This is a genomic window from Actinokineospora xionganensis (genome assembly GCF_014323725.1).
In the GTDB taxonomy this organism is placed as follows: Bacteria; Actinomycetota; Actinomycetes; order Mycobacteriales; family Pseudonocardiaceae; genus Actinokineospora; species Actinokineospora xionganensis.
Genome location: NZ_JABVED010000006.1, coordinates 1 through 55,482, shown reverse-complemented (window position 1 = coordinate 55,482; position 55,482 = coordinate 1). Strand labels below are relative to the sequence as shown.

Below are 55,482 nucleotides of genomic sequence, written 5' to 3'. Positions count from 1 at the left end.
TCTACGGCAGACACTTCGGCAACGGTGTCTTCGGCCGTGAGGACCGCAAGGCGACCGTCACCATCGGCGACTCCGTAGTCGCGGTGGCCGACGGCGCCACCCACCAGATGACGGTGACGGTCAACGGCGCCGTGGCGCGCACGATCGCGATCTCGATGGGCAAGAAGGCACACGAGACGCCCGTCGGCACCTACGTGGTCATGAGCGAGCACACCAACTACACGATGGACTCCTCGACGTACGGTGTCCCGGTCGACTCCTCGGCGGGGTACCGGACGAAGGTCGCGGTGGCCAGCCGGATGTCGAACAGCGGCATCTTCTACCACTCGGCCCCGTGGTCGCTGCGCGATCAGGGCGTCCGCAACGTCAGCCACGGCTGCATCAACATGTCCACGGAGAACGCCGCCTGGCTGCAGAGCATCTCCAACAAGGGCGACGTCATCACCGTGCAGAACACCGGCGGCCCGGTGCTGGAGCCATGGGACGGCCTCAGCGTGTGGCAGATCCCTTGGGAGACCTGGAAAGCGGGCGGCAAACGCTAGCGGCTCGCAACCCGGATCTCCTCGGGGCCCACGGTGACGATGTCGCCAGGGTGCACCTGCCTGCCGCGCCGGTGTTCGGGTTCGCCGTTCACCGCGACCTCGTCGGCGTCGAGGAGGTTCTTGGCGTGGGTGCCGTCGTCGGCCAGGCCGGCAAGCTTGAGCAGCTGGCCGAGCCTGATCATGTCGTCTTTGATCTCGATGTCCCGCATCCGCTAATCATCGCGCGGACGTGGCAGCGCCCCCACCCGGGACCAGGTGGGGGCGCTGCCGGTCACCGGACTACAGGGCTCCGGTGTACTGCTGGATCCAGCTGCGGAACGCGGGGACGTCGGTGTAGATCGACGGGGCCACCGCGCACTGCGATCCGCCACCGGAGCGGCTGGTGGCGCCGATGAGCTGCCACACGCCATTCACGGCCTTGATCTGCGGACCACCTGAGTCGCCGTAGCAGGCGCCCGAGTTGTTGTTGGGGTTGTCGGTGCAGATCTCGATGGATCCACTGATCCCGCTGCACTCGTTGTCGGCGACGATCGACGTGTCGAGCTGCTGCAGGGTCACCGGGGCGCCGCAGGCTCCCCGGATCGGGCAGGTCTGACCCCACCCGATGATGCGGGTGCGGGTGCCGACGGCGCCCGACGCACTGGCGATCGCCACCGGTGCCTGGCTGACGCTGGTGCTGAGCTGGACCAGCGCGATATCGTACGGGCCCCGGTAGCTCGGGTGGATGATGACGCGCGACGCCCGGGCGACGCTTCCGCCACTGGTGCGGTTGGTCGTCCCGATGCGCGCCTGGATGCTGCTGGCGGATTTGCCCGAGACGCAGTGGGCGGCGGTCACGACCCAGTTGGCCTTGATCAGCGAGCCGCCGCAGAAGTGGCCGCCGCTGGTGGACTGCAGGGACACCATGAAGCTGTAGGTCTGGGTGGCGTTGCCACCACCCACGATCATCGGGCTGACGTCGTCAGCGGACGCCGTGGCGCCGGACCCGGCCACCATCGCGGCGGCCGCCATGAGTCCGACTAGCAGGGAACGAACCTTCATGAGGTGCTTCTCCTTTCGTGCCGGTCCCTCGACCCGGCAACAAGGAGAAACTAGGTATAAGTCGACCCTGTTGAACACCCACAGGAGGTAATCACCAGTTACCAACAGCGATTTCCCGGTTACCAGTTGTGGCCAGTGGGTTCGCGTCGGTGACTCGCTCGGCTGGTAGTGGGCTTTTCGGGGCTTGGTCGGCACCTTTGGTGGCTGGTGGCTCCCTTTGGGTGACGAGGGTGCAGGGGGAACTGCAGGGACAAGTGCCAAGAGCAACCCAACCGGCCTGCGTCGGGGATGGTGCCTGATCGGAACGTGGGTGACCGGCTCTGATGGCATGTCCCGGGCGGTTGGGTGGGGCCGGCAGGCAGGGTTGGGGAGGGTCACTGATCGCACCGGGTCCAGCTGGGGTGGCTGGGTGGCTCTGTTGGCCCGGCCTGGCGGGCGAGGGCAGCTGACCCGGCGACCGTCCGGGGTGCGCTGGGTGGGGGTTGCCTGGCCCAGCATGGCTGGGAAGAGTCACTGATCCCACTGTTGGCGACCAGCGTTTGGCGATCATCCCGTTGTGCGCGGCGCGAGCCCCGTTGATCGGACAGGGCTGGTGTGGCCACCGATCGCACCGCGGGCGGCGTCGTGCCTACCGGTTACACACCCGATGCGCGCGGCGCGAGCCCCGTTGATCGGACAGGGCTGGTGTGGCCACCGATCGCACCGCGGGCGGCGTCGTGCCTACCGGTTACACACCCGATGCGCGCGGCGCGAGCCCCGTTGATCGGACAGGGCTGGTGTGGCCACCGATCGCACCGCGGGCGGCGTCGTGCCTACCGGTTACACACCCGATGCGCGCGGCGCGAGCCCCGTTGATCGGACAGGGCTGGTGTGGCCACCGATCGCACCGCGGGCGGCGTCGTGCCTACCGGTTACACACCCGATGCGCGCGGCGCGAGCCCCGTTGATCGGACAGGGCTGGTGTGGCCACCGATCGCACCGCGGGCGGCGTCGTGCCTACCGGTTACACACCCGATGCGCGCGGCGCGAGCCCCGTTGATCGGACAGGGCTGGTGTGGCCACCGATCGCACCGCGGGCGGCGTCGTGCCTACCGGTTACACACCCGATGCGCGCGGCGCGAGCCCCGTTGATCGGACAGGGCTGGTGTGGCCACCGATCGCACCGCGGGCGGCGTCGTGCCTACCGGTTACACACCCGATGCGCGCGGCGCGAGCCCCGTTGATCGGACAGGGCTGGTGTGGCCACCGATCGCACCGCGGGCGGCGTCGTGCCTACCGGTTACACACCCGTTGTGCGCGGCGCGAGCCCCGTTGATCGGACAGGGCTGGTGTGGCCACCGATCGCACCGTGGGGGTCCGGGGGGTCGCCCCCCGGGACAAATGACGAACCCCCCTCGCCTGCGCTTTCCGCAGGCAAGGGGGGCCCAATGGGGTGAGTGACGGGACTTGAACCCGCGGCATCCTGGACCACAACCAGGTGCTCTACCAGCTGAGCTACACCCACCATGTGCACCGGTCACCCGGTGCTGGAACATCGTAGCGTGTCGGTTGGGTGGGGTTGAAATGGGTTATGTGTTGGGGGTCGGCATGACTGATTCGGCGACTGCTTTCGCCTCTTCGGTCGTGGGTCCTGGTTGGGCCACGAAGGCGGTTCCCCGGTAGTAGCGCAGTTCGCGGATCGACTCTTGGATGTCGGCGAGGGCGCGGTGGGCGAGGCCTTTGTCGGGCTGCGCGTAGTAGATCCTTGGGTACCAGCGCCTGCAGAGTTCTTTGATCGAGGAGACGTCGATCATCCGGTAGTGCAGGTGGTTGTCGAGTTCGGGCATGTCGCGGGCGAGGAAGCCGCGGTCGGTCGCGATCGAGTTGCCGCACAGGGGGGCGGTGCGGATGTCGGGGACCCATTGTTTGACGTAGTCGAGGACTTGCCGTTCGGCTTCGGCGAGGGTCAGGGTGCTGGCCCGGACTTCTTCGGTGAGGCCGGAGCGCGCGTGCATTTCGCGGACTACGTCGGGCATGCCGTCGAGGGTGGCGTCGTCGGTGTGGATCACGAGGTCCACCCCGGGGCCCAGGACGTTGAGTTCGGAGTCGGTGACCAGGGCGGCGATCTCGATCAGGGCGTCTTTGCCGAGGTCGAGCCCTGTCATCTCGCAGTCGATCCATACCAGGCGGTCCGTCACCAGGCGAGCTTATCTCCCCCGACCGTGGGGTTCGTTGGCCCGGCGCGCCGCGGGAAGTCGTTCTAGGCTTCCGCGTGGTTCTGACGGCTTGTCTGAGGGAGGCGCCCCATGCCTGAGCAGTCGAGTCCGGCCCAGGAGATCGCGGCCGGTTACGCAACGTCCGGGAACGCGGTCGAGTTGGGGTCGGTGGTCGTGGACGGCCAGGTCGACGCGGGGGCCCGGGTGCGGATTCCGTTGGCGATGATGAACCGGCATGGGTTGGTCGCGGGGGCGACGGGCACGGGCAAGACGAAGACTTTGCAGGGTCTCGCGGAGCAGTTGTCGAATGCCGGGGTGCCGGTGGTGATGGCTGACGTCAAGGGTGATCTTTCGGGGCTGTCGCATCCGGGCGCGTCGAATGACAAGGTGACGGCGCGGGCCGCGGACACGGGGGACGACTGGGCGCCGACCGCGTACCCCGTGCAGTTCCTGTCGTTGGGGACCAGTGGCATCGGGGTGCCGGTGCGGGCGACGATCAGTGGGTTCGGGCCGATCCTGTTGTCGAAGGTGCTCGGCCTCAACGACACTCAGGAGTCGACGCTCGGCTTGATCTTCCACTGGGCGGACTCGAAGGGTCTGCCGCTGCTCGACACCAAGGATCTCCGCTCGGTGATCACGCACCTGACCAGCGACGCGGGCAAGGCTGACCTGCAGGGCATCGGCGGTGTGTCGTCGGCCACCGCGGGTGTGATCCTGCGTGCACTGTCCAATTTGGATGCCCAGGGCGGCAACGAGTTCTTCGGCGAGCCCGAGCTGGTCGTGGCCGATCTGATCCGCCAGACCGACGGCAAGGGCGTCATCAGCCTGTTGGAGCTGGGCAACCTGCAGGGCAAGCCCGCGCTGTTCTCGACCTTCCTGATGTGGCTGCTGGCTGAGCTGTTCGAGGAGCTGCCCGAGGAGGGCGACCTGGACGCGCCCAAGCTGGTGTTCTTCTTCGACGAGGCGCACCTGCTCTTCCATGACGCGTCGAAGGCGTTCCTCGACCGCATCGAGCAGACCGTGAAGCTCATCCGGTCCAAAGGTGTCGGTGTGTTCTTCTGCACACAGCTGCCGACCGACGTGCCCAACGCGGTCCTCTCGCAGCTCGGCGCGCGCGTGCAGCACGCCTTGCGGGCGTTCACCCCGGACGACCAGAAGGCGCTGACCCAGACGGTCAAGACGTACCCGACGACCCCGCACTACGAGTTGGACAAGGCGTTGACCTCGCTGGGCATCGGTGAGGCGATCGTCACGGTGCTCAGCGAGAAGGGCGCCCCGACGCCGGTCGCGTGGACCAGGCTGCGCGCGCCGCGCTCCCTGATGGACACCATCGGCGACGACGCCATCAAGCAGGCCGCCGCCGCCTCCGAGCTGCACGGCAAGTACTCGCAGGCCGTCGACCGCGAGTCCGCCTACGAGATGATGGCGCAGAAGATGGCGCCGCCCGCCGAGCAGCCGCGGGCCGAGCAGCCGCCGGAGCAGTCCGCGCCCGCCAGGGAGAAGGAAGAGCCCGGGTTCATCGAGCAGGTCATGGGCAACAGCGCGGTCAAGTCGTTCTTCCGGTCGGCGGCGAGCGCGTTGGGCCGTGAGATCACGCGTGGGGTGTTCGGCACACGCAGGCGGTGACCTGTGGCGCCAGGCGCGCCGATCCACCACGCTTGGGGCATGGGTAAGGATGTCGAGTCGACTGAGTTCACCCGCGCCGATCGTCAGCGGTTCCGGCAGAAGGTCCGACGCTGCCTGGACGTGTTCGCCCAGATGCTCTCCGAGTCGCGGTTCGAGTCGGAGCGGCCGATGGCCGGGCTGGAGATCGAGCTCAACCTGGTCGACGACGCGGGCGACCCGTCCATGCGCAACGCGGAGGTGCTGGCCGCGATCTCGGACCCGGCGTTCCAGACCGAGCTGGGCCAGTTCAACATCGAGATCAACCTGCCCCCGCAGCGGTTGAAGCCGAACGGCCTGGCGGCGTTCGAGGACCTGGTCCGCGCGAGTCTCAACGAGGCTGAGGCGAAGGCCAGCAAGGCCAACTCGCACATCGTGATGGTCGGGATCCTGCCGACGTTGCGCCGCACCCACATCTCGGTGGACACGCTGTCGGCCAATCCCCGGTACAAGCTGCTCAACGAACAGGTCTTCGCCGCCCGCGGGGAGGACCTGGAGATCAACATCGGCGGCCCGGAGCGGTTGGTGACCCAGGCCGACTCGATCGCGCCGGAAAGTGCGTGCACCAGCGTGCAGTACCACCTGCAGGTGGCGCCGGAGGACTTCGCGAAGTTCTGGAACGCCAGCCAGGCGATCTCCTCGATCCAGCTCGCGATGGGCGCGAACGCGCCGTACCTGTTCGGCAAGCAGCTGTGGGCCGAGACCCGGATCGCCCTGTTCGAGCAGGCCACGGACACCCGTCCGGACGAGCTCAAGGCGCAGGGGGTGCGGCCTCGGGTGTGGTTCGGCGACCGGTGGATCACGTCGATCTTCGACCTGTTCGAGGAGAACGTGCAGTACTACTCGGCGCTGCTGCCGCTGACCGACGACGAGGACCCGGCGGAGGTCCTCGCCCGCGGTGACACGCCGGAGCTGCACGAACTGCGGCTGCACAACGGGACCATCTACCGCTGGAACCGTCCGATCTACGACGTGGTGCACGGCCGCCCGCATCTGCGGGTGGAGAACCGGGTCCTGCCCGCGGGGCCGTCGGTGGTGGACACCATGGCCAACGGCGCCCTCTACTTCGGCCTGGTCCGGGCGTTGGCCGACCAGGATCGGCCACTGTGGACACAGATGAGCTTCTCCGCCGCCGCCGACAACTTCCACGCGGCCGCCCGCAACGGCATCGACTCGCGTGTCTACTGGCCCGGTGTGGGGGAGGTGCCCGCCGCCGAACTGGTCCTGCGCAGGCTCCTTCCCATGGCCCACGACGGCCTCGACGCGTGGGGTGTCGCCCCCGCCGACCGTGACCGGCTGCTCGGGGTGATCGAGCAGCGCTGCATCACCGGCCGCAACGGCGCCACCTGGCAGGTGGACGTCGTGCGCGGGCTGGAGGCCAACACCTCGGTCAACCGCGAACAGGCTCTGCGCGAGATGACCCGCCGCTATGCGAAGTTCATGCACAGCAACGAACCCGTCCACACCTGGCCGATCTCCTGAGGGTGGGGACTTGGTCTTGCCAAGGGGAGTGAGAGAAGGTTGAAGCAGGTCGGGGGCAGCTGTGGCTGAGCCCTTGGCCTGCTGCTTTCGACGACGGTCGATGCTGGGTATCGGCTATTCCGCGGCTAAGAGCCGTCTGGCCTTTCTTGTGACGACTGCAGGAACGGCCGGAGTAAGTCGGGGATGGCGGCGTCGGCGAGTTTGAGGCCGTTGCTCTCGTCGACGTCGACGACCGTGTAGCCGCCCTTGCCCGCGGCCGTGATCGCGGTGACCGATAACAACCCTGCCCGGCGCTGGAAGAGTGTTTGCCTGATGTTCCAGCCGATGATTCCGGTGCGCTGCAGTGCCACGGTCTCCCGGTCGAGTGACCCGGATCGGCTGACGAGGTAGCGGTCGGTCAGTGCGTGGCCCAGGTTGCGATAGCGGTCCAGTCCGATGAGGACGGACACCGGGAGCAGACATGTCGCCACGATCCATGGCCAGTGGGGCCACTCGGCGAAGGCGGCGAGCAGGAGCAGGGTCACGGCCGCCGCCACGTTCGGGCTGATGGCACGGAACAGCCTGCGTGATCTTGCCGCCGCGGGGTGGCGGGTCAACTGGGCGGACGTCGGGTCGGCCAGCAGCACCTGCTCGGCCACCCGATGTGCCTCGCCGCGTGGGGCGGGCGGGAGCAGGAGGCTGCTGCCGCTGGCCCGGCCCAGCCCGGTGGTCACCGCGGTCAGCCGGGCGCCCCGGCCCGCGCGCAGCAGGAGGGGTTCGTGCAGCGAGACCCCGCGCAGGCGCTGCTCCTCGACCGACACGGAGCGGGTCGTGAGCAGGCCGCGCCGGACTCGGACGGTGCCGTCGGTGTTGCGGGTGAGGCGGAAGTCGTGGTTCTGCAACAGGTATGCGAGCAGCGAGAGCAGCACCGAGACCACCAGCACCAAGCCCGCCACCACCGGGATCACCGCGAGCGGGCTCGTGTTGAGCACCCAGTGGAACACCGACCGGATCAGTCCCGTTTCGGAGAACTCCAGTTTCAGTTCGCGGGCGAGGTTCATCCCGAAGCCCGCCGCGAGACCGATCGTCAGCAGCCCGGACATGGTCAGCGGCGCGTACCGGTACCAGCGTTTGTCGAGTTGCGAGATCGACGTGCTGTCGTCCTCGCCGACAACCGTCTCGGCCGTGGCCGCACGCCGCAGGAACACTTGGCGCAGACGGTCGGCCTCGGCGGCGGTGACCGCGTCGAGGACGACCCCGTCGGTGGAGGAGCGGCTCTGCTCGCCGGTGCCGACGCGGACGGCGGAGAGACCGAACAGCCGGTGGCCGAGCTTGGCCGTCAGGTCCACCGTGCGGATGCGGTCGCGGGGGATGGCCAAACGCTGGCGGTGCAGGAGTCCTTTGTGGAGTTCGACCTGGGTCTCGGTGATCCGGTACTTCGTGGAGACCCAACTGAACAGCCCGTAGAGGACGAGTGCCCCGACTGTGGCGCCGCCCGCGACGATCCGCCAGGTGTCGCCGTTGCCCGCGAACATCAGGATGAACAGCGGGATGAGCAGGCCCATCAGCTCGTTGAGCGGCCGCACGATGATCATCCGCGGGTCGAGCCTGCCCCACTCGTGGCTCGGCTCCACAACCGGCGGCGCGGCCGGAAACTCGGTCATGTGGCGTCCCCCGGGGTCGCCTGGGTGGTCGAGGCCAACTCGTCGGAGAGCCGCGCGGCGACGCTGGCGTCCAGGTTCTCGATCTTCACCGGTCCGGCCGCGGACGCCGTGGTGACCGTGACCGTCGCCAGCTTGAGCAGCTGCTGCAACGGTCCCCGCACGGTGTCGACCGTCTGGATGCGCGAGACCGGCGCGAGCCGCCACTCCTGGTTGATCCACCCGCTGCGGGTGAACACCGCGTCCGGGTTCGTCTCCCACCGGTGCACCGCGTACCGCCAACGCGGCATGACCAGCACGTGCACCAGCGCCACCACGACACTCACGATCGCCACGGTCTGCGCCACGGCGGGCGGGTCGTCGTTGACCAGCAGATGGATCCCCTGCCCGCCGAGCACGATCACCCAACCGATGAGCGCACTCAGCGTCCAATGCAGAATCGCCCGCTTGCTGACCAGGTTCGCCGGCGCCCGGAGCCGCCACTCGGTGTTGTCCACGCCCCCAGTCTGCCTGGAATCGGCGTGCGCCACCCTCCTCCTTTGGTCCTAGGACCTCTCAGCCCACAGTCGTAGGTCGACCCACGCGCGGGCGGCTGCGGTGAGCGATGGCCGGTGGGGGAGCGGGTCGGTGTGCTCGAGATAGGTCCAGATCCCCAGGACAGCGACGGCGAACGTGGTGGCCCCAGCCTTGGGCAGTGCCCCGACCAGACGCTGCGCCTCCTCGGGCCGGTGTCCCGCTTCGATGAGCCGGATCAGCAGGAACGCGCGATCAACCCAGTGCGCCCCCTGCCTCGCCCATGCCCAATCCACGACTCGCACCCGAGTGTCGATCAGAAGGTTCAGGGCATGGATGTCCGTGTGCAGCAACGAGTCGCCTCGGAGGAGGTCCACGGCCCGCGACTCCCAGGCCACGTACTGGTCGGGGACCTCCATCCGAACACGCAGTCGCCGCCACGCGGCGAGCCGCGCCCACTGGTCGGCCAACGCCGTGCAACTCGCCGGCGCGGGACTTCGCAGCTCATGAATCGCGCGGACCACCGCATCGACATCGGGAGAGCCCGGAGCGAGATCGGCATGGCCGCCCTCGACGTGCTCGAAGCCGAGGACCAGCCACCCCTCGGTTTCGACCTGCCAGAGCAGTCGGGGAGCGGCGGGCGGCAAGAACGCGTTGATACCGGCTTCGTGCCGATGCATCGCCGCTCTTGGGCTATCGGTGCGGATGCCTTTGCAGAACACCTGACCGGCGTCGGTCCTGAGGGTCGCGGTGAAGTCCGATTGGCGACCGACACCGGGATGATCGGCGTCGGTCACCGTGCCGCACTCGGCCGCGACCGCGGCGCGGACCGGGGCGGGAAGGTCACTCCAGGCGAGGCGGCTCATCGGATCTCTTCAGCAGGCAGGCGGTGGCGGCGGATCGTCGTGGCAGCCGCCGTGGCACTGGGTGCACTTGGCCTCGGTAGGCAACCACAGCGGTAGGTCCACCACGAATCCGGCGGCACGCATCGCGCGTACCGACCGTTTGATGTCGATCTCAGCTCGACGGGTGCCGTCGCCGGGCCGGTGGTGGATGAACCGGCCTGCCAGCATGCGGCAGAACTCCGCGTACTCGCGGGTGTACAGGAGGAAGGCGTGCCAGCCCTCGTCGACGATCGCGCTGGGAGCGAGCGGCTCGCCGAGGTTCGTGCCGCGGGCTCCCAGGAACGCGAGGGCTTGATCGACGATCCGGTCCGCGCGCGTCGGCGGATGGTGCCCGTCGCGTTCGACACGGGCGGAGAGCTTGGCGAAGAGGCGTTCGGGGACGAGCGACCGTCCGGTGGTCGCTTGGAGGGTGTCGGTCATCTGCGGTCCTTCCATGAGGGGAGTTGCTTCCAGCGAATCGCCTCGCGCGTGGATCAGGCAGTCCCAGAACCTGGGCAGAACGATCACTCGGCCGCCAGGGGTCTCACTTGGGTCCTACTTCTGTGGATCGACGCAGATCAGGTGTGCCGCGGGGCGAACTATCGCTACTGTGAGCGACCGAGTGACTACCGTTCAGGAGGGGCGATGGCCGCCGAACTCGACGGCAATCCGGCGCTCCGCCTCCTGATGGCTGACGCGGAGCTGAGCAACAAGGCCTTGGCCAACGCCGTGGTGGCCGAAGGCAGGCAGAAAGGAGTCCACCTGGGCACCACCACAACGTCGGTCAGACGGATGCTCGACGGCTGTCAGCCCAGGTCACCGGTGCCGCTGCTGGTCGCGGGAGTGCTGTCCAGACGACTGGGATATCGGGTCACGGTCGCTGACTGCGGGTTCGCCGACCGCACGCCGACCGGCGACACGTTCGACGGATTGCGGACCTCGGTGACGTTAAGTGGCACTATCGCCACCGTGGCGGAACTGTCGGGACGGGATCTCAGTCGGCGCAACTTCATGCTCGGGTCGACCTTCGCCGCAGCCGCGTTCGCCGAGCCCGCATGGATGGCCATGACAGCCGCGCCGGGCGATGGTCTCGCCGATGGCGGGCGGATCGGTCGTCCCGACGTGGATGTCCTGCGGTCGACCGTGCGGCACTTCGAGAAGCTGCACCGGCTGCACGGCGGCGGCCGGGTGCGGGAGCAGGTCGTGCAACTGGTCCATCAGCAGAGCCGCAAAATGCGCGACGGCAACTATGGCGAAGCGGTGGGTCGGGATCTGGCAGGCGCACTCGCCGAAGCCACATTCCTCGCCGGTCTGACCACAGTGGACAGCGGGCGGCACGCGCTCGGACAGCGGTACTACGCGCAGTCGCTTGGGCTCGCGATGCGGGCGGGGGATCAGTCCTTCTGCGCCAACGTGTTGTCCGAGATGAGTCGGGTGACGATCGATATCGGGGCGAACAGCCCTGATCGAGAGGAAGCGGATCAAGCCGGGCAGCGCGCGACATCCCTGGCGAGGTCGGCGCTGCATGTGATCGGGGAGCGGGCGACACCCACCGTTTCCGCGTATCTCCACGCCATCGAGGCCCGCAGCCTGAGCCTTCTCGGTGATCGGCAGGGGACGTCCGATGCCCTCGATGCCGCCCGCCGGGCCTTCGATCGCGGGCCTGGCGATGAACCCGGCTGGCTGGGCCACTACGGTGAAGTCGATCTGACCTCCGATATCGGTCAGTGCCTCCGGGACACCGGTCGCCCTCGTCAGGGTGTCGCGATGCTGGAACGGGCGTTGTCCTCGCTTCCCAAGAGCCGGGTGACCTCGCAGGTCAAGACCCGCATCCACATCGCCGCCGCGTATCTGGAGTTGGGCGAGCACGACCAGGCTGACCGGACCATCGCCGCCGCTCTCGATCTCAATGACGGTATCGCCTCCGAGCGCATTGCGGAGCGTGTCAAGGCGTTGCGGCGGCGGGCACGCGATTGTGGGGCCAGCCAGGTCGACGAGCGGTTGGCCTAGCGCAGACCCCGCCAGATCGGGCGGACCACTGCCGACGCCAGCACCGCCAGCGGGCGCTCCGGGCGGCGGCGGGCTTCCGGCGCCGACTCCGGCATCACCCGGTACGCCACGTTCATCAGCTGCCGTGCGACTCCGGGCGCGAACACCCGCAGCAGCTCCATGGCGAAGCCCTCCGCCCGCTGGACGACTTCCCCGCGACCCTGCAGCGCGCGGATCACCAGGTCCGCCGCCGCACGCGGGGAGCTGGCGGGCATCCGGGAGTACGCCTTCGTGGCGCCGATCATCGGGGTCCTGACCAGGGGCATCCGCACCGACGCGATCGTGATGCCGTCGGTCAGCAACTCCCGCCCGGCGGACCGGCTGAACGACTCCAGAGCGCCCTTGGACGCCAGGTACGCCGAGAAGCGCGGGGTGTCGGTCTGCAGCCCCATGGTCGTGACGTTCACGATCCGGCCGAATCCACGCGCGCGCATACCCGGCAGCAGACCGAGTGTGAGCCGCAGCGGCGCGAAGTAGTTCAGAGACATGGTGCGTTCGAAGTCGTGGATGCGGTCGACCGACAGGTGGACCGAGCGGCGGATCGAGCGGCCCGCGTTGTTGACCAGCATGTCGACCACGCCCAGGTTCTTGACCAGGGCGTCGACGGAGTCGGTGTCGGTGAGGTCGCAGGGATGCACCTCGGCCGTGCCGCCCGCGGCTTCGATGGTGTCCCGCAACCGCTCGAGCTCCGGCTGCCGTCGGGCCACCAGCAGCACGGTCGCGCCCTTGCGGGCGGCGGCCAACGCCGTGGCCTTGCCGATGCCGGAGGACGCCCCGGTGATGGCGATCCGCTTGCCGCGCAAGGAACCCGCGTGCAGCCAGGCACGCTCCGGATCGAGGTGCTCGGCCCAGTACTCGACGAGAACGCGCGCGTACGAGCGCAGTGGCGGGAGGGTGACACCGCTGCCCGCGAGCGCGGCGACCGTCGCGGTGGAGTCGAAGACGGTGGGCAGGTCCAGGTGCGGGACGACCTCGGCCGGGATGCCGAGTTCGGCCAGGATCGCGGCGGGCACCGGACCGACCCGGCGCGCGGGTGGGAGCCGCAACGGCAGGGTGGCCTTGATCTGGGGTGCGCCCACCGCGGCCGCGAGGGCGTTGAACACGTCCACGACGCGCTGGCGCCCGTTTTCGGTCAGATGGTAGGTCTGGCCCGACGGCGCGTCCACGTGCATCAGGTGCGCCATCGCGTCGACGACGTAGTCGACTGGGACGATGTTGGTGCCGCCGAGGCCCGGCGCCACCAGGGGCAGCGCGGCAGGGAGCCGGGCGAGGCGGGTCAGCGCGGGCAGGAAGTAGTACGGGCCGTCGATCTTGTCCATCTCGCCGGTCCGCGAATCGCCGACGACCGCGGCGGGCCGGTAGATCCGGTGCGGAACCTGATCCTGCGCGCGCACGAGCCGTTCGGCTTCGAACTTCGTCGCGTGGTAGGGCGAGTGGTGGTGCTGGCCGAGGTCGAAGTCGGCCTCGGTGAACCGGCCGCGGTGGTCGCCCGCGACGGCGATCGAGGAGACGTGGTGGAACAGCGAGGCCCCGACCGCGGCGGCGAAGTCGATGGCGTGGGCGGTGCCGACGACATTGGCGGTGCGGTTGGCCTCATTCGAGGCGGTGAAGTCGTAGATCGCGCCCAGGTGCACGACGTGGTCGACACCGTAGGGCAGGGTCGCCGGATCGATGCCGAGGCCGGGCTCGGACAGGTCGCCGACGACAGGTACCACGAGTTCGGGCCGCGACCAGTGTGTGGCCGCTTCGGTGAACTTCTCCATCGACCGCTGCCGCACGAGGACGTGCACGGTGTCGCAGTCCGGTCGGGAAAGCAGCCGCTCGACCAGCCTGCGGCCGAGGAACCCCGTCGCGCCGGTCACGAAGTACGTCGTCATCCTGCCTCCTCCGAATACCAGCGAAACCTTACCTACTGGTCGGTAGGAAAGCGAGATTTTTGTCAGCCCGCCTCAACTGAGGCGTCCACGACGGCGTCACGCAGCGCCGCGCGCAGCCTGCCGACGTCGAGTGGCGACAGGATCGCGGTCTCGCCTGGCGGCGCCACGAGAACGACCCTGCCCTGTCGGACGAAGATCGTGACGTCGCGTCTGCGGCCCGCGATATCACGACAGCTGACCGACCACTCCTTGCTGTTGCTCACTGGTGTCCACCCTCTCGACCCGCCCCGGCGGTCGTTGCCTTGTCACAAGTAATGACGCGCACGGTAACGAGCCGTGACGGCAGAAGGTGACGGGATCTCAAGATTTTCGTGATGGGCGGTCCTTCGGGTGGAGGACTAACGTCGAAAAAACAGAAGAAGCACCCGGTCGCCCAGGAGGACACGCCATGGCGCCAGCGCGGCGGATCGTGATCGTCGGAACCGGTCTGGCGGGCGGCACCGCCGCCGGTGAACTGCGTGAACGGGGGTTCGACGGCGAGATCACCCTCGTCGGCCACTCGCCGCACCGCCCCTACGCGCTGCCCCCGCTGTCGAAGGCGGTGCTGCTCGGCGAGGCCGAGGAACCCGACTGGGTGCACGAGGAGAAGTTCTACGCGGACAAGGACATCGATCTGCGTACCGGCACCGACATCCGCGAGCTTCACCTCGGTGAGCGCGCCGTGGTCGACGGCGAGGGGACCCGCATCCCCTACGACCGGCTCGTCCTCGCCACCGGCGCCACGCCGCGCGCCCTGCCGGTGCCCGGCGGCGATCTCCACGGCCTGCACACCCTGCGGACCTGGGAGGACTCCCTGACCCTGCGCGCGACGCTCGCGCCCGGTGTCCGGGTCGTGATCGTCGGGGCGGGCTGGATCGGCTGCGAGGTCGCCGCGGCGGCCCGCAAGCACGGCGCCGAGGTCACCGTCGTCGACCCGCTTCCCCTGCCGCTGCACAAGACACTCGGCGACACGGTCGCCGAAATGTTCCGCGACCTGCACGCCGCCAACGGCGTCACCTGGCACCTGGGCATCGGGGTGGACGCCTTCACCGGCGACGAGGGTGTGGTGCGATCCGTGCACCTCAGCGACGGTGTCACCCTCCCGGCCGACGTCGTGGTCGTCGGGGTCGGCGCGGCGCCGAGGCTCGAGTTGGCGAAGGGCGCCGGGCTGGAGTTGTCGGACTCGGTGCCGGGCAGCGGTGTCGACGTGGACGCGACGCTGCGCACCTCCGCGCCGGACGTCTACGCCATCGGCGACATCGCCGCGCACTTCCACCCGCGCTACGGCAGGCGCGTGCGGGTCGAGCACTGGGCCAACGCCAAGGACCAGGGCAGTCATGTCGCGGGCAACCTGCTCGGCGCCGCCGAGCCGTACACGGCCAGCCCGTACTTCTTCTCCGACCAGTACGACCTCGGCATGGAGGTCCGCGGTCTGGCCAATCCCTTCACCGACGACCTGGTGGTGCGCGGCGACCTGGCGGCCCGCGAGTTCACCGCGTTCTGGACCCGCGGTGGCCGCGTGCTCGCCGCGATGAACGTGAACCAGTGGGACGACGGCGACGCTCTTCAGGCCCTGGTGGACCAGCGCGGCGAGGTCTCGGCTGACGACCTGCGCACCAAGCCCTTGGCCGACCTCATCTGAACCGGACCGAGTCCGCCGTCGGGGCGTCCCACAGGTCGCCCTCGTGCCGGGCGACGTCCGGGATGGGCAACCCGGGGATCGGCTGGGTGTCGGCGTCGCGCAGGGTCTGGTAGCGGCCGGGCCGGTTCTTGGTGGGCCGGGTCAGGGCGAACGACGCGAGCCCGAGCATCGACAGCGTCGCGATCACCACGCCCATCGGCAGCGCCGTCGACGGATTGCCGAGCCCGACCAGCGGCGCGGCGAGCCCACCGATGATGAACTGCACCAGGCCGAGCAGCGCCGAGGCCGTGCCCGCGCGGTGGCCGTGATCGGCCATCGCCAGGGCGGTCGAGTTCGGCGTCACCATGCCCACGCTGGCGACCACGACGAACAACCCGGGCAGCAGATGCGGCAGGCCCAGATCGAGATACGTCGTCGTGAGCACGGCCAACCCGCCGGTCGCCGAGGTCAGCAGGCCGACGATCAGCAGCCTGCGCGGGGCGAACCGGCGCAGCAGCAGGCCGTTGACCTGGGCCATGATCACGATGCCCAGCGCGTTGGCGGCGAACAGGAAGCTGTAGTTCTGCGCACTCAGCCCGTGCAACTCCTGCAGCACGAACGACGACCCGGCGATGTAGGCGAACATCGCGCCCATGACGAACCCGGCCGCGGCGGCGTAGGCGATGAACGTCCGGTCGGTGCCGATCCGCCGGTAGGTGCGCAGCACGTGACCGAGCCGCGCGGGCCGCCTGCCCAGTGGCGCGAGGGTTTCCGGCAGGGCGAACGCGGTGACCAGGAACAGCACCACCCCGAAGCCCGCCAGCACGATGAAGATCCCCGGCCACCGCGTGAACCGCAGGACCTGGCCGCCGATGACCGGCGCGAGGATCGGACCGAGGCCGTTGACCAGGAGCATCAGCGAGAAGAAGCGGGCGAGCGCGGCCCCCGAGAACATGTCGCGCACCGCGGCCCGGGCGATCACGATCCCCGCGGCGGCGCTGACGCCCTGCCCGAGCCGGAGGAAGACCAGTGCCAGCACCGACGGCGCGATCGCGCAGGCGAGTGAGCTCAGTGTGTAGAGCGCCAAGCCGATCAGGAGCGGCCTGCGCCTGCCGTAGGCGTCCGACAGCGGTCCGGCGATGATCTGCCCGCCCGCCAGCCCGATCATGAACGCGGTGAGGGTGATCTGGATCTTCGCCTGTCCGGTGCCCAACTGTTCGGCCATCGCGGGGAACGCGGGCAGGTACATGTCGATCGACAGGGGTCCGAAAGCACTCAGCCCACCCAGGATGAGGGCCAGCCGGGCTTTGCCCGGAATGGGTGAGGACTTCACCCGATCAGTCTATGGAAAACAGCGTTCAAGACGAGTCGCCATCCACTGAGGTGGCGAATCCTTGTTGCACCGTGCGCACATCGGTGTGTTATCCGCACAAGACACGCGGGCGGATAACCGCCACCCCGATCGGGTCCCTTGACACACTGGGCCGCGACATGCGGGAGGGGGTGACCATGGCCGAGTCGATCGACGCGGTGCTGATCAAGGCCGCCGAGTTGACCGCGGCGGGACGCCCGGAGGTCGCGATCGACATCCTGCGGCCGGTGCTCACCGCGCACCCGGACAACACCGAGGCGTGGTGCAGGCTCGCCGCCGCGCTGCTCGACGCGGACGAGCCGCGGCACTGCCTCGACGCCGCCAAGCGGGCGATCACCCTGGGGGAGCGGTCGTGGGCGCACCGGCTCGCCAGCCTCGCCCTGACCGAACTGGGTCGCCACGATGAGGCCGCGGTGTCGGCCCGGGAGGCCGCGCGCCGCGACCCGAGCGACTGGCGCAACCATGTGACGCTGGCCGAGGCACTCGGGCCGGTCGCGCCGCGCGAGGCGCTCGAGGCCGCCCGTCGGGCCGTGATCACCGCGCCGGACGAGGCCCGTGTGTACGAGGTCCTGGGCATGGCCGCCGTCCGGGTGCGCGACTTCCCCGCGGCCAAGCGGGCTTTCGCCGACTCCTTACGGTTGGACCCCGGCAACGAGGTGGTCCGCGAAGAGCTGTCCCGCCTCGCGGGTGTGCGCGCGGAACCGTCGTCCCGGCCGCGCGACTCGAAGTTCGGACGCGCGCACCGGATCGCCTTATGGCTGGTGCTTCGGCGGTGCTCCGCGTGGCTGGCCGTCGGCTCGTTCGTGCTGATGATCGCCGGGATGCCGACGCCGAGCCCGCTGCTGGTGTGGTTCGCCCTGGCCCTGGTGCTGACCGTGGCGGGCATCGCGACGATGGGCGTGCTTGCCCTGCCGCACGGCCGGTACCCGAGACCGGCGATGCTTCTACGCCGCGAGCCGCTGTTCGCGTTCGGCGCGGTCCTGCTCGGACTCGGCGCCCTGCTGCTCGCCGTGTGGACCTTGGCCCTCGCGCTCGGGGCGCGCGGGATGCAGCTGCTCACGCCCGCCCTGGTCTGCGCGGTCGGGTCGGCGATAGTCGGCTGGTACGGACTCTGGCGGATGCGCGCATTCACCCGTTAGGGTGGCGCACCCTCTCGGATGGGGGGCCGAACGGCGGCGATCTTGCCCCGTTCGCCGGCGCGTTCTTGTGCTCACTAGCGGAAGACCAATGGAGATCCTTCGCCGTATCGCCGTGTTCCTGATGGCCATCGGGTTCGTGTCCGCGGGCTTGTACTTCGCCGACTACCACCTCACGATTCTTGCCTTCCTCGACGAATACCAGCCCGCGGCGGGGCTGGCCATCGGCGGTCTCGGGCTGGTCGCGCTCCTGGTGACGGTGGCGATGGGAAAGAAGCCCGCCGAGGCGCCGCAGACCGAGCAGGCCTGACCCAGTTCTCGCGCGGGTCGGGCAGTCCAGACTGAGCCCGACCCGCGAGGGGCCACGCTCGCCCCCCACCTGACTGCACCTACGGGGACCGCGACGAAACCCGACCACGGGTGCCCACCAGACGCGACCATGAGTCGCTGGGCGACCAGATCAGGATTTCGGGGAGGCGGGCCAGACCCGACCACGGTGCCCACCAGACGTGCCTATGACAGGCTAGGCAACCGAATCTCAAATTTCGGGGAGGCGGACCAGTGGGACAGCACGCCGGGTACCAGAACGAGATCTATCTCCAGGGGCTCGGCGATCAGCTCCCACCGTTCACCACCGACGCGACCCGACTGGAAGCCGTCGCCGAGAAGGCGATGGAGCCCGGGCCGTTCGGCTACGTCGCCGGTGGCGCCGGGTCCGGCGACACCATGCGGGCCAACCTCGACGCCTTCGCCCGCTGGCGCATCGTCCCGCGGATGCTGTGCGACGCCACCGAGCGCGACACCAGCGTGACCGTCCTGGGGACCAAGATGCCCGCGCCGGTGCTGCTGGCGCCGATCGGCGTCCAGTCGATCGTGCACCCCGACGGCGAACTCGCCACCGCCCGCGCGGCCGCCTCCCTCGGCGTGCCGATGGTGCTGTCCACGGCGTCGTCGTACCCGCTTGAGGACGTCGCCGAGGCCAACGGCGACGGGCCGCGGTGGTTCCAGCTGTACTGGCCGAACGAGGACGCGGTCTGCGTGAGCCTGCTGGAGCGGGCCAAGGCCGCGGGGTACACGGCCCTGGTGGTCACGCTCGACACGTGGACGCTGGCGTGGCGTCCCCGTGATCTCGACCAGTCGTATCTGCCGTTCCTGCGCGGGATCGGCGTGGCCAACGCGTTCACCGACCCGGCTTTCCTGGCGGAGCTGGAGAAGTCGCCCGCGGAGGACCCGGGGATGGCGGTGTTGCGGTGGGTGTCGCTGTTCACCGGTACCGACAAGAGCTGGAGCAGGCTGTCGTTCCTGCGGTCGCACTGGGACGGGCCGATCGTCCTCAAAGGAATCCAGCACGTCGTCGACGCGCGCCGGGCCGCTGACGCCGGGATGGACGGCATCGTGGTGTCGAACCACGGCGGGCGCCAGGTGGATGGGGCCATCGGGTCGTTGGAGGTCCTGCCGGAGATCGCCGCGGCTGTCGGGGACCAGGTTGAGGTGCTGTTCGACTCTGGGGTTCGGACTGGTGCCGATGTGTTCAAGGCGTTGGCGCTGGGGGCTTCGGCGGTGTTGGTCGGGCGGCCTTATGTCTATGGGTTGGCTTTGGGTGGGGAGGATGGGGTTCGGCATGCGGTGCGGTCGTTGCTTGCCGACTTTGATCTGACTCTCGGGTTGGCTGGTTCTCGGTGCCCGGATGATCTCGGGCTTGGGTCTGTTCGTCTGTCTGGCTAGGACGGCTGGTTGGGGCGCCTGTCGGGTGGTTTGCCGGCGGGGCTTGGCTGGGGCGCCTGCTTGGGCAAGCGGGGCCGGCTGGGGTGCCTGTCTGGGTCGGGCGGGGCTTGGCTGGGTGCCTGTTTGGATCGGCCCCTTGCGGTCGGTGGGGGATCTGTCTACTTAGGTCACTTCGCGTCGGCGTAGGAGCGGACTGTCTTGGCCTCCAAGGGAAAGCGCACCGGGGTCGCGCCGAAGACGAGGGTGCTGGCCTGTTCGGCTGCCTTCGACACGTCCGCCGACACTGCCGCCGCTGAATCCTCTGGGCAGTGGACGATGACCTCGTCGTGTTGGAAGAACACGATTTGCGCTTCCGGTGCCGAGACGGCCAGGGTTTTGCGGAGTGTGGCCAGCATTGTCAGTGCCCAGTCGGCGGCGCTGGCTTGGACTACGAAATTCCGGGTGAACCGGCCCCATTCGCGGGCCGCCTGTCGGCCGCGTTTCTCTGCTTGTTCGCCGTCGTGGTCTGACGTCAGTTCCCGCCAGGCTTCGCTGGGGGGTGGGCTGGTTCTACCCAGTCTCGACCGGACGACTCGGCCTTGCTCGCCCGCGCGTGCCGCCTGTTCGACGTACTCCACTGCTTGCGGAAAACGCTTGCGCAGCACCGCGAGCAGTGGTCCGGCTTCGCCGCTGGTGCCGCCGTACATGGCTGACAGCATCGCGATCTTGGCCCTTCCCCGGTCGCCGTCGAAGGCGTCCGCGGCGAGGCTGGTGTACAGGTCCGAAGACGCCGACACCTCCGCGAAGCGGCCGTCTCCCGACAGTGCTCCCAGCACCCGGGGCTCCAACTGGGACGCGTCCGCGCACACCAGGACCCAGCCCGGATCCGATCGGACGGCCGTCCGCAGGGTCCGCGGCAGTTGCAGGGCCGCGCCGCCGCGAGTGGCCCAGCGGCCGGAGACGACACCGCCGACGACGTATTCCGGGCGGAAGCGGCCGCCGTCGACCCAGCTGTCGAGCCAGGACCAGCCGTGGGCGACATAGAGGCGCGACAGCTCCTTGTACTCCAAGATCGGGGCGACGGCTGGGTGGTCGAGTTCCTTGATCACCCAGGCCCGGGCCGACGGGATCTCCACACCTTCGCGGGCGAAGGCCCGCACGATGCTGGGTGGGTGGTCGGGGTTGACCGGCCTGCCGGCGAACGCGGCGCTGATCCGGTCGGCGAGTTCGGCGAGTTTCGCCGGGCGGACGCCGGGAGCGGTGCGGGGGCCGAGCAGGTCTTCGAGCATGGCCAGGTGGACGTCGGTGCGCCAAGGCAGGCCGTGGTGCGACATCTCCGCCGCCGCCAAGGCCCCCGCGGACTCGGCGGCGACCAGCAGGCGCAGCCGGTCGGGCTGGGCGGTGGCGGCGATCCGCCGCTCCTGGTCGGCGAGGACGGCGACGGCGGCGTCGAGTGGGTCGGCTCCGGCCGGGGTGGTGCCGCGGTCGGCCTCGAACAGGGTGGGCTGCTCCCCGCGGGTCTGCGGACGCGGGTCGGCGGGCTCGGGCAGACCCCGCGTCCGGGCCCAGGCCGCACCCAGGTTCCGGGGGCGGTGGGGCCGCTCCTCGAACGCCAGCAGGATGCCTTCGGCGAGGGCGAGGTCGTGACACCGGTCGAGTCGCACGCCCGCCCGCAGCAGCGCCGGGTAAAGCTCCTCGGTGGACGGAAGCACCCACCGCACGTCATGGCGCCGCTGCTGCTCGCCCATCCAGGCCGCGAGGTCGCCCACGGTCTCGGTCGGGCCGTCGAGAACCCGGGCCCGACCAGCCCCATCACCCTCCGGCACCACCGCGATCCGCACACCGGCGATTCTGCGCCATCCCACTGACAGATACCGGCAGTTGACTCGCGAGTAACTTGTGCGGCAACGTGGCTCGGCGGTAACACGAACGTCCACGGGAGGCTCCGTTGAGCGACTACATGACCCTGGTGCGCGATCTGGCGGGCAAGGTGCCGACGGTTGTCCGCAGTGTCGATGTGATGCGCCGGGCCGGGCTGGTTCCGATGTCCCGGCCGGATCACGTGGTCAAGTCGATGATCGCCGTGCGCCAGCTGGGGCCGATCGCGGGCGCCGCTCGGGTGGCTGCGAACCGGGACCACCGGGCCGTCGGCCTCGTCGACGAACTCGGGCCGCTGACCTTCCGCCAGCTCGACACCCGATCCAACGCGCTCGCCCGGGCGCTGGCCCAGCGCGGTGTCACGGAGAAGTCCGTGGTCGCGTTGCTCGCTCGCGACCACCGCGGCGCGGTGGAGACCATGCTCGCCGCGGGCAAGCTCGGTGCCCGGCTGCTGCTGATGAACACCGGTTTCGCGAAGCCGCAGCTGGCAGACGTGGCCAAGCGCGAGGGCGTCTCCGTGTTCATCCACGACCAGGAGTTCAGCGAGCTCGCCACGGCGCTGCCGCCCGAGATCCCGCGGTTCATCGCCTGGACCGACACCACGGTCGAAGACGCGCGCACCCTTGAGGAACTCATCGCGAACACCGACGACCGGCCGGTTCCCGCGCCGTCGGAGCCGGGCGGCATGGTGCTGCTGACCAGCGGAACCACTGGAACACCAAAGGGCGCGCCGCGCCAGGTGCGCTCGCCGCTGGCCGCCGCGCAGTTCCTCGACCGCATCCCGCTTCGCGCGGGGGAGAGCACCGTGCTGGGAGCGCCGCTGTTCCACGGAACCGGGCTCTCGCAGTTCATCATCAGCTTCGCCCTGGGCTCCGCGGTCGTGATGCGCCGCAAGTTCGATCCCGAGCAGATCCTGAAGATGATCCAGGACAACAAGGCGACCACGCTGGTGCTGGTTCCGACGATGCTGCAGCGCGTGCTCGACCTCGGCCCGGAGGTTCTGGCCCGCTACGACACGAGCTCGCTGCGCATCTTGTTCACCGCGGGCTCGGCCCTCTCGCCGGAGCTGGGCAACCGCGCGACCCGCGCGTTCGGCGACGTGGTCCACAACCTGTACGGCTCGACCGAGGTCGCCGTCGCGACGGTCGCCACGCCCGAGGACTGGCGCGCCGCGCCGGGCACCGTGGGCAGGCCGCCGGTCGGTTGTCAGGTGCGGCTCTATGACGCCGAGGGCGGGCGGATCACCCAGCCCAACGTCACCGGGCGGATCTTCGTCGGCAGCGGCCTGAGCTTCGGCGGGTACACCGACGGGCGCAACAAGGAGATCATCGACGGCCTGCTGTCCATCGGTGACGTCGGTCACTTCGACGCCGAGGGCAGGCTGTTCATCGACGGCCGCGACGACGACATGATCGTCTCCGGCGGCGAGAACGTCTTCCCGGCCGAGGTCGAGAACCTGCTCGTGGAGTACCCGGGCGTGGTCGAGGCGGCCGTGCTCGGCACCGAGGATCCCGAGTTCGGCCAGCGGCTCAAGGCCTACGTCGTGGTGGACACCGACGTCACCGCGGACGAGTTGCGCGAGCACGTGAAGTCGAACCTGGCCCGCTTCAAGGTCCCGCGCGATGTCGTCTTCGTCGACGAGCTGCCCCGCAACGCGACCGGAAAAGTTGTCCGAAAGCAGCTACGCGAAATGGGCTGAAGATCCCGAGGCCAGCCGCACTGAACAGACCATGTGTCTGGTCTGGTCGGAGTAACAGTGGCAAGTGGCAACTGTTGCCCTTTCTTGTCGAAACGTCATTGCATGGCATTTCCGAACAAGAAAGGAACACCTTTCATGACACTGAGGCGCGAAGGTCGTCGGGGCCGACTCGCAATCGGCTTCGCACTCATCGGCTCGGCGGCGACAGTTGTCGCGTTGGCTGCTCCCGCACAGGCGCAGGAGGGTGAGATCCTGCTGGCAGGGAGCCCGGACGCGGTTGAGGGCAGCTACATCGTGGTGCTCAAGGACGGCTCGCGCAGCCAGTCCGCGGAGGTCGCCCATAACTACGGTGGAAAGGTTCGCGCAACCTACGAAAGTTCTATCAAGGGATTCTCGGCCACAATGTCGGAATCGCAGGCTCGCAAACTCGCGGCCGACGACGCGGTCGAATTCGTGCAAGCCAACCAGAAAATTCGGGCGCTCGATGTCCAGCCGAATCCGCCGTCCTGGGGACTCGACCGGATCGACCAGGCCGACCTGCCGCTGGACAAGTCGTTCACCTACAGCGGCAAGGCTGACAACGTCACCGCGTTCGTCATCGACACCGGCGTCCAGGCCGACCACCCCGCGCTCGGCGGGCGGGTGTCGGGCGGCTTCGACGCCGTCGACAACGACGACAAGCCCGAGGACGAGCACGGCCACGGCACGCACGTGGCGGGCACGATCGGCAGTGCGGAATACGGCGTCGCCAAGGGCGTGAAGATCGTCCCGGTGCGGGTCCTCGACGCGCAGGGCAGCGGCACGACCGAAGGCGTCATCGCGGGCATCGACTGGGTCGCCAAGAACCACCAGGGCCCGTCGGTGGCGAACATGAGCCTGGGCGGCGGCGCCGACGAGGCGCTGGACAAGGCCGTGCGGGCGGCGATCGAGTCCGGTGTCACCTTCGCGGTGGCGGCGGGCAACAGCTCCGACGACGCGGGCAACAGCTCGCCGGCGCGCGTTCCCGAGGCGCTGACGATCGCGGCTTCGGACAACGCCGACAAGCAGGCCGAGTTCTCCAGCTTCGGCAAGGTCGTCGACCTCTACGCGCCCGGCGTGGACATCACGTCGGCGTGGATCGGCGGGGAGACCAAGACGATCAGCGGCACGTCGATGGCCACCCCGCACGTGGCGGGCGCGGTCGCCCTGTACCTGGCGGCCAACCCCGACGCCACCCCGTCGGCCGTCGCGGAGGCGATCACCGCCGCGGCGACGAAGGACAAGATCGGCGGGATCAGCCCCGACACGGTGAACCTGCTGCTCAAGGCGTGACCTGAGAACAACCGATGGGGCCCGGCACCTCGCGCCTGGCCCCATCGGTGTCTCGTCGCTGCCTCGCCCGTGCCTCCGGACCGAAAGGGCAGGCCCTCAGATGTCCCGCGCCAACAGCACCACGTTGTCCAGCGCGCTGAGCAGCAAGCCGACCAGGGCCTCCCGGTCCGTTCGCTCCCGGCCGGTCCACTCGATCGTCAGTTCCTCCGCGAACGCCCACCACGCCCGCACCGCCAACACCACCGGCTCCGGCGGCTCGACCAGGCCCAGCGCCGACATCACCCGCACGCTCAACTCGTCCTGCGTCTCGTCGTGGATCTCCTTGACCCAGTCGTCGAGCCCGGAGGCGCGGAACAGGCCGACGTACTGCGTGCGGCGGCGTTCGATGAAGGCGACATAGCCCTCGACGATCGCGCGGGCGTCGTCCCCGGGCTGGGCCGAGCGCAGGAGGCGGCGGCCCGCGGCGCGGACGACCTCGACGTAGTAGTCCTGCTTGGTGGGGAAGTAGTGGAACAGCAGACTGCGTGAGATGCCCGCCTCGGCGGCCACCTCGTCCACCGTGACCTGGTGGATCGGGCGCACGGTGAGCATCCGCAGACCGATCCCGATCAGCTGCTTGCGCCGGTCGGCCGCCGTGCGGCGGACCCTGGTGGGTGCTTCGGACATACGTCACTCCTCGGACCTGTTGAGCGTTGCTCGATAGGCAGGGTACCTTGTTGAGCAACGCTCAATAGGAGGCGACGTGGACTTCGCGCACTCGGCCAAAGCGGCCGACTATCTCGCCAGGGTCGGGGACTTCATCCGCACCGAGATCGAGCCGGTCGAGGCCGACTACCACCGTGAGCTCGCCGCGCTGGACGACCCGTGGGTGGTCCTGCCGGTCATCGAGGAGCTCAAGGCCAAGGCCCGCGCGGCCGGTCTCTGGAACCTCTTCCTCAAGGACGAATCCGGCCTGGCCAACGTCGAGTACGCGCCGCTCGCCGAGCTGATGGGGCGGTCCTTCATCGCCCCCGAGGTCTTCAACTGCAACGCCCCGGACACCGGGAACATGGAAGTCCTGCACATGTACGGCAGCGACGAGCAGAAGCAGCGCTGGCTCGAACCGCTGCTGCGCGGCGAGATCCGCTCCGCCTTCTGCATGACCGAGCCGGGCGTCGCCTCCTCGGACGCGACGAACATGGCGGCCACGGCGGTGGTCAAGAACGACGAGATCGTCCTCAACGGCCGCAAGTGGTTCTCCACCGGCATCGGCCACCCGAACTGCAAGGTCGCCATCTTCATGGGCCTGACCGACCCGGACGCGCACAAGTACGCGCGGCACTCGATGGTCCTGGTTCCCTTGGACACCCCCGGTTTCAAGCTGGAGCGGATGCTGCCGGTCTTCGGTCGTCACGACGAGCCCTTCGGCCACGGCGAGGTCAGCTTCACCGACGTCCGCCTGCCGCTCGACGCCGTCATCGCCGGTCCCGGCCGCGGTTTCGAGATCGCCCAGGGCAGGCTCGGCCCCGGCCGCATCCACCACTGCATGCGCCTGATCGGCCTCGCCGAGAAGGCCCTCGAACTCGCCTGCGAGCGCGCCACCCAGCGCGAGGCGTTCGGCAAGCCGCTGGCCAACCTCGGCGGCAACCGCGAGCGCATCGCCGACGCGCGAATCGCCATCGAGCAGGCCCGCTTGCTCGTCCTCAACGCCGCGTGGAAGCTGGACACCTACGGGCTCAAGGGCGCGCTCTCGGAGGTCTCGCAGATCAAGGTGGTGGTGCCGAACATGGCGCTGGACGTGATCGACATGTCCATCCAGCTGCACGGCGGCGCGGGCATGACCGACGACTTCCCGCTGGCCGCGGCCTACGCGGGCGCCCGCTCGTTGCGCTTGGCCGACGGCCCGGACGAGGTCCACCGCGGCGTCGTCTCCCGCATCGAGCTCAAGAAGTACACCGCATGAACCGGCGAATTCTGATCACCGGATCGGGTTCCGGCTTGGGCAAGGCCATGGCGGCGCACTACGCGAAAGCTGGCTGGCGCGTGCTCGTCACCGACATTGACGTCACTGCCGCTGAGACCGCCGCCAAGGAGATTTCCGCCAAGGAGATCGACGCCGAGCACCTGGCTCTCGACGTGACCAAGGACGAGTCCTGGGCCGCCGCCCGCGAGTGGTGCGAGGAGCACTGGGGTGGGCTCGACGTGCTGGTCAACAACGCGGGTGTGGCCTCGGGTGGGCGGATCGACCGCATCCCGATGGCCGACTGGGACTGGATCTGGGAGATCAACCTCAAGGGTGTGGTGCGCGGCTGCGCGACCTTCACCCCGATGTTCAAAGCCCAGGGCTCCGGCCACCTGGTCAACGTCGCGTCGCTGGCCGCGATCATGAACCTGCCCGGGATGTCGTCCTACAACGTCACCAAGGCGGGCGTCCTCGCGCTGTCGCAGACCCTTCGCTACGAACTCGAACCGCACGGGATCAACACCACCGTGGTGTGCCCGGCGTTCGTGCAGACCAATCTCAACGACCGCATGCGCACGCCGGACCCGGCCGCGCTCAAGGTCAGCCAGAAGCTGATGGCCTCGTCCAAGGTGACCCCCGAAGACGTGGCCAAGCAGGTGTTCGACGCGGTGGCGGCCAAGCGGTTCCTCGTCCACACGCACGCCGACGGCAGGCGCGCGCAGCGGCTCAAGCGGCTCGCGCCGTGGCTGGTGGACAAGCAGGTCGCCAAGTACTGGGCCAAGCTGCGGCCCAAGATGGAGAAGGAAAACCCTTGACATCCCCCCGGCCTGAGGCCGGGATTCCAACAGCAACTACCGCACGAGGAGGAGGTCGCGTTGAGGTTCACGGTTCGCAGGCTCACCCAACGGCGGGCCTCCCCGTGCAGCCACGGCATGCCCTGCCGCGCATCGAATATTCAAAGCCGCGTTCACATCCGCGTTGGTGGCGAAACCGCAGGACCGGCACCGGAAGGCGGCTTGGCTCTCGCGCGCCTCCCGATCCACGACCCCACTCGCCGAACAACGCTGACTGGTGACCCGCGGGTCGACCTTCACCACCCGACCCGGAGCCTTCTGCTCCACACGGGTCACGAGCAGGCCCCACCCATTGGCGAGGATTCCCCGGTTCAGGCCCGCCTTCTGCCGCACACCCCGGCCGGGCGCCTCGACCGTGCCTTTTGCCGACCGGGTCATGTTGCTGATCTTGAGATCTTCGACGCCGATCACGTCGAACTCGCGAGCCAGGCGGGTGCTGGTCTTCTCGACCCAGTCCTTGCGCCGGTCGGTTTCGCGAGCACTGAGCCTCGCCATCGCTGTTTTGACCTTGCCGCGCCGAATGGAGCCGCGTTGCGCCCGGGCGAGCTTGCGTTGCAACCGCAGCAGCCTCGCTTTCTCGCCGGCGCGCAGTGCGGGCACGGACAAGAGTTCCCCGGTGGACAACGCCGCCGACACCGCGACGCCTCGATCCACGCCTACGACCGCACCTGCGCCCGGTCCGGAGATGGGCTCGGGCACGACCGGGAACGCCACATGCCAGCGGCCCGCTCGATCTCGGGTGATCCGATAGGATTTCACACCCGCGGCGACCGCACGCGACCACCAGAATCGGACCCAGCCGATCTTGGGCACCTTGACCTCACCGACGTTGCGGGAGACCCGGCGCACATCGCTCAGTTTGGCCGCCACGATCCGGAAACCTTCATTGCGCCCGCGCCTGCGCCAAGTGGGCCGCCGGTGGGTCCGGCCGAAGAAGTTCGCCATCGCCTGGGCAAAATCCTTCAACGCCTGCTGCTGAACGATCACCGACCCAGCCGCCAACCACGGGTTCGCCGTCCGAGCCTGCGTCAACTGACGACACTGCTCGGTGTACCCAGGGGCCGCCTTGCGCCCCGACCGCCAGTGCGCGTGCTGCTCCACGGCGAGATTCCACACAAACCGCGCATGCCCGCAGTGCTCCAACAATACCCGCTCCTGGGTGGGAGTCGGTTGAAGACGGAAACGGGACATGCCGATCAAACTAGCGACCACCACCGACAAAACCAGGAGACAGAGTGACTCGTAAGAACATCCTCATCACCGGCGCCAGTTCGGGCCTCGGCGAGGAGATGGCCCGCCAGTTCGCCGCGCTCGGCCGCAACCTGGCGCTCGCCGCGCGGCGCACCGACCGGCTGGAGACGCTGCGCACGGAGTTGCTCAAGGCGAACCCGGGCATCAAAGTCGTCATCCGCGCGCTCGACGTCAACGATCACGACGCGGTGTTCAAGGTTTTCGGCGAGTTCAAATCCGAGCTCGGGACCATCGACCGGGTGATCGTCAACGCCGGTCTGGGCAAGGGACAGCCGCTGGGCACGGGCTTCTTCGAGGCCAACAAGCAGACCGCGGTGACCAACTTCGTCTCCGCGCTCGCCCAGTGTGAGGCGTCGATGGAGATCTTCCGCGAGCAGAACGCGGGCCACCTGGTGGTCATCTCGTCGATGAGCGCCATGCGCGGCCTGGGCGGCAACCTGTCGACCTACGCCGCGACGAAGGCCGGTGTCGCCGCGCTCGCCGAGGGCATCCGGGCCGACCTGCTCAAGTCGCCGATCAACGTCTCCACCATCTACCCGGGCTACATCCGCTCGGAGATGAACGAGAAGGTCAAGAAGACCCCGCTGATGGTCGACACCGTGCCCGGCGTGCGGTCGATGGTGAAGGCGATCGAGAAGGAGTCGGCCGAGGCGTGCACGCCCGCGTGGCCGTGGACACTGATGGGCTTCGCGATGCGCAACCTGCCGCTGAGCCTGGTGGCCAAGCTGTCATGACCGTGGACGAGACCCGGGAGGTCCGGTCGGAGGACAGCTTCGACGCCGTGGCGGTCCACAGCTGGCTATCGTCCATTGTGGATGGACTGGTCGACGAGCCCACGGTGCGCCAGTTTCCCGGCGGCGCCTCGAACCTGACCTATCTGCTGACCTACCCCGACCGCGAGCTGATCCTGCGGCGGCCCCCGGTCGGCAAGAAGGCCGCCTCCGCGCACGACATGAAGCGCGAGTTTCGGGTCCAGCAGGCGCTCAGGCCGGTGTACCCGTATGTCCCGACGGTGCTCGGCCTGTGCACGGACGAGTCGGTGCTCGGGTCCGATTTCTATGTCATGGAACGGATTCCGGGCACCATCCTGCGCGGCGACCTGCCCGAGGGCATGACGCTGAGCGAGGCCGAGGCGCGCGCCTTGTCGACGAAGCTCATCGACCGGCTGGTCGACCTGCACCAGGTCGACCCGGCCGCCGCTGGTCTCACCGACCTGGGCAAGGGCGCGGGCTACGTCGGCAGGCAGGTCAAGGGCTGGTCGGAGCGTTTCCGCAACGCGCGCACCGAGAACGTTCCCGACTTCGTCGAGGTCATGGCCTGGCTCGACGCGAACCAGCCAGACGACGTGTCCACTGTGGTCATCCACAACGACTGGCGCTTCGACAACGTCGTGCTCGACGACGACCGGAACATCGTCGGCGTCCTCGACTGGGAGATGTCGACGCTCGGCGACCCGCTGATGGACCTCGGCGGCGCCGTCGCCTACTGGATCCAGGCCGATGACGACGACGTGTTCAAGGTGGCGCGCAGGCAGCCGTCGCACCTGCCGGGGATGCTGACCCGCGCCGAGATCGTCGACTACTACTGCGACCGGATGGGGTTCAAGCCCGCGAACTGGTCCTGGTACGAGGCGTTCGGCCTGTTCCGGCTGGCGGTGATCATGCAGCAGATCTATTACCGCTACCACCACGGCCAGACGCACAACCCGGCGTTCAAGGACTTCTGGATGTTCGCGGGCTACCTGGAATGGCGCTGCCGCCAGGTGATCGCCAAGTGACCGTCGTCTACCTGCTGCGCCACGGGCAGGCTTCCTTCGGCGCGGCGGACTACGACGTCCTCTCGCCGGTCGGACACCAGCAGGCCAAGGTGCTGGGCGAGGAACTGCGCGCCAGAGGCGTCAAACCCGCGCAGGTCTGGGCGGGCACCCTCGCGCGCCAACGGGACACCGCCACGGCCACGCTGGCCGCGGCGGGCATCGACCTCGACCGCGGGACGGACGGGCGGTGGGACGAGTACGACCACCTCGGCCTCGTCCAGGCCCTCGCCGCCCGCGAGCAGGTCGACGCCCCCGTCTCGCCCCGGGACTTCCAGGCCCTGCTCGACCGGGCGCTGCAGGACTGGATCGGCAACGGGCTCGAAGTCGGCGGCACCGGCACCTACACCGACTTCGCCGACCGAGCGTTCGCCGCGCTCACCGAGGTGGCGGCGGGCGGTGACGCGCTCGTGTTCACCTCGGGCGGCGTGATCGCCGCGCTCTGCTCGCGGCTGATGGGCGCGGGCGTGGTGGCGGTCAACCGGGTTGTGGTGAACGCGGCGATCACCAAGATCGTCGTCGGGCGTTCCGGGGCGTCGCTTGTGTCGTTCAACGAGCATGGGCATTTCGAGGGAGCGAACCGGGAACTCCTCACCTACCGTTGATCGACCCGCGAACCGAGTGGCAGGAGTGGCGATGGGCCGTCCGAGGATCGAACCGGTCGTGTGGCGGGCGCCCCGCCCCGGGCGCAAGCCGAAGGCGTCGCTGCCGTCGCTGACGGTCCGCCAGGTGACCGGGACCGGCGCCGAGGACGTCCTGGTCGACGAGCACGGCCACGTCTTCACCGGCGTCGAGGACGGCCGGGTCCTGCGGCTCACCGCCGACGGCAGGCGCCTCGACACCATCACCGACACCGGCGGCCGCCCACTGGGCCTGGAGCTGTACCCGGACGGGCGGCTGCTGGTGTGCGACGCGGACAAGGGTCTGCTGCTGGTCGACAAGAAGAACGGCGAGATCGAGGTCCTGATCCCGTCCGGGCCCGGCTTGCGGGTGTGCAACAACGCCGCGGTCGCGAAGGACGGGACGATCTACTTCACCGACTCCACCAGCCGGTTCGACCTGGAGTTCTGGCGGGCCGACATCCTGGAGCACTCCGGGACCGGCAGGCTCCTGCGCCGCTCGCCGGACGGGTCGGTCGAGACCCTCCTCGATGGCTTGCACTTCGCCAACGGAGTGGCGCTCGCCGCCGACGAGTCCTACGTCGTGGTCGCGCAGACCGGTGAGTACTGCCTTAACCGGCTGTGGCTCGCCGGTGACCGCGCGGGGGAGTCCGACGTGCTCGTCGACAACCTGCCCGCGTTCCCCGACAACATCTCCACCGGGTCCGACGGCCTCATCTGGATCGCCATGGCGGCCCCACGCGACCCGGTCGTCGACCTGCTGCTGCGCACACCGCCCCGGGTCCGACAGGTGCTCTGGCGGGTCCCGGAACGCTTGCAGCCCAAGGAGAAGCGCGTGGTGTGGGTCCGGGCCGTCGATGGCGCGACCGGGCGGCTCGTGCACGACTTCTACGGCAAGGCGCCGGACTACCACATGGTGACCGGAGTCCGTGAGCACGAGGGAACTGTGTATCTGGGAAGCCTGAACGAGCGAGCGATCGCCCTTTTCGAGCTACCCTGAAGTAGACACGGTAAGGAAGTCAGGTCGTTTAGCCGCCGTCGCGGCCCGGGCGTACGCGAAGTTTGTGACGTGGGTCTCGCTGTGGCCCGGCGCCGCGCGTGAAGCGGCATGTCGGACAAAGCCTCATCTCGTCGATGCTTGGTGTCTGCCTGAACGCCTGGTTTGCTTATCGCTGAGCAGGTACTAATTCCCCCAGACACACTGGGTGAGTACCCAGGAGCCGGAGGGCAGAGATGACCGCGACCGTCGAGGGCAGCGCGCAAGTGGACCAGGATGGGCCCAAGCCCATGTTCGGGGAGCCACGCGGGCTGTGGCCGCAGATCGGCACGTACCTGTTCATCCTCGTTCCGTTCGTCGCCCTGATCGCCGCGGTCCCCTTCGCCTGGGGCTGGGGCCTGGGCTGGGTCGACGTCGGCCTGGCGGCGTTCTTCTACACGTTCACCTGCCTGGGCACGACGGTCGGATTCCACCGTTACTTCACCCATGGCGCGTTCAAGGCCAAGCGCGCGGTCCGCGTCGGGCTCGCGATCTCCGGCAGCATGTCGCTGCAGGGGCCGATCCTGCACTGGGTCGCCGACCACCGCCGCCACCACGCCTTCGCCGACCGCGACGGCGACCCGCACTCCCCGTGGGCCTTCGGCACCTCGCCCGCCGCGCTGGTCAAGGGCTTCTGGCACGCCCACATGGGCTGGATCTTCGACCGCAAGCTGACCAACGCCGAGCGCTTCGCCCCGGACATGCTCGCCGACCCGGACATCCGCCGCATCGACAAGCAGTTCGGCATGTGGACCGCGGTCACCATGCTCGCGCCGCCGGTGCTGGGCGGGCTCATCACCTGGACCTGGTGGGGCGCGGTCACCGCGTTCTTCTGGGCCAGCCTGGTCCGCGTGTCGTTCCTGCACCACGTCACCTGGTCGACCAACTCGATCTGCCACATCGTGGGCAACCGCCCGTTCAAGTCCCGCGACAAGGCGACCAACTTCTGGCCGCTGGCGATCCTGTCGATGGGTGAGGCCTGGCACAACCTGCACCACGCCGACCCGACCAGCGCCCGCCACGGCGTCCAGCGCGGTCAGATCGACATCTCGGCCCGGCTCATCTGGCTGTTCGAGAAGTTCGGCTGGGTCAGCGAAGTCCGCTGGCCGACGCCACAGCGGTTGGCCAAACTCGCCAAGTAGCTGGTCCGCCTCCCCGGAATTTCTCCCGGTGGTCACCTGCCGTGTGATGGTGCGGTTGGCAGGGGACCGTGGACGGCTGACGTCCCGGTCCCCTTAGGTGCCGATCCGCAGCGGGTCGAGTTTGCCGAAGGACCTGGTGGCTCGTCTCGATGAGTCACTAGGTTCGAGGGCATGTCGCCCCGAACCGCCACGGTCCGCCGCCCCGATCGCGTCGAGTTGCTCGACTTCCTGCGCGCCCGCTCCCGCTGCGTGCTGACGACCCGGCGGGCCGACGGGAGCCTCCAGGTGTCCCCGGTGACCTACGGGGTCGACGCGCGCGGCCGTGTGGTGGTCTCCACGTACCCGCGGCGGGCCAAAGCGGTCAACCTGCGTCGGGACCCCGCCGCGACGCTCTGCGTGCTCTCCGAGGACTGGGACGGGCCCTACGTGCAGGTCGACGGCCGCGCCGAGGTGCTGGAACTGCCCGAGGCGGTCGAACCGCTCGTCGAGTACTTCCGGTCGATCCGCGGCGAGCACCCGGACTGGGACGAGTACCGCGCGGCGATGGTCAGCCAAGGCAAGTGCCTGATCCGGATCGAGATCGACCGCTGGGGTCCGATCGCCACCGGCGGCTTCCCGCCTGGGGTGGCTACACCGGGGCCGTCCGCCTGACCAGCACGCGGTCGAGCGCCCGGGCGCCGAGGGCGAGCACCAGGAACAACACCGCCACGATCACGCAGTTGAAGATGACGACGACGTAGCCGTGTATCCGCACGTCGACGAACGGGTACGGGTAGAAGTCGACGAACGGCCCGCGTGCGAGGGTGAACACCAGCCACACGATCGGGAACAGCGCCGCGAGGCCGATGACCCGGTACTCGATGCCACCGCGCGGGCCGAAGACCAGCCAGCCGGTGATGGTCAGCAGCGGGGACATCGTGTGCAGCAGGAAGTCCGCGACCGCGGCGCCGCCGTGCAGCTCGTAGAGGTTCGACAGAACCGTGTGGTAGACGACACCGGTGATCGCGATGCCGAGCAGGCCCGCGAGCCGGAACACCCGCAGTGCGGTCGACGGGCGCTCGGGGTTGAGCGCGAGCAGCGCGCACGTGACCATCACGATGATGTTGGACTGGATCGTGAAGAAGCAGAACACGTTGGCCACGCGCCCCGCCACGGTCGTGAAGTGGCCCTCGGTGGCCTGCGATGTCACCGCGATCTGGGTGACCAGTCCGGCGAGGACCACCAGCGCGGTCAGCCCGAACCAGGTACGGGCCGCGGTTCGCATCGTCATGGGTAGAAGGTAGACGGCCTGATCCATCCGCCGCCAACGGACGGCCGCTGGGCCGATCGGATGGTCGCTACGGCAAACGGGTGGCGCGATGTCGCTTTCGGTAACAGCTTGCTCCATTCGGTCGATTGATCTTGTGTGTCCGTCGAACTGCGGGACCTCGTCTGGTCCAAGATCACCCTTGATCGTCGCCCGTGCGACAAGCGCGACGCCTCGGCAGGCGACGAGCCGGAGAAGCCCGAGACCTCCGCTCCCATCGATGATCATTAATGGTCGAGCGCAGGTGAATGGCCTGGGAATGAGCTGAGAAATTCATCGGTTCGCCGAATTTCCGGGGCTCGATCCCGCGCCTCCGCGTGGCGGCGTCAGGGCCATGCATTCGGTCCGTTATAGTCGCCCCGAACTCGACGGCGACCAGCGTGTATTGCGTCCGCGCGGCCCGGCGACGATGACAAAACCGTCGTTAGTGCTTGATTCTCGGAGGCTGCCGTGCCGCCACCCCTGGAGGTGACCACGCGAAGCACCCGCTCGGCTGTGGTGGTCGCCGCCGCGGGTCGGATCGACCTGCTGACCGAGCAGCCCTGGCGGGAGCAGATCGAGGACGCGTGCGCCGAGGATTCGGTCAAAGCGCTGGTAGTCGTGGACCTGGAGCGCGTGACGTACCTCAGCGTGGGCACCGCGCCGCTGCTGTTGCGGGCGCATTACCACTGTCTGCACCGCGGCAGGCGGCTGCGCGTGGCGGTTCCGCCCGGCCCGGTTCTCGGCACGATGCAGCTCACCGGCGTGGCGGAGACGGTGGCTTTGTTCCGCGATCTGGACTCCGCGCTTCGGCCGATGGTCCAGTCCTCGTGGTAACTGGGAAAAGTTCAGCTTCGACCCATTTCGGGCGCGTATGCGCGCGAACGGAGTAAAAAGCAAGAGCCCCTTCGAGTGTTTTTGCGAGATTACCCGCACAGAATGAGCCGAACGTGGTTCCTGGTGTTCCTGTGGGTGATTCGGCTCGGTTCCGATCGCTTCTGGTGGCTAATTGACGAGGATCTTCACGCTGTCGTGGATCTCGACCGCGTGCGCTGGGTGACGATAGGTGTGACCTGGGGCGATGACGAGTGGTGATCCTTTGGTGACTTACCGTCCCGGCTGGTAGCCCTGCAGTAGCGGTAGAAGACACCCGGAGAGGACCTTTCGATGAATCGTCACCTCGTTCGGCTCGTGGCCTCGGTCGCGACCGTGAGCGTGCTGTCAATGGCCGGGGCAGGTATGGCGTCCGCGACCCAGCCCACTTCCGCCTCGGCGGAGGCTTCCAACTCGGCGCCGGCCGCCCAGCTGCAAAAGCTGCACGACCAGATCGACGCCGCTTACAAAGCGGGCGACCCCAAGGCCCTGCTCAGCTCGGTGACCGAGTTGCGTCCGGTCCTGGCCCAGGTCCGCGACATCGCCCGCAGCAACAACACGTTGCACGTCGTGGAGGAGGCCGACGACAAGTCCGCCCAGATCCAGGAGAAGCTCAAGCAGAACCCCCAGATGCTGCCCGGTCTGCCCAGTCCGATCGCCTTGGTGACCGACTTGGTCTCGACCCTGCTGACGCTGGTGCTCTCGCTGGTGGCGGGCCTGCTGGGCGGGCTGCCCCTGCCGGTTCCGGTGCCAGTGCCGCCGGTTCCGGTCCCGGTGCCACCCATCCCGGCCCCGACCGGCTGAGTAATGGCGCCCCCTCCGGGGGCGCGGCTCGATCGCTTTTTGAGCTGACATGCGAGAGGCCCGTGGACACGACGACTGCGTCGCGTGTCCACGGGCCTCTCGCATGTCAGCTCGACCGAGCGTGACGGCTCCCTGGAGGGGACGCCGTTACTCCGCGCGCGCACCGTAGCGTTCGGCGGCCCTGGCCTTTGCCTTCGCGGCCTCGACCTCGCGGTCGCGCGGGGAGGCGGTGGTGACCAGGGAATCGAGCAGCTCGCGGGTCACCGCGGCCACCTGCTCGACGGCCCGGTCGAACGCTTCGCGGTTGGCCGCCGACGGCTTCGTCGAGCCGCTGACCTTGCGCACGTACTGGACGGCCGCCGCGTGGACCTCGTCGGAGGTCGCGGGCGGCTCGAAGTTGTGAAGGACACGAATGTTGCGGCACATACCTCCAGGGTAATCGCCTGGCGCACCTCGGATGCGGAGTGCGAGGCAGGCCTCAGGCGGGCGGGCGCCTCGACGCATTCGCAGATTCTGTCGGACGTCAACGTTACGGTGTCGTGCGCCGTGGTCGATCACGAGATTCGAGTTCGAGTAGTCGGTCGTGTCGGTTCGCATGGGTTGTCTGGGATCCCGGGCTGCGAATTGTCGGGATGGCTACAGGTTGGGGGTGAAGGATCGTGACGGTGGTGCGGGCGTACCGGCTCGCCCTGGACCCGACCCCAAGCCAAGCCCGGGTCCTTGAGCGACATGCTGGTGCTGCCCGGTTCGCGTTCAATTGGGCGCTGGCCGCGGTCAAGGCGAACCTCGATCAACGGGCAGCCGAGACCAGTTACGGCGTCGCCGCCGATATGTTGACTCCAACCTTGGGCTGGAATCTCCCGGCGTTGCGCCGGGCGTGGAACCAAGCCAAAGCCATGGTGGCGCCGTGGTGGACGGAATGTTCCAAGGTGTTGCGTACCGGGTTTGATGGAGACATTGATGTGCCCTGGGTTTTGCGGAGTCGGGTTACTGGACTTCATGCTGACCTCTCCTAGGGGTGATCAGCATGAAGTCCAGTACCCCGACTCCGCAAAACCCAGGGCACATCACAGCCTCCATCAAACCCGGTGCTTGACACGGTGGGACATCGCCCGGCAGGCCGTCGCTCGCATTCATGCCCGGGTGGCGAACCTGCGCATGGATTCGATCCACAAGCTCACCACCACCCTTGCCGACGGCTATCGCACGGTGGTGGTCGAGGACCTCAACATTGTCGGGATGCTCGGAAATCGCCCGTTGGCAAGCCATATCGCCGATGCCTCGTTCGGTGAGTTCAGGCGGCAACTCGACTACAAGACCCGGTGGAATGGCGGGAACCTGGTTGTTGCCGACCGGTGGTTTCCCTCCTCCCAAACGTGCTCGAGCTGCGGCTTGGTGAAACCCAAACTTGGCCTTGCGGTCCGAACCTTCAAGTGTGAGCGATGTGGGCTGGTCGCCGATCGGGACCACAACGCCGCGATCAACCTCAAGCACTACGTCGACCTGGAGTGGCCGGGCGACGCCAAAACAGGGCGTGGAGCCGACCAGAAGACCGGGACTGGCCCGGCAGGTGGCTGTGAAACGCCAATCCCGCACCATGCCGATGGGGCAAGACGGGAACCGCCGGCTGGTAACGGTCGGCTGCGCGTGAGTGACGTATCCATGCTCGCTCAATCGCATCGGTGACACATCTGGGCACTGCCGGAGAAGACGATCCGAAACCGACGGTGGGACGCTGAGTCTCCGCGCCCCCAACGGGTTCGGGACGATGTCGACGATCTTGGCGGTGGGCGGGATGACAGCGGTGCGGGCCATTCGCGGCGCTATCCAGATCGACCGGGACGAGGCGGCGCTCATCGTCGCCGACACCGGCACCCTGCTGGTGGAGCTCATGAGCCGCAACGGGCTCGTGGCCGACGACATCATCAGCCTCTTCTTCACCATGACCCCCGATCTCGCGAGCGGATTCCCGGCAGTGGCCGCTCGTGAGCTCGGGCTGGTGGACGTGCCCCTCATGTGCGCCACCGAGATCGCCGTGCCCAACGCGCTCAGCCGGGTCGTCAGGGTGCTCGCCCACGTGAACACCGACCTCTCGCGCACTGACGTCGAACACGTCTACCTGCGCGGCGCGGGGAGGCTGCGGCCGGACCTGGTCGCGGGCACCCGCCAATCCCGGCAGCGGCAATCCCGCGGCGGCTCGAGCTTGTCCGCGTGACGGAAGGACGAGAGGAACCACGCTCATGGTTATCGTGATGACGGCCGACGCGACCGAGGCGGATGTCGCGGCGGTCGTCGAACAGGTCGAATCGGTCGACGGTCAGGCATTCGTCAGCAGGGGAGTGCGCCGCACGATCATCGGACTGGTCGGCGACGTCGACCGGTTCGCCGAGATGGACCTGGACCGGCTCAAGGGCGTGAGCAACGTCCGGCGGATCACCGCCGGATACAAGCTCGTCAGCCGCGAGCATCACCCGGCGCGCACGACGGTGCAGGTCGGCGGTGTGCCGATCGGGCCGCACACCGTGACCATGATCGCCGGGCCGTGCGCGGTGGAGACCCCGGAGCAGACCCTCGCCGCGGCCCGGATGGCGCAGGCGGCGGGCGCGACGATCCTGCGTGGCGGCGCGTTCAAGCCGCGCACGTCGCCGTACGCCTTCCAGGGGCTCGGGATCCACGGCCTGCGGATCCTGGCCGACACCCGCAAGATCACCGGAATGCCGGTAGTCACCGAGGTCGTCGGGCCGCGTGACGTCGAGGTGGTGGCGAACTACGCGGACATGCTCCAGGTCGGCACCCGCAACATGCAGAACTTCCCGCTGCTGCAGGCGGTCGGGGAGTGCGGCAAGCCGGTCCTCCTCAAGCGCGGCATGAACGCCACCATCGAGGAGTGGCTGATGGCCGCGGAGTACATCGCCCAGCGCGGAAACCTCGACATCGTGCTGTGTGAGCGCGGCATCCGCACGTTCGAGACCGCGACCCGCAACACGCTCGACATCTCCGCGGTCCCGGTCGCGCAGCGGCTCTCGCACCTTCCGGTCATCGTCGACCCGTCGCACTCCGGCGGTCGGCGCGACCTGGTGCTTCCGCTGAGCCGGGCCGCGATCGTCGCTGGGGCCGACGGCCTGATCATCGACGTGCACCCGCAGCCGGAGGCGGCCCTGTGCGACGGCCCGCAGGCGTTGGTCAAGGAGGACCTGCAGACGCTCGCGCACTCATTGCGGCACCTCACCGCGTTCATGGGCCGCACGCCCGGTGAGCGCGAGGAGTGGCTGGCGAGCTGATCCTCTGTGGACTGTCGGGTGTCTCCGGTGGGGGCGCCCGACAGTCCGCATTTCGGAAGATCTCCGGCGGGGTCGTGCGGGACATGATGAGGAAGCCCGACGACGCCAGCGCCCAGGAGTGTCGATGAGAACCGCGCACCGCACCTGCCCCATCTGTGACGCCGTCTGCGGCCTGCGGCTCACCTTGGACGACGACGACCGGGTGACCTCGGTCAAGGGCGACCAGGACGACCCGCTGTCCAAGGGCTACCTGTGTCCCAAGGGGGCGAGCCTGGCCAACATCGACTCCGACCCGGACCGGCTGCGCCATCCGTTGGTGCGCAAGGGTGACGAGTGGCACGAGGTCAGCTGGGAAGAGGCGTTCGCCGCGGTCGAGACCGGCCTGCGCGGGGTGTGGGACAAACACGGCCGCGACGCGGTCGCCGTCTACTTCGGCAATCCGACCTATCACACGATGGCGGGCTTCACCTACCGCCAGCCGCTGTCGCAGTCGCTGGGGAGCAAGAACATCTACTCCGCCGCGACCATCGACCAGATGCCCAAGCACGTGTCCACGGGCCTGATGTTCGGCGACGCGATGGCGTTCCCCGTGCCGGACCTGGACCGGACGGACTACCTGCTCATCCTCGGCGCGAACCCCGTGGTGTCCAACGGTTCCCTGTGCGTCGCCCCCGACTTCGCAGGCAGGCTCAAGGCTTTGCGCGCCCGCGGCGGCAAGCTGGTCGTGGTGGACCCGCGCCGCACCCGCACGGCGGCCATCGCCGACGAGCACCTGACCGTCCGCCCCGGTACGGACCCGTACCTGCTGCTGGGCATCGTCCACACCCTGTTCGCCGAGGACCTGACGACCATCGGCGTCGATGTCGCGGGCCTGGACGACCTGCGGGCGCTCGCCGCCGACTTCAGCCCGGCCGTCGTCTCCCCGGTCTGCGGTGTCCCCGCCCAGACGATCACTCGCCTCGCCCGCGAGCTGGCCGCGGCCCCCAGCGCGGCGGTGTATGCCCGGATCGGCACCAGCACAGCGGAATTCGGCACGGTCGCGCAGTGGCTGGTGGACGTGGTCAACATCCTCACCGGCAACTTCGACCGCCCCGGCGGAGTCATGTTCACCCGCACGGCGGCGCTGGAGGTCTTCCGCACGCGGCAGCCGTTCACCCTGGGGAACTGGCACAGCCGGGTCCGAGGTCTGCCGGAGATCATGGGCGAGTTCCCGGTCGCCACCCTCGCCGACGAGATCGAGACGCCGGGGGAGGGCCAGGTCCGCGCGATGATCACCATCGCGGGCAACCTGGTCCTGTCGGCCCCGAACGGCCCGCGGCTGGACCGGGCGTTCGCCGACCTCGACTTCATGGTCTGCGTCGACCCGTATCTGAACGAGACCACCAAGCACGCCCACGTGATCCTGCCGCCGCCCAGGATCCTGCAGACGCCGCACTACGACCTGATGGAGCTGACGGTGGCGGTGCGCAACTACGCCCGCTACTCACCGGCGATCCATCCGCTGGAGCCCGACCAGCGGTCGGAGGCGGAGATCATGGCCCGCCTCACGCTGATCGCGAGCGGCCAGAGCGCTGACACGGACCCGTCAGTGCTGGACGAGATGATCGTCGGCGGCCTGCTCGAGGCCTTCGTGAACATTCCCGGCACACCGATCCACGGCCGGGACCCGGTCTCGGTCCGCGCCGAGTTGGAGGGGCCGAGCGGGCCCGAGGTCCTGCTGGACGCGCTTCTACGGCTTGGGCCGTATGGGCTGACGCTCGCTTCACTGCGGGAGAAGCCCAGCGGGATCGACTTCGGGCCGTTGGAGCCCCGGTTCGGGGAGTTGCTGTGCACGGCTTCGGGGCTGGTCGAACTCGCTCCCGCGCCCTTGGTCGCCGACGTCGCGAGGCTGCTCTCCCGGCTTTCAGCGGCGCCCGCGGACCTGCTGCTGATCGGGCGGCGGCAGTTGCGCTCGAACAACAGCTGGCTGCATAACGTGCGGTCGTTGGTCGGGGGGAGCAATCAGTGCACGTTGCAGGTGAATCCTGTTGACGTCGCACGGTTGGGGCTTGGTGATCGGGCTGTGGTGCGGTCTGCTTCCGGGGCTGTGGAGGTGGATGTCGAGGTGACCGACTCGATCATGCCTGGAGTGGTGAGTTTGCCGCATGGGTGGGGGCATTCAGCGCCTTCTGGGGCTGTTGCTGTTGCTCATGCTGGGGTTAACGCGAATGTGTTGACTTCGGAGTTGGTGATTGATCGTGGGTCTGGGAATGCTGTGTTCAGCGGAGTTCCGGTAACGGTGCTCCCAGTGTGAACAATCAGTCAGAGGTGTCGGTGTCGGTCCTGATACTCCGCGAGCTTCTGTGTGGCCCGCGAATTGATCGCGGAAACCGGCGAGTCGTTGGCGGCGATGAAGAAGTCCAGGGCCGCCCGCACGTTGCTGGACGGGCCACTAGCTCGGCGATCAGCCGTTCGCGGAGGTCCGTCCCATCCCAATGATCTGTCTGACCGCCGGCGCCGATGAGTTTGCCAAGTACCTGCGTCAGTTCGCCCGTCTCCTCGATCACCCGGCTGGTGCCAGGCCAGGTCGAGCTGCCGATGCTGTACGGGCCTGGGTTCGGGTCCATGGCGGAGTCAGCTGGATGAGGAGAGCCAGCCCGCTTCACGGGCGATCCGGATGGCGTCCACCCGGTTGCGGGCACCTAGCTTCGTGACGATCGAGGCCAGGTAGTTCCGCACCGTCCCCGGCGACAGGAACAGCTTCCCGGCGATCTGGCCCGCGTCGTGGCCGTCCGCCGCCAGGCGGAGGATCTCGGTCTCGCGGTCGGTCAACGGGCAGTCGGGCATGTCCCAGGCGGCGAGGGCCAGTTGGCTGTCCACGACCCGCTCACCGGCGGCGATCTGGCGGACGGCGTTCGCCAGCTTGTCCGCGGGAGCGTCTTTGAGCATGAAGCCGTTGACCTTCGCGGCCAGGGCGCGGCGGACTGTGGCGGGACGTCCCAGGCTGGTCAGCATCAGGGTGCGGCAGGTGGGGACCTCGACCTGGAGTTCGGTCGCCGCCGTCAGGCCGTCTTTGCCGGGCAGGTCGATGTCGATAATGGCGACATCCGGATTCGACGCCCGCGCGGCGGGCACGATCTTGTCACCCTCGGCGACTTCGGCCACGACCTCGATGTCCGGTTCGAGGTTGAGCAGCGCGACGAGAGCACCCCGGACCAGGTGCATGTCCTCGGCGAGCAGCACCCTGATCACGTTGGTCCCCTTGCTCGTGCGAGCTTCGAACAGCCTCAGCATCGTAAACCCGGGGGCGGCGAACCGTTCGAGGTGCCCAGACGTGTGTGGACCTGCTGCCGTGAGATTCAGGCGATCGATACCCCGGTGACTACCCGTTTTGTCGGTGGTGGTGCTTGCGGTCCGCGGTGATGACCATGGTGCTGCGGGCGTATCGGTTCGCGTTGGACCCGACATCGGCCCAAGCGGCTGTGTTGCGGTCGCATTGTGGTGGACAGCGCTATGCCTATAACTGGGGCTTGGCCCTGATCAAGGCCAACCTCGACCAACGCGTAGCCGAGAAGTCCTACGGTATTCCAGAAGCGGAGTGGACGCCGTCGGTGTCGTGGTCAGCCTTCAGCCTGCGGAAACTGTGGAACCAAGCCAAGGAGGCCGCCGCGCCGTGGTGGGGTGAGAACTCCAAAGAGGCCTACTCCTCGGGTCTGGCGAATCTCGCGGTGGCGTTGGGCAACTGGAGCAGTTCGAAGGCAGGCAAGCGCAATGGGCCGACCGTGCGGTTCCCCAGGTTCAAAGGAAGGCGCGCCGGCTTGTCGTGTCGCTTCACCACCGGCACGTTCGGTTTGTCCGGGGGTGGCCGCAGGCATGTGAAACTGCCCCGCATCGGCGTTGTTCGCACCCACGAGTCGACCCGGAAACTCGCCCGGCGTGTCGAGCGTGGGACCGCCAGGATCCGGTCGGCCACGATCACCCATCAGGGTGGGCGGTGGTTCTGCTCGTTCTCCGTGGACGTCGATCGCCAGGATCCGAGCGGACTCCGTTGTGGGTGTGGATCTGGGAATCAAGTCGCTGGCCGTGCTCTCGACCGGTGAGGTGATTCCCAATCCCCGGCATCTCGAGGTGGCGTTGCGGGGACTGCGCCGGTTGGGGCTGCAGGCTGCCCGCCGGGTCGGCCCGGACCGACGCACCCGGCGGGTCCCTTCCCAGCGGTGGCGAAAGACCCAAGCCCGTATCGTCCGTCTTCAGGCGGACGTGGCGAACGCTCGCCGCGACGGGCTGCACAACTGTCCACCCGTCTGGTCCGCCCGCACGGCGTGATCGTGATCGAAGACCTCAACGTGGCCGGGATGATCCGCAACCGTCGTCTGGCCGGCACATCGCCGGGATCGGGATGGGTGAACTGCGCAGGCAGATCATCTACAAATCGGGATGGGCCGATGGCCGCGTGCACCTGGTGGACCGGTGGTTCCCGTCATCGAAGACCTGATCGGATTGTGGCGTGGTGAAAGCCAAACCGCGCCTGTCCGAGCGGACGTTCCACCGCGGCCAGTGCGGATTCAGCCTGGATCGCGATCTCAACGTCGCCCGCAACCTCGCCCACCTCGTCGACGAGGTCACCGGTGGCATGTCCTCCCCGAATTGCGGGGCGACCCAAAACGAGCCCGAAGGAAACCCATGTCAGACCCGCTTCACGCGGGCACCGGGTACCGCCACGGGAAGACCCACGAGGTCAACGCCGTGCCGCGAGGCGGCGGCTCACGACACGGTTGCGCACGTTTCGTGAATGGGACACCGCCCGCCGCGCAGGTGGTTCGCAGCAGCGGACGGTGTCATGAAGCAACGATAGCCAACACTTTCGGGTGAAAGACAGTGATGAGGTCACGAACCGGGGATGACCACATGAGTGTCCACTTGGGACGACTCAACGGCCGACGGAGAGGAGTTCCTGTTGTAACCGCTGAAGGTCCGCGCAGGGTTCCAGGCCGAGTTCCTCGTTCAGCTTGGCCCGTAGCTCCCGGTACATCTCCAGGGCCTCAAGGCGTCTGCCGCTCAGGCCCAGCGCGCGCATGAGTTGGCCGTGCAGGCCCTCGTCGTGCGGGTTCTCGGTGACCAGGGAGCGCAGTTCGGCGATCAGGTCGCGGTGTTGGCCCGCGTCGATCTCGGCCTGGATGCGCAGGTACCTGGCCGCGTGCTGCTGCTCCGCCAAGTCGACCGCGTAGGCCGACAGGACCGGCCCGCAGGGGACGTTGGACATCGCCGGGCCCGTCCACAGGGCCAAGGCCGAGCGCAGGATCCTGGCCGCTTCCGCGGGCCTGCCGTCGGCCATCAGGTCGCGGCCCTGGCGGAACATCCGGCGAAAGGTGAAGACGTCGATCTGCTCCGGATCCACTTTGAACACGTACCCGGGCGACTTGGTGCGCAGCACGTCCGAACCGGCCAGGCCGTTGCGCTCGATGCACTGCCGCAGGTGGTACACGTAGGTCTGCATCGTCTTGCGCACGCTTCGCGGCGGGTGCTGCGCCCATAACTCGCGGATGATGGTCTCGGAGTCCACGACCTGGCCCGCGCGCATCAGCAGCAGTGCGAGCAGTTGCAGGACCTTGGGGCCGGTGGGTGCGTAGTCCACGTCGTTCATGCGGACCTCCAACGGGCCCAACAGGGTGAACCGGACCAACTCCTGGTCTCCGCGCGCGCCGGTCACTGTGGGTGCCCCCTCCCCTCGGCCGCATGTTCTTCGACGGTAGTCCCCGCGTGCGCGCGGCGTTAGTGATCAACACACGAGTGTCCGGGTGAGTCGGTGGCACCGCGAGGATGCGCAACGCATGGGCCGGACGTGGCGTTAGTCCTGGCTTCGTCCACGCCTCGAACAGTGCGTAGCACTGTAGGTGCGGAGAGTACGGGGGTGACACGGTCCCCGGCCGGCAACAGTGCGCATCAGCCGCTGCACGAACGCAGTCTCACGACCCGAGACAGGAGGGCGCCATGAAACCCGTCATTCGCAAGGCGATCGCGGCGATCCGGGCTCGGTACGCCGAGCCGATCGCGTTGACCGAGTTGGCTTCCGAGGTGTTCATCAGCCCGTTCCACTTCTCCCGCGTCTTCTCCAAGGAGACCGGGGTGACGCCGGGCAGATACCTGACGGCGGTGCGGCTGTTCGAGGCGAAGCGATTGCTGCTGACCACTTCGATGACCGTCTCGGACATCGTCTGCGGCGTGGGCTACAGCAGTGTCGGCACGTTCACCAGCCGGTTCACCAAGGCTGTCGGCCTGACCCCGACCCAGTACCGCTCGCCGGAGGTGGCGAAGCTGCTGCTGGCGGTCGCACCCGGTTTCTTCGCGCTGCCCTCCCTGGAGGACGTCGGCCCGCAGGTGGGGCTGGTCTCCGGGCCGGACTCCGTGTCCGGCCGGATCACCCTGCCAGAAGGCATGCGTGGCAACGTGCTGGTCGGCCTCTTCGCCGACGCGATCCCGCAGAGCGGGCCCGTCGCGTTCCGGTACGTGGCGGCTTCGGGCGCCTCCTCGTTCACGATTTCCGGCGTGCCCGAGGGAAGCTGGCACGTGGTGGCACTGGCCCGTTCGGCGACCGGTGAGATCCTCATCGGCGCGCCGCGCGAGGTCGTCGGGTCGGGTGACTACGTCGACGTGCGGATGCGGGAACTCGATCCCACCGATCCGCCCATCGCCGTCACGCTGGCTCGTCGGGAAATGCTCGGCGCCGGAACCGGCCGCACGCACCGGTTGCGCGCGGTCTGACTCGCGGGTGTCACGACCGGCGCCGTTCGCGGCGCCGGCCGTGATCGGGTGGTGGTCCGCTTCCGCGAACCGAAGCCCTTCCGTGCGCTAATGGTGCGGCACAAGGCTTCGGTGTGACGTCCTCATGGTTGCGGTGGGAATTCCTCACGTGGAACTGCTTCGAACGTCACGACCGCCGGATGTGTTCCCACGTCGGGATTCCCGTCCTCGGGCCTGCTGACGCCGGCGGTCCGCCACCCGGCCGCGCGCGCCGCGTCGAGCTCGGCCACGGCGTCGGACAGGAACAGGATGTCGCCCGGCGGCACGCCGATGACGCTCGCGATGTGCTCGTAGGAGGCAACTTCCTTCTTCGGCCCGCCGCTGACGGTGTCGAAGTGCCCGTCCAGCAACGACAGCAGGTCGCCCTGATCGGTCTGGGAGAACCAGAGGCGCTGGGCCAGAACGGAACCCGAGGAGTAGATCCAGATCCGCACCCCGCGTTCGCGCCACTCCGCCAGCGCGGGCGGAACGTCCGGGTACACCACCCCGCGCAGGTCCCCGGCGAGGAAGCCGCGTTCCCAGATCAGCCCGTGCAGTGTCTTGAGTGGGCTGTGCTTGAGGTTCCGGTCGTGCCAGTCGAGCAGGGTGGCGACCACGTCGACCTCGGCGCCCGCCAGTTCCCGAACCCCGTCGCTGACCTCGGGGGTGCCCGGGCGCTCGTCGCGGATCCAGTCCGCGATCCGTTCCCGCGCATAGGGGAACAGGATGTCGTGGACGGCCGACAGGGGGCTGGTGGTGCCCTCGATGTCGAGGACGACGGAGCTGATCACGCGGCCAGCAGCTCGTCGAGGGTCGGCATCCCGGCGGAGATCTTCGACCCGGTGAAGCCCGCCACCCAGCCGTCCTCCTCCTGGAAGAAGCGGATCGCGCAGAAGTGCGGCCGCTCGCCCATGTCGAACCAGTGCGTCGTGCCGGCGGGGACCGACATCAGGTCGCCTGCCTCGCACACCACCGCATAAACCTTGCCGTCGAGGTGCAGGTAGAAGCAGCCGGATCCCTCCACGAAGAAGCGGACCTCGTCCTCGTCGTGGGTGTGCTCGTCGAGGAACTTGGTCCGTGCGCCCGCGGCCTTCGTCGGCCAGTCCGGGTCGCTGTCGTCGGGCACCAGGCGGACCACGTCGACCAGCGGGTACGGCCCCTCCTTGGACACCCGGTCCACCTCCGACCGGTAGGCGGCGAGCACCTCGTCCTGGCCCGCGCCCGCGGGCAGGTCGACGGTGTCCCAGTTCTCCAGCGTGATGCCGAACGGCGCGAGCTGCGCGGAGATCTCAGCGGAATCCCGGGTGCGCACCAGAACCGTCGTGGCGTCGTCCTCCGGCATGACCTGAAGCAGGGTCATCACGCGTTCCTTTCGATCAGCAGCCGCAGCCTGCACAGCATTTCGAGGCATTCCATCCGGTTGCGCGCCGCCGCCAGCGTCGGACCCCAGGTCGTCGCGCCGTGCGCGCCGATCAGCAGCGCCGGGGGAGCGTCCGGGGTGAGCCGGGCGGCGACGTCGGCGCCGATGCGCGGCACCTCGGCGTGGTTCTCGAAGACCGGGATCAGGACCTTGTCGGTGGCGCCCAACCCCTTGATGATCTCCAGCCCGACGAACTCCTCGACATCGGCCCCCCGCCGGGTGGCCAGCGCGGCGACCGCCGTGGCATAGGGCGGGTGCGCGTGCACGACCGCGCCGCAGTCGGGAAACACCTGGTAGAGCGCGGTGTGGATGGACGTCTCAGCCGACGGCCGCGGGCCCGCGGACTCGACCGGCCGGGCGTCGGCGATCCGCACCCGGACGGTGTCCTCGCTGGTCAGCGAGCCCTTGCTGACCCCGCTGGCGGTGATCAGCGCGGTCTCGGCGTCGAGGCGAACCGAGATGTTGCCCGCGGTGCCCTCCATCCAGCCGCGCGCGTAGAGCTGGGCGGACATGGCTGCGAGATCTGTCATCCGAAGGCCCCCTGCTCGGTGACGACGGCGGTGATCAGGTCGGCGGGTGTGACGTCGAAGGCCGGGTTGAACACGGCCGTCCCCGCGGGCGCCACCGCGACACCGCCGAACACCGTGACCTCGTCGGCCGAGCGCTGCTCGATCTCGATGTCGGCCCCGGTCGCGAGCGACGGGTCGAGCGTGGAGACCGGAGCCACGACGATGAACGGCACACTGGAGCGCCGCGCCGCGAGGGCCAGCGAGTAAGTCCCGATCTTGTTGGCGACGTCCCCGTTCGCGCAGACCCGGTCGGCGCCGACGAGGACGCAGTCGACCATGCCCGCGGCGATCGCGGCGGGACCCGCCGAGTCGACGCACAGCCGGTGCGCGATCCCAGCCTCCGCCAGCTCCCACGCGGTCAGCCGCGCGCCCTGCAGCAGCGGCCGGGTCTCGCCGAACAACACTTCCTCGACGTGCCCGGCCTCGGCCAGTGTCCGGATGGTGCCCAGCGCGGTGCCCCAGGCCACGGTCGCCAGCCTGCCGGTGTTGCAGTGGGTCAGCAGCCGCAGCGGGCGGCGCTCGCACAGCCGCAGCACCAGTTCGGCGGCGTTCGCGGCGGCGGCACGGTTGCGGTCCTCGTCCTCGGCCAGGATGGCCAGCGCCTCGGCCAGCACGGCGGGCGCGCCGCCGGGCAGGTGCGTCACGACCCGGTCGACCGCCCAGCTCAGGTTGACCGCGGTCGGCCGCGCGTCGGCGATCCGGCGGGCGTCGGCCAGGACGGCGTCGACGTCGCAGCGTCCGTCGACGGTGTGCAGCTCGGCGGAGATGGCCACCGCGAGCGCGCCGGCGACGCCGATGGCGGGAGCGCCGCGAATGGCGAGCCGCTTGATGGCGTCGATGACCTCGTCGACCGTGCGCAGCCGAAGCTCACGGTAGTCATGCGGCAACGCGCATTGGTCCACCGCGACAACGCTGCCGTCTTCCCATGCCAGCGACCGCGCCATGGCCCCGTTCCGCTCGTCGTCCGATTCCGGGGCCACTGTAATGCGCGACGGCAGTTGGCCCTCGGGCGTCCCACAGGAGAGGATTCCTCCTTTCTGCGCTCCGACCCGCGTTCCCTGTTCGCCTGTGACGTGAGATGTGAACCTGGAAACGGTGAAGATCACACCGAATGGCTGTGTACGCGGGGATGCGCAGGTGCCAGGTTGTTGCGTCGTCGGGCACAACCCGACGCGTACCGCACGATTGCCGGGAGGACCCACCCCATGTCGACGCAGTCCCCGCCCAACCCCATCGCCGCCACCCGCACCCGGCGCCTGCAGCCCGAGGGCCAGGTGGAGGAACGACCGCCCGGCCCGCGCGTGCTCGGTGGGGATGTCGTCGTCGACACACCGCGCGGGCTGCTGACCTACGCCAACCTCGACTACGCCGCCTCGGCGCCGTGCGCGGTCGCCGCGCAGGAAGCGGTCAACGAGATCCTCCCGTACTACGCCAGCGTGCACCGGGGCGCGGGAGCGCTGTCGCAGAAGTGCACCCGCGGGTTCGAGCACGCCCGGCAGACCCTGGGCTGGTTCATCGGCGCCCGTCCCGAGGACCTGGTGGTGTTCACCCGCAGCACCACCGACTCGCTCAACCTGCTGGCCCACCTCGTCCCCGCGGACGCGAAGGTGGTGACCTTCGCCGGCGAGCACCACGCCAACCTGCTGCCGTGGCGCGACCCGATCCGGCTGCCGGTCCCCGCGACGCCCGCCGAGGCGGTCGCCTCCGCCGAGGCCGCGCTCACCGACCTGCGCCGCACCCACACCGGCCCGATCCTGCTGGCCGTGACCGGCGCCTCGAACGTGACCGGCGAGGTGTGGCCGGTCGCCGAACTCGCCCGGGTCGCGCGGAGCGTGGACGCGCGCATCGCCCTCGACGCCGCCCAGTTGGCCCCGCACCGCCGGGTCGACATGGCCGAACTCGACGTCGACTACCTGGCTCTGTCCGGGCACAAGCTCTACGCGCCGTTCGGCGCGGGCATCCTCGCCGGCCGGTCGGACTGGATGGACGCGGCCACCCCGTACCTGGCGGGCGGCGGCGCGAGCGCGCTGGTGGGCGACGCCGCGGGCGACGTGAGCTGGCACCCGTCGCCGAGCAGGCACGAGGCGGGCAGTCCGAACGTCATCGGCGCGATCGCCATGGCCGCGGTCTGCACCGCGCTCGACGACGCCGACTGGGACGCGATGGCCGCCCACGAGCACCGGCTGGTCGCGACCCTGCGCGAGGGACTCGCCACCGTGCCGGGCGCGCGCGAGCTGTCGATCTTCGGCACGGACGCCGACCGGGTCGGGATCGTCACCTTCGCCGTGGCCGGACACGACTCGTCGGACGTGTCCGCGTTCCTCGCCAAGCGCTACGGGATCGGCGTGCGCGACGGCCTCTTCTGCTCACACCCCCTCACCCGCGGCCTGCTGCGCGAGGCGGGTTCCGCCGAGTGCACGCTGCCGCCCACCGCGGTCCGCGCGTCGGTCGGCCTGGGCTCCAAGATCGAGCACATCGACCGCCTGGTCGACGGCCTGCGGGAGCTGACCTCAGGGGACTGACCCTGACCCCAACCAGGGACGTTCCCCGATGTCCGCGGCGGAACGCGCTGGGAGGGTGATGCCGGGAGCGCGGCAGGCGCGGTTCGCGGCGAGGGGATTTCGATGTTCGAGGCTTTAGTCGGGTCGGACACCATGGTCGACGTGGCGCTGATCGCCCTGTGGGCGTTGGCGGCATGGCGGATCGGGAGCCTGGTGAGGCAGCCCGACGCCCGGAAGCGGGCGTCGGGCGCGAAGCGGGTGCGGGCGCTGCTGGTCCTCGCCGGTGTGCCGGTGGTGGCGAAAGCGGTGCTGATCGCGCTGCTTCTGGACCACGGCTGGGATTTCGGCGCCAACGATCTGGTGTTCGGCGTGCCGATGTTGCTGGTTCCGGCCGTGCTCACCTACGTCTGGATGTTCCCCGCGCTCCGCGAGCCGGACGACCGCGCGCGGTTCGCGGAGCTGAAGGTCGGCCTGCCGCCTCGGCTGACGGCGATCGGCGCGGTCTTCGCCTTCTGGCTGGGCTTCTTCAGGCAGCCGGTCGGCGGGCTGTTCGACGAAATCGTGGTCTACGGCTTCCTGTTCCTGATCGCGGCGCTGCTGCAGGTCGTCAAGCTGCGCAAGGTGTCCGGCCTGCTGACCACCGGCGCGCCGTTTCCCGGGCTGGGTGTGCGCTTTCTGCGGACCGGCGCCAAGGTCACGGCGTTCGTCGCGGTGGTGGTCGTCGGCTCCGTGTGGGGGTCGTCGTCGAGCAGGCTCCCGGGCAGCTACAACATGGCCGAGCATGGCGGCGTCGCGCACGCCGCGGGCGGTCACGGGTCCGGTGGTGTCTCGCCGGTCGCGTACAGCCCCGCGCCAGGCAAGCCGATCACGGAGCTGAGTGGGCCCAAGGACGGCGTGCCGGACAAGAAGTTCACCCTGACCGCGCGGACCACTGAGCTCACCCTGCCGTCCGGGGCGAAGATCCAGGGCTGGACCTACGACGGAACCGTTCCCGGTCCGCTGCTTCGGGTGCGGCAGCACGAACTCGTGGAGGTCGAGCTGCGCAACGCCGATGTCGAGGTGGGTGTCACGCTGCACTGGCATGGGGTCGACGTGCCCAACGCCGAGGACGGCGTGCCGGGCCTGACCCAGGACGCCGTGCGCCCCGGCGGCAGGCACGTGTACCGCTTCCGCGCTCCGGACGTCGGCAGCTACTGGTACCACTCGCACCAGGTCTCCTCCGAGCAGGTGCGCGCGGGCCTCTACGGCGGGTTCGTCGTCGATCCCCCCTCCCCGGAAGCCGCTGTCACCGACATTCCCGTGGTGGTGCACACCTTCAAGAACCAGATCCAGGTGATGAACGGGACCGACCTGCTCGACCGCAAGGCCGTGCCCGCGGGCACGAAGACCCGGCTGCGGCTGGTCAACTCCGACAGCCAGACCCGCAGGTTCAGCCTCACCGGCACATCGTTCAAGGTCACCGCCATCGACGGCACAACGGTCAACGGACCTACCGAGGTCACCGACAACGTCCTAGTCCTCGGCGGCGGCGCGCGGTACGACGTCGAGTTCACCATGCCGGACGCGCCCGTGCGGCTGGCCACCATGGGCCATCCGGACACGGGGATGCTGCTGAGCCCCGACGGCACCGGCGACCGTGCGCCCAGGTTCGACGGCGCGGAACTCGACGCCAACAGCTACGGCGCTCCGGCGCCCACGAACTTCGGTGCGGACACCCCGGTCGAGCGAACGGTCGAATGGGTGATGGACAACCGACTCGGCTTCTACGACGGCAAGTTCGCCATGGTCTACACGGTCAACGGTGACCTGTTCCCGAACGTGCCCGCCGTGATGGTGAACGAAGGCGATTTGGTCCGGATGAGGTTCGTGAACCGCAGCTTCGTCGACCACCCGATGCACCTGCACGGCCACCACGCGCTTGTGTTGTCCCGCAACGGGAAGCGGGCGTCCGGCAGCCCGCAATGGCTCGACACCGTCACTGTCCATCCGGGAGAGACGTACGAGGTGATGTTCAAGGCGGACAACCCGGGGCTGTGGATGGACCACTGCCACGACCTCGACCACGCGGCGCTCGGAATGGTCATGCACCTGTCCTACGAGGGCTATACCACGACCTTCGTGGCCGGGCATGACACGCCCAACCAGCCGGAATAGCGGCTAGGCCAGGGTTTGGGTGACGGTGCTCTCGGTCGCGTTGTGGACGACGCGGCCGAGAGCACCGTTGACCAGTGGCAGGTACGGCGGGACGTGGCCGCACTCGACGTCGGCGATGAGCGGGACCCCAAGCCCGCCAAGGGCGTCGACCACCGCTTCGTGCTGGGTGAGCGAGGCGATGCCCGGCGCGCGGGTCCGGCCGATCAGCACGGCGTTCGCCCGGTCGAAGAACCCGGCGAGCCGCATGCCGTGGAGGTTGCGACAGATCGTCGCCGCGTCGTCTCCGGAGGCTTCGACATAGACGAGCAGGTCACCGGGGATCGCTGACGTGTCACCGAAGCGGGTGCCCATGAGGTTGCAGACGGTATCGATGCAGCCGCCGATGAGCCTGCCGGACACGTCCACCTCGCCGTCGCCGTCGAGGCGGACCCAGGGCCCGGACTGGCCAAGGGTGAACTCGGTGACGTCCGGGTGCGCCTGGTAGTCGTCGAACCCGGTCGCGCGGTGCAGCCCGGGGGAGGACTGGGTGAAGGCCGAGCCGGTGGGTAGGGCGGCGATGTCCAGCCAGGACAGCAGTCCCGACGGGGAGCGGTAGGGCGTGTCCATGAGGTTGTTGCCGTGGATGGTCGCGACCCCGGTCAGCAGGGTCAGCGGGGTGATGATCGTGGACATGTCGGAGAACCCGACCACCCAGGTCGGTTCCGCGGCTCGGATGGCGTCCCAGTCGAGCAGGGGGAGCAGGTCGATCGCCGTCTCGCCGCCCCACGGCGGCACGATCGCCCGGATGTCCGGGTCGGTCAGCATGGCGGTCAGTTCCCGTGCGCGTTCGGCGGCGGGTGCGCTGACGTGGCCCGCGCCGTCCTGTGACGTGGCGCCAGCTTCGCAGGCGCGGCTCGGTCGCCTTGATGGTGACGTGTCGGGGGTCCCGCACGAACACTGCCAACTTCGATGGCGTGTTCGTGCGGGACCCCCGACACGTCACCGCGACCGAGCGGGGTGGATCAAATGCCCGACACCAGACGCCGTGGGCCGATCAGGGCGGCGACGCCGACGAGCAGGTAGCCGAGTGTCGGGCCGAAGGCGCCGACGCTCAGGTCGCTGAGGTCCGAGGCCTTCTGCAGGTCCATGACCGCGAACACGTGCACACCGGACAGTCCGATGAGGACGAGCCCGGCCACCCGGCGGAACATGCTGACCGCCGTCTTGAGCACGAACACCACCAGCACCACGCCCGCGACGGCCACGAGCGCCACGACGATCTCCATCGTGCCGAACTTCTGCTCGCCAAAGGAGCCGGTCAACGGGCCCAGGCCGTAGCGCAGCAGCAGGTAGCCCATGCCGAGCAGCATCAGCCCGGCCCAGACGACCTTCATCGCGACCGATTCGAGCACCGCGGCGAATGACAGCAGCACACCCAGGATCATCAGTGGGTATGTGAACAGCAGGACGTACCAGTCGCCGAAGCTGTTCGCGCCGCCGTTGGACAGCGCCTCCCACAGCTCGAAGAGAGACCGCGGGTCGTTGCCCTGGCTGATCCACGGCAGCACCGTCAGGCACAGCAACTGCACCGCGGTGCCCAGCAGCGTCAGGATCAGCCCGACGCCGGGAATCCGGAACCCCGAGGACGACGACGGCGGCTCCGCCCGGGCCGCGGGCGGCCGCGGCGCCTGCACCCGCTGCGGCGCCGCCTGGTAGTCGGGACGCTGCGGCGCCTGCGACCGGTAGTCGCCTTGGCGCGGGCGCGGCTCCTCCTGCCAGTACGGGTCCTGTTGGGGCTGGTACTGGCCGTACTGGGGGTGCTGACCAGGCTGCCAGTTCGGCTGCGGTGCGCCCTGCGGACGGTGCGGCGGCTGCGTCATGCCCGGAACCGTACAGTCCCGTCCGCCGTTTGTGGCCGGACACTTTCGGGCACGATGGTCGCGTGTCCCACGAAGCGCTCGGAAACGGCGAGGCAACGTCCGCGGCGGCAGATCGCGCGTTGGGCCGAATCGCGCCGGTGTCGGCCGATGAGCCGGTGCGGCTGCGACAGGTGACCCGGGCGGACACTCCCGCCGTGGTCGCGCTGCACCACGCGGCACTCGACGCGGCGGGAGCCAACGCCGGGCCGGGGGAGTGGGACGATGATCTGGAGGACATCCAGAGCCACTACCTGGACACCGGCGGCGAGTTCGTGGTCGGCACTCTCGGCGGGTGCATCGTCGCGATGGGCGCGCTGCGCCCGGTTCGGCCGGGAACCGCGGAGGTCAAGCGGATGCGAGTCCATCCCCGATGGCAAGGGTGGGGCGTCGGCAGGATGATCATCGACTACCTGGAGCGGCGGGCCGTCGAACTCGGCTTCACTTCACTCTACTTGGACACGACGACCCGCCAGCACGCTGCGATCTCGTTGTACCGCAGCCGCGGGTTCACCCAAACCGGAACGGGCATTGTCGCCGGCCAGCCGTCCGTGTTCTTCCAGAAGCAACTCGGTGGGCGGCAGGACGGAGTCCTGTCCTAGGTGTACTGACCACGGAGGTTGGGTGCGGGGCGACAC

The 55,482-nt window shown here is 68.8% G+C and carries 56 protein-coding genes, 1 tRNA gene and 1 pseudogene (1 of these 58 only partly in view); 33 read left to right on the top strand and 25 right to left on the bottom strand.

All coding sequences use genetic code 11. From position 1 onward, the window contains the following. Window positions 1–542 carry the end of a L,D-transpeptidase gene (locus tag GPZ80_RS12390; protein ID WP_187220481.1) on the top strand. 679 nt of this gene lie to the left of the window's left edge, so 542 of the gene's 1,221 nt are visible here — the last part of the coding sequence; its start codon lies beyond the left edge, outside the window; it ends in the stop codon at window positions 540–542. Here the strand turns inward: GPZ80_RS12390 and GPZ80_RS12385 are convergent. The 4 genes from GPZ80_RS12385 to orn all read right to left on the bottom strand — a co-directional run bounded on the left by GPZ80_RS12385 (window position 539) and on the right by orn (window position 3,760). After that, complete coding sequence (locus GPZ80_RS12385; RefSeq protein ID WP_187220480.1) at window positions 539–751, bottom strand: RNA-binding S4 domain-containing protein; 213 nt, start codon at window positions 749–751, stop codon at window positions 539–541. The genes GPZ80_RS12390 and GPZ80_RS12385 overlap by 4 nt on opposite strands. Window positions 752–821: 70 nt before the next feature. After that, complete coding sequence (locus GPZ80_RS12380; protein WP_187220479.1) at window positions 822–1,583, bottom strand: S1 family peptidase; 762 nt, start codon at window positions 1,581–1,583, stop codon at window positions 822–824. A 1,428-nt stretch (window positions 1,584–3,011) separates the two neighbouring features. Then, window positions 3,012–3,087, bottom strand: a tRNA-His gene (locus GPZ80_RS12375). Between the two features lie 64 nt (window positions 3,088–3,151). Further along, a complete protein-coding gene (gene orn, locus GPZ80_RS12370; protein ID WP_187220478.1) occupies window positions 3,152–3,760 on the bottom strand; it encodes an oligoribonuclease in 609 nt (202 codons plus the stop codon). A gap of 108 nt (window positions 3,761–3,868) precedes the next feature. On the opposite strand from orn, the gene GPZ80_RS12365 reads away from it, so the two are divergent. Together GPZ80_RS12365 and GPZ80_RS12360 are read left to right on the top strand one after the other, a co-directional pair. Continuing rightward, window positions 3,869–5,404: a helicase HerA-like domain-containing protein gene (locus GPZ80_RS12365; protein WP_187220477.1), complete on the top strand. Its 1,536-nt coding sequence runs from the start codon at window positions 3,869–3,871 to the stop codon at window positions 5,402–5,404. 39 nt (window positions 5,405–5,443) lie between these two features. Then, the gene (locus GPZ80_RS12360; protein WP_187220476.1) at window positions 5,444–6,922 is read left to right on the top strand and encodes a glutamate-cysteine ligase family protein; all 1,479 of its coding nucleotides are present in this window, start codon (window positions 5,444–5,446) and stop codon (window positions 6,920–6,922) included. Between the two features lie 125 nt (window positions 6,923–7,047). Here GPZ80_RS12360 and GPZ80_RS12355 read toward each other — a convergent pair whose 3' ends face one another. Genes GPZ80_RS12355 through GPZ80_RS12340 form a run of 4 tightly spaced genes read right to left on the bottom strand, consistent with a single transcriptional unit; the run spans window position 7,048 to window position 10,400 of the window. Further along, window positions 7,048–8,565 carry a PH domain-containing protein gene (locus GPZ80_RS12355; protein WP_187220475.1) on the bottom strand — a complete coding sequence of 506 codons (1,518 nt, stop codon included), beginning with the start codon at window positions 8,563–8,565 and terminating at the stop codon, window positions 7,048–7,050. After that, complete coding sequence (locus GPZ80_RS12350; RefSeq protein WP_187220474.1) at window positions 8,562–9,059, bottom strand: PH domain-containing protein; 498 nt, start codon at window positions 9,057–9,059, stop codon at window positions 8,562–8,564. The genes GPZ80_RS12355 and GPZ80_RS12350 overlap by 4 nt, the downstream gene beginning before the upstream one ends. A 48-nt stretch (window positions 9,060–9,107) precedes the next feature. Then, a complete protein-coding gene (locus GPZ80_RS12345) occupies window positions 9,108–9,941 on the bottom strand; it encodes a hypothetical protein (protein ID WP_246477038.1) in 834 nt (277 codons plus the stop codon). A gap of 9 nt (window positions 9,942–9,950) precedes the next feature. Continuing rightward, a complete protein-coding gene (locus GPZ80_RS12340) occupies window positions 9,951–10,400 on the bottom strand; it encodes a glycine-rich domain-containing protein (RefSeq protein WP_187220473.1) in 450 nt (149 codons plus the stop codon). Between the two features lie 204 nt (window positions 10,401–10,604). On the opposite strand from GPZ80_RS12340, the gene GPZ80_RS12335 reads away from it, so the two are divergent. Beyond that, window positions 10,605–11,969, top strand: coding sequence for an NsdA family TPR-like regulatory protein (locus GPZ80_RS12335; RefSeq protein WP_246477037.1), 1,365 nt, complete (start codon window positions 10,605–10,607; stop codon window positions 11,967–11,969). On the opposite strand, the gene GPZ80_RS12330 is transcribed toward GPZ80_RS12335, so the two are convergent. Further along, complete coding sequence (locus GPZ80_RS12330; protein ID WP_187220472.1) at window positions 11,966–13,885, bottom strand: SDR family oxidoreductase; 1,920 nt, start codon at window positions 13,883–13,885, stop codon at window positions 11,966–11,968. The genes GPZ80_RS12335 and GPZ80_RS12330 overlap by 4 nt on opposite strands. A 62-nt stretch (window positions 13,886–13,947) precedes the next feature. After that, a complete protein-coding gene (locus GPZ80_RS12325; protein WP_187220471.1) occupies window positions 13,948–14,148 on the bottom strand; it encodes a hypothetical protein in 201 nt (66 codons plus the stop codon). Window positions 14,149–14,333: 185 nt separating this feature from the next. On the opposite strand from GPZ80_RS12325, the gene GPZ80_RS12320 reads away from it, so the two are divergent. Beyond that, window positions 14,334–15,566: an NAD(P)/FAD-dependent oxidoreductase gene (locus GPZ80_RS12320; RefSeq protein ID WP_187220470.1), complete on the top strand. Its 1,233-nt coding sequence runs from the start codon at window positions 14,334–14,336 to the stop codon at window positions 15,564–15,566. Here the strand turns inward: GPZ80_RS12320 and GPZ80_RS12315 are convergent. After that, the gene (locus tag GPZ80_RS12315; protein WP_187220469.1) at window positions 15,559–16,878 is read right to left on the bottom strand and encodes a multidrug effflux MFS transporter; all 1,320 of its coding nucleotides are present in this window, start codon (window positions 16,876–16,878) and stop codon (window positions 15,559–15,561) included. The two genes, GPZ80_RS12320 and GPZ80_RS12315, sit on opposite strands and share 8 nt — an antisense overlap. Window positions 16,879–17,054: 176 nt before the next feature. On the opposite strand from GPZ80_RS12315, the gene GPZ80_RS12310 reads away from it, so the two are divergent. The 3 genes from GPZ80_RS12310 to GPZ80_RS12300 all read left to right on the top strand — a co-directional run bounded on the left by GPZ80_RS12310 (window position 17,055) and on the right by GPZ80_RS12300 (window position 19,778). Further along, window positions 17,055–18,056 (top strand): tetratricopeptide repeat protein, encoded by a 1,002-nt coding sequence (locus tag GPZ80_RS12310; RefSeq protein WP_187220468.1) that lies wholly within the window; start codon window positions 17,055–17,057, stop codon window positions 18,054–18,056. Between the two features lie 88 nt (window positions 18,057–18,144). Beyond that, window positions 18,145–18,363 carry a hypothetical protein gene (locus tag GPZ80_RS12305; protein WP_187220467.1) on the top strand — a complete coding sequence of 73 codons (219 nt, stop codon included), beginning with the start codon at window positions 18,145–18,147 and terminating at the stop codon, window positions 18,361–18,363. A gap of 251 nt (window positions 18,364–18,614) precedes the next feature. Beyond that, window positions 18,615–19,778 carry a lactate 2-monooxygenase gene (locus GPZ80_RS12300; protein ID WP_187220466.1) on the top strand — a complete coding sequence of 388 codons (1,164 nt, stop codon included), beginning with the start codon at window positions 18,615–18,617 and terminating at the stop codon, window positions 19,776–19,778. 167 nt (window positions 19,779–19,945) lie between these two features. Here GPZ80_RS12300 and GPZ80_RS12295 read toward each other — a convergent pair whose 3' ends face one another. Beyond that, complete coding sequence (locus tag GPZ80_RS12295) at window positions 19,946–21,598, bottom strand: bifunctional 3'-5' exonuclease/DNA polymerase (protein ID WP_187220465.1); 1,653 nt, start codon at window positions 21,596–21,598, stop codon at window positions 19,946–19,948. Window positions 21,599–21,717: 119 nt separating this feature from the next. Between GPZ80_RS12295 and GPZ80_RS12290 the strand changes: the two genes are divergently transcribed. Continuing rightward, window positions 21,718–23,334: an acyl-CoA synthetase gene (locus GPZ80_RS12290; RefSeq protein WP_187220680.1), complete on the top strand. Its 1,617-nt coding sequence runs from the start codon at window positions 21,718–21,720 to the stop codon at window positions 23,332–23,334. A 135-nt stretch (window positions 23,335–23,469) separates the two neighbouring features. Further along, entirely contained in the window at window positions 23,470–24,645 is a 1,176-nt protein-coding gene (locus tag GPZ80_RS12285; protein WP_187220464.1) for a S8 family peptidase, read from the top strand. 96 nt (window positions 24,646–24,741) lie between these two features. On the opposite strand, the gene GPZ80_RS12280 is transcribed toward GPZ80_RS12285, so the two are convergent. Then, window positions 24,742–25,311, bottom strand: a complete 570-nt coding sequence (locus GPZ80_RS12280; RefSeq protein WP_187220463.1) for a TetR/AcrR family transcriptional regulator — start codon at window positions 25,309–25,311, stop codon at window positions 24,742–24,744. A 76-nt stretch (window positions 25,312–25,387) separates the two neighbouring features. Between GPZ80_RS12280 and GPZ80_RS12275 the strand changes: the two genes are divergently transcribed. After that, window positions 25,388–26,587, top strand: a complete 1,200-nt coding sequence (locus GPZ80_RS12275) for an acyl-CoA dehydrogenase family protein (RefSeq protein ID WP_187220462.1) — start codon at window positions 25,388–25,390, stop codon at window positions 26,585–26,587. Continuing rightward, on the top strand, window positions 26,584–27,402 hold the full coding sequence (locus tag GPZ80_RS12270; protein WP_187220461.1) for an SDR family oxidoreductase: 819 nt from the start codon (window positions 26,584–26,586) through the stop codon (window positions 27,400–27,402). The genes GPZ80_RS12275 and GPZ80_RS12270 overlap by 4 nt, the downstream gene beginning before the upstream one ends. Window positions 27,403–27,438: 36 nt before the next feature. Here GPZ80_RS12270 and GPZ80_RS12265 read toward each other — a convergent pair whose 3' ends face one another. Further along, window positions 27,439–28,632 carry an RNA-guided endonuclease InsQ/TnpB family protein gene (locus GPZ80_RS12265; protein ID WP_187220460.1) on the bottom strand — a complete coding sequence of 398 codons (1,194 nt, stop codon included), beginning with the start codon at window positions 28,630–28,632 and terminating at the stop codon, window positions 27,439–27,441. 44 nt (window positions 28,633–28,676) lie between these two features. On the opposite strand from GPZ80_RS12265, the gene GPZ80_RS12260 reads away from it, so the two are divergent. The 6 genes from GPZ80_RS12260 (at window position 28,677) to GPZ80_RS12235 (ending at window position 33,954) form a co-directional block, all read left to right on the top strand. Further along, window positions 28,677–29,426, top strand: coding sequence for an SDR family oxidoreductase (locus GPZ80_RS12260; RefSeq protein WP_187220459.1), 750 nt, complete (start codon window positions 28,677–28,679; stop codon window positions 29,424–29,426). After that, window positions 29,423–30,469, top strand: a complete 1,047-nt coding sequence (locus tag GPZ80_RS12255) for a phosphotransferase family protein (RefSeq protein WP_187220458.1) — start codon at window positions 29,423–29,425, stop codon at window positions 30,467–30,469. The genes GPZ80_RS12260 and GPZ80_RS12255 overlap by 4 nt, the downstream gene beginning before the upstream one ends. After that, window positions 30,466–31,110, top strand: coding sequence for a histidine phosphatase family protein (locus tag GPZ80_RS12250; RefSeq protein WP_187220457.1), 645 nt, complete (start codon window positions 30,466–30,468; stop codon window positions 31,108–31,110). The genes GPZ80_RS12255 and GPZ80_RS12250 overlap by 4 nt, the downstream gene beginning before the upstream one ends. 31 nt (window positions 31,111–31,141) lie before the next feature. Then, on the top strand, window positions 31,142–32,125 hold the full coding sequence (locus GPZ80_RS12245) for an SMP-30/gluconolactonase/LRE family protein (protein WP_187220456.1): 984 nt from the start codon (window positions 31,142–31,144) through the stop codon (window positions 32,123–32,125). A gap of 233 nt (window positions 32,126–32,358) precedes the next feature. After that, window positions 32,359–33,303, top strand: coding sequence for an acyl-CoA desaturase (locus GPZ80_RS12240; RefSeq protein WP_187220455.1), 945 nt, complete (start codon window positions 32,359–32,361; stop codon window positions 33,301–33,303). A gap of 171 nt (window positions 33,304–33,474) precedes the next feature. Beyond that, on the top strand, window positions 33,475–33,954 hold the full coding sequence (locus tag GPZ80_RS12235; RefSeq protein ID WP_187220454.1) for a PPOX class F420-dependent oxidoreductase: 480 nt from the start codon (window positions 33,475–33,477) through the stop codon (window positions 33,952–33,954). Here the strand turns inward: GPZ80_RS12235 and GPZ80_RS12230 are convergent. Further along, complete coding sequence (locus GPZ80_RS12230; protein ID WP_187220453.1) at window positions 33,932–34,573, bottom strand: Pr6Pr family membrane protein; 642 nt, start codon at window positions 34,571–34,573, stop codon at window positions 33,932–33,934. The genes GPZ80_RS12235 and GPZ80_RS12230 overlap by 23 nt on opposite strands. A 135-nt stretch (window positions 34,574–34,708) precedes the next feature. Here GPZ80_RS12230 and GPZ80_RS33330 point away from each other — a divergent pair, with 135 nt between their 5' ends. The 4 genes from GPZ80_RS33330 to GPZ80_RS12215 all read left to right on the top strand — a co-directional run bounded on the left by GPZ80_RS33330 (window position 34,709) and on the right by GPZ80_RS12215 (window position 36,265). Beyond that, window positions 34,709–34,840, top strand: a complete 132-nt coding sequence (locus GPZ80_RS33330; RefSeq protein WP_281401229.1) for a hypothetical protein — start codon at window positions 34,709–34,711, stop codon at window positions 34,838–34,840. A 219-nt stretch (window positions 34,841–35,059) separates the two neighbouring features. Next, window positions 35,060–35,425, top strand: coding sequence for an STAS domain-containing protein (locus GPZ80_RS12225; protein ID WP_187220452.1), 366 nt, complete (start codon window positions 35,060–35,062; stop codon window positions 35,423–35,425). A 102-nt stretch (window positions 35,426–35,527) separates the two neighbouring features. Then, window positions 35,528–35,683: a hypothetical protein gene (locus GPZ80_RS12220; protein ID WP_187220451.1), complete on the top strand. Its 156-nt coding sequence runs from the start codon at window positions 35,528–35,530 to the stop codon at window positions 35,681–35,683. 72 nt (window positions 35,684–35,755) lie between these two features. Further along, window positions 35,756–36,265: a hypothetical protein gene (locus GPZ80_RS12215; protein ID WP_187220450.1), complete on the top strand. Its 510-nt coding sequence runs from the start codon at window positions 35,756–35,758 to the stop codon at window positions 36,263–36,265. 147 nt (window positions 36,266–36,412) lie between these two features. On the opposite strand, the gene GPZ80_RS12210 is transcribed toward GPZ80_RS12215, so the two are convergent. Beyond that, entirely contained in the window at window positions 36,413–36,691 is a 279-nt protein-coding gene (locus tag GPZ80_RS12210; RefSeq protein WP_187220449.1) for a DUF2277 domain-containing protein, read from the bottom strand. A 233-nt stretch (window positions 36,692–36,924) separates the two neighbouring features. On the opposite strand from GPZ80_RS12210, the gene GPZ80_RS12205 reads away from it, so the two are divergent. The 5 genes from GPZ80_RS12205 (at window position 36,925) to GPZ80_RS12185 (ending at window position 41,839) form a co-directional block, all read left to right on the top strand. Next, on the top strand, window positions 36,925–37,281 hold the full coding sequence (locus GPZ80_RS12205) for a helix-turn-helix domain-containing protein (RefSeq protein ID WP_222719221.1): 357 nt from the start codon (window positions 36,925–36,927) through the stop codon (window positions 37,279–37,281). Further along, entirely contained in the window at window positions 37,214–37,951 is a 738-nt protein-coding gene (locus GPZ80_RS32090) for an RNA-guided endonuclease TnpB family protein (RefSeq protein ID WP_312880277.1), read from the top strand. The genes GPZ80_RS12205 and GPZ80_RS32090 overlap by 68 nt, the downstream gene beginning before the upstream one ends. Window positions 37,952–38,033: 82 nt before the next feature. After that, complete coding sequence (gene aroH, locus GPZ80_RS12195) at window positions 38,034–38,480, top strand: chorismate mutase (protein ID WP_246477035.1); 447 nt, start codon at window positions 38,034–38,036, stop codon at window positions 38,478–38,480. Window positions 38,481–38,505: 25 nt separating this feature from the next. Next, window positions 38,506–39,546 carry a 3-deoxy-7-phosphoheptulonate synthase gene (gene aroF / locus GPZ80_RS12190; protein ID WP_187220448.1) on the top strand — a complete coding sequence of 347 codons (1,041 nt, stop codon included), beginning with the start codon at window positions 38,506–38,508 and terminating at the stop codon, window positions 39,544–39,546. Window positions 39,547–39,670: 124 nt separating this feature from the next. After that, complete coding sequence (locus GPZ80_RS12185; RefSeq protein ID WP_187220447.1) at window positions 39,671–41,839, top strand: molybdopterin-dependent oxidoreductase; 2,169 nt, start codon at window positions 39,671–39,673, stop codon at window positions 41,837–41,839. A gap of 320 nt (window positions 41,840–42,159) precedes the next feature. Here the strand turns inward: GPZ80_RS12185 and GPZ80_RS12180 are convergent, their stop codons facing one another. Beyond that, entirely contained in the window at window positions 42,160–42,777 is a 618-nt protein-coding gene (locus GPZ80_RS12180; protein ID WP_512699349.1) for a response regulator transcription factor, read from the bottom strand. 170 nt (window positions 42,778–42,947) lie between these two features. On the opposite strand from GPZ80_RS12180, the gene GPZ80_RS34005 reads away from it, so the two are divergent. Next, a complete protein-coding gene (locus tag GPZ80_RS34005) occupies window positions 42,948–43,625 on the top strand; it encodes a helix-turn-helix domain-containing protein (RefSeq protein ID WP_187220445.1) in 678 nt (225 codons plus the stop codon). Further along, window positions 43,582–43,851, top strand: coding sequence for a transposase (locus GPZ80_RS12170; RefSeq protein WP_187220444.1), 270 nt, complete (start codon window positions 43,582–43,584; stop codon window positions 43,849–43,851). Before GPZ80_RS34005 ends, GPZ80_RS12170 begins: the two co-directional genes overlap by 44 nt. 604 nt (window positions 43,852–44,455) lie before the next feature. Here the strand turns inward: GPZ80_RS12170 and GPZ80_RS12160 are convergent. Next, the gene (locus GPZ80_RS12160) at window positions 44,456–45,235 is read right to left on the bottom strand and encodes an AfsR/SARP family transcriptional regulator (protein WP_312880275.1); all 780 of its coding nucleotides are present in this window, start codon (window positions 45,233–45,235) and stop codon (window positions 44,456–44,458) included. Between the two features lie 281 nt (window positions 45,236–45,516). Here GPZ80_RS12160 and GPZ80_RS12155 point away from each other — a divergent pair, with 281 nt between their 5' ends. Next, the gene (locus GPZ80_RS12155; protein ID WP_187220442.1) at window positions 45,517–46,287 is read left to right on the top strand and encodes a helix-turn-helix transcriptional regulator; all 771 of its coding nucleotides are present in this window, start codon (window positions 45,517–45,519) and stop codon (window positions 46,285–46,287) included. A 122-nt stretch (window positions 46,288–46,409) separates the two neighbouring features. On the opposite strand, the gene mtnC is transcribed toward GPZ80_RS12155, so the two are convergent. From mtnC to mtnA, 4 genes are read right to left on the bottom strand one after another with little or no spacing between them, the layout of a single operon-like run. Then, window positions 46,410–47,096, bottom strand: a complete 687-nt coding sequence (gene mtnC / locus GPZ80_RS12150) for an acireductone synthase (protein ID WP_187220441.1) — start codon at window positions 47,094–47,096, stop codon at window positions 46,410–46,412. Further along, entirely contained in the window at window positions 47,093–47,665 is a 573-nt protein-coding gene (locus GPZ80_RS12145; protein ID WP_187220440.1) for a 1,2-dihydroxy-3-keto-5-methylthiopentene dioxygenase, read from the bottom strand. The genes mtnC and GPZ80_RS12145 overlap by 4 nt, the downstream gene beginning before the upstream one ends. After that, entirely contained in the window at window positions 47,665–48,255 is a 591-nt protein-coding gene (gene mtnB / locus GPZ80_RS12140; protein WP_187220439.1) for a methylthioribulose 1-phosphate dehydratase, read from the bottom strand. Before mtnB ends, GPZ80_RS12145 begins: the two co-directional genes overlap by 1 nt. Then, on the bottom strand, window positions 48,252–49,238 hold the full coding sequence (gene mtnA, locus GPZ80_RS12135) for an S-methyl-5-thioribose-1-phosphate isomerase (RefSeq protein WP_187220438.1): 987 nt from the start codon (window positions 49,236–49,238) through the stop codon (window positions 48,252–48,254). The genes mtnB and mtnA overlap by 4 nt, the downstream gene beginning before the upstream one ends. 261 nt (window positions 49,239–49,499) lie before the next feature. On the opposite strand from mtnA, the gene GPZ80_RS12130 reads away from it, so the two are divergent. Together GPZ80_RS12130 and GPZ80_RS12125 are read left to right on the top strand one after the other, a co-directional pair. After that, the gene (locus GPZ80_RS12130) at window positions 49,500–50,816 is read left to right on the top strand and encodes an aminotransferase class V-fold PLP-dependent enzyme (RefSeq protein ID WP_187220437.1); all 1,317 of its coding nucleotides are present in this window, start codon (window positions 49,500–49,502) and stop codon (window positions 50,814–50,816) included. Window positions 50,817–50,918: 102 nt separating this feature from the next. Then, window positions 50,919–52,949, top strand: coding sequence for a multicopper oxidase family protein (locus tag GPZ80_RS12125; protein WP_187220436.1), 2,031 nt, complete (start codon window positions 50,919–50,921; stop codon window positions 52,947–52,949). A gap of 3 nt (window positions 52,950–52,952) precedes the next feature. Here GPZ80_RS12125 and GPZ80_RS12120 read toward each other — a convergent pair whose 3' ends face one another. The 3 genes and pseudogenes from GPZ80_RS12120 to GPZ80_RS12115 all read right to left on the bottom strand — a co-directional run bounded on the left by GPZ80_RS12120 (window position 52,953) and on the right by GPZ80_RS12115 (window position 54,808). Next, entirely contained in the window at window positions 52,953–53,555 is a 603-nt protein-coding gene (locus GPZ80_RS12120; RefSeq protein WP_281401237.1) for a S66 peptidase family protein, read from the bottom strand. A gap of 21 nt (window positions 53,556–53,576) precedes the next feature. Then, a pseudogene (locus GPZ80_RS33325) lies at window positions 53,577–53,801 on the bottom strand (LD-carboxypeptidase); the annotation flags it as partial. A gap of 149 nt (window positions 53,802–53,950) precedes the next feature. Beyond that, a complete protein-coding gene (locus GPZ80_RS12115) occupies window positions 53,951–54,808 on the bottom strand; it encodes a hypothetical protein (protein WP_187220435.1) in 858 nt (285 codons plus the stop codon). Between the two features lie 62 nt (window positions 54,809–54,870). Here GPZ80_RS12115 and GPZ80_RS12110 point away from each other — a divergent pair, with 62 nt between their 5' ends. Next, window positions 54,871–55,446 (top strand): GNAT family N-acetyltransferase, encoded by a 576-nt coding sequence (locus GPZ80_RS12110; RefSeq protein ID WP_187220434.1) that lies wholly within the window; start codon window positions 54,871–54,873, stop codon window positions 55,444–55,446. The last annotated feature ends 36 nt before the right edge of the window (window positions 55,447–55,482 follow it).

Bases quoted from the DNA above. Each gene is read 5' to 3' on its own strand.
- GPZ80_RS12385 (WP_187220480.1), bottom strand. From the start codon at position 751: ATGCGGGACATCGAGATCAAAGACGACATGATCAGGCTCGGCCAGCTG.
- GPZ80_RS12380 (WP_187220479.1), bottom strand. From the start codon at position 1,583: ATGAAGGTTCGTTCCCTGCTAGTCGGACTCATGGCGGCCGCCGCGATG.
- GPZ80_RS12365 (WP_187220477.1), top strand. From the start codon at position 3,869: ATGCCTGAGCAGTCGAGTCCGGCCCAGGAGATCGCGGCCGGTTACGCA.
- GPZ80_RS12360 (WP_187220476.1), top strand. From the start codon at position 5,444: ATGGGTAAGGATGTCGAGTCGACTGAGTTCACCCGCGCCGATCGTCAG.
- GPZ80_RS12355 (WP_187220475.1), bottom strand. From the start codon at position 8,565: ATGACCGAGTTTCCGGCCGCGCCGCCGGTTGTGGAGCCGAGCCACGAG.
- GPZ80_RS12345 (WP_246477038.1), bottom strand. From the start codon at position 9,941: ATGAGCCGCCTCGCCTGGAGTGACCTTCCCGCCCCGGTCCGCGCCGCG.
- GPZ80_RS12340 (WP_187220473.1), bottom strand. From the start codon at position 10,400: ATGACCGACACCCTCCAAGCGACCACCGGACGGTCGCTCGTCCCCGAA.
- GPZ80_RS12335 (WP_246477037.1), top strand. From the start codon at position 10,605: ATGGCCGCCGAACTCGACGGCAATCCGGCGCTCCGCCTCCTGATGGCT.
- GPZ80_RS12330 (WP_187220472.1), bottom strand. From the start codon at position 13,885: ATGACGACGTACTTCGTGACCGGCGCGACGGGGTTCCTCGGCCGCAGG.
- GPZ80_RS12320 (WP_187220470.1), top strand. From the start codon at position 14,334: ATGGCGCCAGCGCGGCGGATCGTGATCGTCGGAACCGGTCTGGCGGGC.
- GPZ80_RS12310 (WP_187220468.1), top strand. From the start codon at position 17,055: ATGGCCGAGTCGATCGACGCGGTGCTGATCAAGGCCGCCGAGTTGACC.
- GPZ80_RS12305 (WP_187220467.1), top strand. From the start codon at position 18,145: ATGGAGATCCTTCGCCGTATCGCCGTGTTCCTGATGGCCATCGGGTTC.
- GPZ80_RS12290 (WP_187220680.1), top strand. From the start codon at position 21,718: ATGACCCTGGTGCGCGATCTGGCGGGCAAGGTGCCGACGGTTGTCCGC.
- GPZ80_RS12285 (WP_187220464.1), top strand. From the start codon at position 23,470: ATGACACTGAGGCGCGAAGGTCGTCGGGGCCGACTCGCAATCGGCTTC.
- GPZ80_RS12280 (WP_187220463.1), bottom strand. From the start codon at position 25,311: ATGTCCGAAGCACCCACCAGGGTCCGCCGCACGGCGGCCGACCGGCGC.
- GPZ80_RS12270 (WP_187220461.1), top strand. From the start codon at position 26,584: ATGAACCGGCGAATTCTGATCACCGGATCGGGTTCCGGCTTGGGCAAG.
- GPZ80_RS12265 (WP_187220460.1), bottom strand. From the start codon at position 28,632: ATGTCCCGTTTCCGTCTTCAACCGACTCCCACCCAGGAGCGGGTATTG.
- GPZ80_RS12255 (WP_187220458.1), top strand. From the start codon at position 29,423: ATGACCGTGGACGAGACCCGGGAGGTCCGGTCGGAGGACAGCTTCGAC.
- GPZ80_RS12245 (WP_187220456.1), top strand. From the start codon at position 31,142: ATGGGCCGTCCGAGGATCGAACCGGTCGTGTGGCGGGCGCCCCGCCCC.
- GPZ80_RS12240 (WP_187220455.1), top strand. From the start codon at position 32,359: ATGACCGCGACCGTCGAGGGCAGCGCGCAAGTGGACCAGGATGGGCCC.
- GPZ80_RS12235 (WP_187220454.1), top strand. From the start codon at position 33,475: ATGTCGCCCCGAACCGCCACGGTCCGCCGCCCCGATCGCGTCGAGTTG.
- GPZ80_RS12230 (WP_187220453.1), bottom strand. From the start codon at position 34,573: ATGACGATGCGAACCGCGGCCCGTACCTGGTTCGGGCTGACCGCGCTG.
- GPZ80_RS12220 (WP_187220451.1), top strand. From the start codon at position 35,528: ATGAGCCGAACGTGGTTCCTGGTGTTCCTGTGGGTGATTCGGCTCGGT.
- GPZ80_RS12215 (WP_187220450.1), top strand. From the start codon at position 35,756: ATGAATCGTCACCTCGTTCGGCTCGTGGCCTCGGTCGCGACCGTGAGC.
- GPZ80_RS12210 (WP_187220449.1), bottom strand. From the start codon at position 36,691: ATGTGCCGCAACATTCGTGTCCTTCACAACTTCGAGCCGCCCGCGACC.
- GPZ80_RS32090 (WP_312880277.1), top strand. From the start codon at position 37,214: ATGGAGACATTGATGTGCCCTGGGTTTTGCGGAGTCGGGTTACTGGAC.
- aroH (WP_246477035.1), top strand. From the start codon at position 38,034: ATGTCGACGATCTTGGCGGTGGGCGGGATGACAGCGGTGCGGGCCATT.
- aroF (WP_187220448.1), top strand. From the start codon at position 38,506: ATGGTTATCGTGATGACGGCCGACGCGACCGAGGCGGATGTCGCGGCG.
- GPZ80_RS12185 (WP_187220447.1), top strand. From the start codon at position 39,671: ATGAGAACCGCGCACCGCACCTGCCCCATCTGTGACGCCGTCTGCGGC.
- GPZ80_RS34005 (WP_187220445.1), top strand. From the start codon at position 42,948: ATGACCATGGTGCTGCGGGCGTATCGGTTCGCGTTGGACCCGACATCG.
- GPZ80_RS12155 (WP_187220442.1), top strand. From the start codon at position 45,517: ATGAAACCCGTCATTCGCAAGGCGATCGCGGCGATCCGGGCTCGGTAC.
- GPZ80_RS12145 (WP_187220440.1), bottom strand. From the start codon at position 47,665: ATGACCCTGCTTCAGGTCATGCCGGAGGACGACGCCACGACGGTTCTG.
- mtnB (WP_187220439.1), bottom strand. From the start codon at position 48,255: ATGACAGATCTCGCAGCCATGTCCGCCCAGCTCTACGCGCGCGGCTGG.
- mtnA (WP_187220438.1), bottom strand. From the start codon at position 49,238: ATGGCGCGGTCGCTGGCATGGGAAGACGGCAGCGTTGTCGCGGTGGAC.
- GPZ80_RS12130 (WP_187220437.1), top strand. From the start codon at position 49,500: ATGTCGACGCAGTCCCCGCCCAACCCCATCGCCGCCACCCGCACCCGG.
- GPZ80_RS12125 (WP_187220436.1), top strand. From the start codon at position 50,919: ATGTTCGAGGCTTTAGTCGGGTCGGACACCATGGTCGACGTGGCGCTG.
- GPZ80_RS12120 (WP_281401237.1), bottom strand. From the start codon at position 53,555: ATGGACACGCCCTACCGCTCCCCGTCGGGACTGCTGTCCTGGCTGGAC.
- GPZ80_RS12115 (WP_187220435.1), bottom strand. From the start codon at position 54,808: ATGACGCAGCCGCCGCACCGTCCGCAGGGCGCACCGCAGCCGAACTGG.